50 protein-coding genes (2 of these 50 only partly in view) are annotated in these 56,464 nt (G+C 72.6%); 30 read left to right on the top strand and 20 right to left on the bottom strand.

The window, feature by feature from the left end; all coding sequences use genetic code 11:
* On the bottom strand, nt 1-983 hold the 5' portion of the coding sequence (locus tag MUB56_RS19540) for a right-handed parallel beta-helix repeat-containing protein (RefSeq protein WP_244928680.1). It extends 58 nt beyond the left edge of the window; only the first 983 of its 1,041 coding nucleotides appear in the window; the start codon lies at nt 981-983; the stop codon falls past the left edge of the window.
* A 221-nt stretch (nt 984-1,204) separates the two neighbouring features.
* On the opposite strand from MUB56_RS19540, the gene MUB56_RS19535 reads away from it, so the two are divergent.
* The 6 genes from MUB56_RS19535 (at nt 1,205) to MUB56_RS19510 (ending at nt 9,848) form a co-directional block, all read left to right on the top strand.
* Nucleotides 1,205-2,509, top strand: coding sequence for a glycosyltransferase (locus MUB56_RS19535; RefSeq protein WP_244928679.1), 1,305 nt, complete (start codon nt 1,205-1,207; stop codon nt 2,507-2,509).
* Complete coding sequence (locus MUB56_RS19530) at nt 2,506-4,413, top strand: right-handed parallel beta-helix repeat-containing protein (RefSeq protein ID WP_244928678.1); 1,908 nt, start codon at nt 2,506-2,508, stop codon at nt 4,411-4,413. Before MUB56_RS19535 ends, MUB56_RS19530 begins: the two co-directional genes overlap by 4 nt.
* Nucleotides 4,410-5,639 carry a right-handed parallel beta-helix repeat-containing protein gene (locus tag MUB56_RS19525; RefSeq protein WP_244928677.1) on the top strand — a complete coding sequence of 410 codons (1,230 nt, stop codon included), beginning with the start codon at nt 4,410-4,412 and terminating at the stop codon, nt 5,637-5,639. Before MUB56_RS19530 ends, MUB56_RS19525 begins: the two co-directional genes overlap by 4 nt.
* A gap of 25 nt (nt 5,640-5,664) precedes the next feature.
* Nucleotides 5,665-6,999 (top strand): UDP-glucose/GDP-mannose dehydrogenase family protein, encoded by a 1,335-nt coding sequence (locus MUB56_RS19520; RefSeq protein ID WP_244928676.1) that lies wholly within the window; start codon nt 5,665-5,667, stop codon nt 6,997-6,999.
* A gap of 94 nt (nt 7,000-7,093) precedes the next feature.
* The gene (locus tag MUB56_RS19515) at nt 7,094-8,128 is read left to right on the top strand and encodes an OmpA family protein (RefSeq protein ID WP_244928675.1); all 1,035 of its coding nucleotides are present in this window, start codon (nt 7,094-7,096) and stop codon (nt 8,126-8,128) included.
* Between the two features lie 7 nt (nt 8,129-8,135).
* Nucleotides 8,136-9,848, top strand: coding sequence for a right-handed parallel beta-helix repeat-containing protein (locus MUB56_RS19510; protein ID WP_244928674.1), 1,713 nt, complete (start codon nt 8,136-8,138; stop codon nt 9,846-9,848).
* 3 nt (nt 9,849-9,851) lie between these two features.
* On the opposite strand, the gene MUB56_RS19505 is transcribed toward MUB56_RS19510, so the two are convergent.
* Nucleotides 9,852-10,340 (bottom strand): GNAT family N-acetyltransferase, encoded by a 489-nt coding sequence (locus MUB56_RS19505; RefSeq protein ID WP_244928673.1) that lies wholly within the window; start codon nt 10,338-10,340, stop codon nt 9,852-9,854.
* Nucleotides 10,341-10,409: 69 nt separating this feature from the next.
* Between MUB56_RS19505 and MUB56_RS19500 the strand changes: the two genes are divergently transcribed.
* The 6 genes from MUB56_RS19500 to MUB56_RS19475 all read left to right on the top strand — a co-directional run bounded on the left by MUB56_RS19500 (nt 10,410) and on the right by MUB56_RS19475 (nt 15,116).
* Entirely contained in the window at nt 10,410-11,546 is a 1,137-nt protein-coding gene (locus MUB56_RS19500; RefSeq protein ID WP_244928672.1) for a methyltransferase domain-containing protein, read from the top strand.
* Nucleotides 11,547-11,575: 29 nt separating this feature from the next.
* Nucleotides 11,576-11,770 (top strand): DUF3046 domain-containing protein, encoded by a 195-nt coding sequence (locus MUB56_RS19495; protein ID WP_244928671.1) that lies wholly within the window; start codon nt 11,576-11,578, stop codon nt 11,768-11,770.
* Between the two features lie 189 nt (nt 11,771-11,959).
* Nucleotides 11,960-13,015, top strand: a complete 1,056-nt coding sequence (gene recA / locus MUB56_RS19490; protein WP_244928670.1) for a recombinase RecA — start codon at nt 11,960-11,962, stop codon at nt 13,013-13,015.
* A 105-nt stretch (nt 13,016-13,120) separates the two neighbouring features.
* On the top strand, nt 13,121-13,753 hold the full coding sequence (locus MUB56_RS19485) for a regulatory protein RecX (protein WP_244928669.1): 633 nt from the start codon (nt 13,121-13,123) through the stop codon (nt 13,751-13,753).
* A gap of 26 nt (nt 13,754-13,779) precedes the next feature.
* The gene (locus MUB56_RS19480; RefSeq protein ID WP_244928668.1) at nt 13,780-14,274 is read left to right on the top strand and encodes a phosphoribosyltransferase family protein; all 495 of its coding nucleotides are present in this window, start codon (nt 13,780-13,782) and stop codon (nt 14,272-14,274) included.
* Nucleotides 14,274-15,116 carry a PPK2 family polyphosphate kinase gene (locus MUB56_RS19475; protein ID WP_244928667.1) on the top strand — a complete coding sequence of 281 codons (843 nt, stop codon included), beginning with the start codon at nt 14,274-14,276 and terminating at the stop codon, nt 15,114-15,116. Before MUB56_RS19480 ends, MUB56_RS19475 begins: the two co-directional genes overlap by 1 nt.
* A 30-nt stretch (nt 15,117-15,146) precedes the next feature.
* Here MUB56_RS19475 and MUB56_RS19470 read toward each other — a convergent pair whose 3' ends face one another.
* The gene (locus MUB56_RS19470) at nt 15,147-15,833 is read right to left on the bottom strand and encodes a hypothetical protein (protein WP_244928666.1); all 687 of its coding nucleotides are present in this window, start codon (nt 15,831-15,833) and stop codon (nt 15,147-15,149) included.
* 115 nt (nt 15,834-15,948) lie between these two features.
* Here MUB56_RS19470 and MUB56_RS19465 point away from each other — a divergent pair, with 115 nt between their 5' ends.
* The gene (locus MUB56_RS19465) at nt 15,949-16,725 is read left to right on the top strand and encodes a HipA family kinase (RefSeq protein WP_244928665.1); all 777 of its coding nucleotides are present in this window, start codon (nt 15,949-15,951) and stop codon (nt 16,723-16,725) included.
* On the top strand, nt 16,722-17,108 hold the full coding sequence (locus tag MUB56_RS19460; RefSeq protein ID WP_244928664.1) for a DUF3037 domain-containing protein: 387 nt from the start codon (nt 16,722-16,724) through the stop codon (nt 17,106-17,108). The genes MUB56_RS19465 and MUB56_RS19460 overlap by 4 nt, the downstream gene beginning before the upstream one ends.
* 81 nt (nt 17,109-17,189) lie before the next feature.
* Here MUB56_RS19460 and MUB56_RS19455 read toward each other — a convergent pair whose 3' ends face one another.
* From MUB56_RS19455 to MUB56_RS19440, 4 genes are all read right to left on the bottom strand, one after another.
* The gene (locus MUB56_RS19455) at nt 17,190-17,933 is read right to left on the bottom strand and encodes a sirohydrochlorin chelatase (RefSeq protein ID WP_244928663.1); all 744 of its coding nucleotides are present in this window, start codon (nt 17,931-17,933) and stop codon (nt 17,190-17,192) included.
* A gap of 76 nt (nt 17,934-18,009) precedes the next feature.
* Complete coding sequence (locus tag MUB56_RS19450; RefSeq protein WP_244928662.1) at nt 18,010-18,756, bottom strand: phosphoadenylyl-sulfate reductase; 747 nt, start codon at nt 18,754-18,756, stop codon at nt 18,010-18,012.
* A complete protein-coding gene (locus MUB56_RS19445; protein ID WP_244928661.1) occupies nt 18,753-18,941 on the bottom strand; it encodes a hypothetical protein in 189 nt (62 codons plus the stop codon). Before MUB56_RS19445 ends, MUB56_RS19450 begins: the two co-directional genes overlap by 4 nt.
* Complete coding sequence (locus MUB56_RS19440; RefSeq protein WP_244928660.1) at nt 18,938-20,659, bottom strand: nitrite/sulfite reductase; 1,722 nt, start codon at nt 20,657-20,659, stop codon at nt 18,938-18,940. The genes MUB56_RS19445 and MUB56_RS19440 overlap by 4 nt, the downstream gene beginning before the upstream one ends.
* Nucleotides 20,660-20,952: 293 nt before the next feature.
* On the opposite strand from MUB56_RS19440, the gene MUB56_RS19435 reads away from it, so the two are divergent.
* Both MUB56_RS19435 and MUB56_RS19430 read left to right on the top strand, forming a co-directional pair.
* A complete protein-coding gene (locus tag MUB56_RS19435) occupies nt 20,953-22,395 on the top strand; it encodes a glycine hydroxymethyltransferase (protein ID WP_244928659.1) in 1,443 nt (480 codons plus the stop codon).
* Between the two features lie 140 nt (nt 22,396-22,535).
* Nucleotides 22,536-23,921, top strand: coding sequence for a cation:dicarboxylase symporter family transporter (locus MUB56_RS19430; protein WP_244928658.1), 1,386 nt, complete (start codon nt 22,536-22,538; stop codon nt 23,919-23,921).
* Between the two features lie 217 nt (nt 23,922-24,138).
* Here MUB56_RS19430 and MUB56_RS19425 read toward each other — a convergent pair whose 3' ends face one another.
* Nucleotides 24,139-25,800: an acyl-CoA dehydrogenase family protein gene (locus tag MUB56_RS19425; protein ID WP_244928657.1), complete on the bottom strand. Its 1,662-nt coding sequence runs from the start codon at nt 25,798-25,800 to the stop codon at nt 24,139-24,141.
* 18 nt (nt 25,801-25,818) lie between these two features.
* Here MUB56_RS19425 and MUB56_RS19420 point away from each other — a divergent pair, with 18 nt between their 5' ends.
* From MUB56_RS19420 to MUB56_RS19410, 3 genes are all read left to right on the top strand, one after another.
* Nucleotides 25,819-26,769, top strand: a complete 951-nt coding sequence (locus MUB56_RS19420; protein ID WP_244928656.1) for a YihY/virulence factor BrkB family protein — start codon at nt 25,819-25,821, stop codon at nt 26,767-26,769.
* Between the two features lie 10 nt (nt 26,770-26,779).
* Nucleotides 26,780-27,868: a potassium channel protein gene (locus tag MUB56_RS19415; protein WP_244928655.1), complete on the top strand. Its 1,089-nt coding sequence runs from the start codon at nt 26,780-26,782 to the stop codon at nt 27,866-27,868.
* A 143-nt stretch (nt 27,869-28,011) separates the two neighbouring features.
* Nucleotides 28,012-29,934: an ATP-binding protein gene (locus MUB56_RS19410; protein ID WP_244928654.1), complete on the top strand. Its 1,923-nt coding sequence runs from the start codon at nt 28,012-28,014 to the stop codon at nt 29,932-29,934.
* 45 nt (nt 29,935-29,979) lie between these two features.
* On the opposite strand, the gene MUB56_RS19405 is transcribed toward MUB56_RS19410, so the two are convergent.
* Complete coding sequence (locus tag MUB56_RS19405) at nt 29,980-30,204, bottom strand: hypothetical protein (RefSeq protein WP_244928653.1); 225 nt, start codon at nt 30,202-30,204, stop codon at nt 29,980-29,982.
* Between the two features lie 122 nt (nt 30,205-30,326).
* Here MUB56_RS19405 and MUB56_RS19400 point away from each other — a divergent pair, with 122 nt between their 5' ends.
* Nucleotides 30,327-32,612: a catalase gene (locus MUB56_RS19400; protein ID WP_244928652.1), complete on the top strand. Its 2,286-nt coding sequence runs from the start codon at nt 30,327-30,329 to the stop codon at nt 32,610-32,612.
* A 74-nt stretch (nt 32,613-32,686) separates the two neighbouring features.
* Here MUB56_RS19400 and ppdK read toward each other — a convergent pair whose 3' ends face one another.
* Entirely contained in the window at nt 32,687-35,374 is a 2,688-nt protein-coding gene (gene ppdK, locus MUB56_RS19395; RefSeq protein ID WP_244928651.1) for a pyruvate, phosphate dikinase, read from the bottom strand.
* 148 nt (nt 35,375-35,522) lie between these two features.
* Here ppdK and MUB56_RS19390 point away from each other — a divergent pair, with 148 nt between their 5' ends.
* Together MUB56_RS19390 and MUB56_RS19385 are read left to right on the top strand one after the other, a co-directional pair.
* Nucleotides 35,523-36,395, top strand: a complete 873-nt coding sequence (locus MUB56_RS19390; protein ID WP_244928650.1) for a universal stress protein — start codon at nt 35,523-35,525, stop codon at nt 36,393-36,395.
* An 18-nt stretch (nt 36,396-36,413) separates the two neighbouring features.
* Nucleotides 36,414-38,783 (top strand): phosphoketolase family protein, encoded by a 2,370-nt coding sequence (locus MUB56_RS19385; RefSeq protein ID WP_244928649.1) that lies wholly within the window; start codon nt 36,414-36,416, stop codon nt 38,781-38,783.
* Between the two features lie 156 nt (nt 38,784-38,939).
* On the opposite strand, the gene MUB56_RS19380 is transcribed toward MUB56_RS19385, so the two are convergent.
* From MUB56_RS19380 to MUB56_RS19365, 4 genes are all read right to left on the bottom strand, one after another.
* The gene (locus tag MUB56_RS19380) at nt 38,940-40,064 is read right to left on the bottom strand and encodes an acetate kinase (protein ID WP_244928648.1); all 1,125 of its coding nucleotides are present in this window, start codon (nt 40,062-40,064) and stop codon (nt 38,940-38,942) included.
* On the bottom strand, nt 40,061-40,648 hold the full coding sequence (locus MUB56_RS19375; protein WP_244928647.1) for a CBS domain-containing protein: 588 nt from the start codon (nt 40,646-40,648) through the stop codon (nt 40,061-40,063). Before MUB56_RS19375 ends, MUB56_RS19380 begins: the two co-directional genes overlap by 4 nt.
* A gap of 175 nt (nt 40,649-40,823) precedes the next feature.
* On the bottom strand, nt 40,824-41,363 hold the full coding sequence (locus MUB56_RS19370; RefSeq protein ID WP_244928646.1) for a zinc-binding dehydrogenase: 540 nt from the start codon (nt 41,361-41,363) through the stop codon (nt 40,824-40,826).
* Between the two features lie 168 nt (nt 41,364-41,531).
* Nucleotides 41,532-41,705 carry a hypothetical protein gene (locus MUB56_RS19365; RefSeq protein ID WP_244928645.1) on the bottom strand — a complete coding sequence of 58 codons (174 nt, stop codon included), beginning with the start codon at nt 41,703-41,705 and terminating at the stop codon, nt 41,532-41,534.
* A 527-nt stretch (nt 41,706-42,232) separates the two neighbouring features.
* On the opposite strand from MUB56_RS19365, the gene MUB56_RS19360 reads away from it, so the two are divergent.
* From MUB56_RS19360 to MUB56_RS19340, 5 genes are all read left to right on the top strand, one after another.
* Nucleotides 42,233-43,051, top strand: a complete 819-nt coding sequence (locus MUB56_RS19360; RefSeq protein WP_244928644.1) for a universal stress protein — start codon at nt 42,233-42,235, stop codon at nt 43,049-43,051.
* Nucleotides 43,048-43,497, top strand: a complete 450-nt coding sequence (locus MUB56_RS19355) for a pyridoxamine 5'-phosphate oxidase family protein (RefSeq protein ID WP_244928643.1) — start codon at nt 43,048-43,050, stop codon at nt 43,495-43,497. The genes MUB56_RS19360 and MUB56_RS19355 overlap by 4 nt, the downstream gene beginning before the upstream one ends.
* Before the next feature lie 113 nt (nt 43,498-43,610).
* A complete protein-coding gene (locus MUB56_RS19350) occupies nt 43,611-44,549 on the top strand; it encodes a universal stress protein (RefSeq protein WP_244928642.1) in 939 nt (312 codons plus the stop codon).
* Nucleotides 44,546-44,938 carry a pyridoxamine 5'-phosphate oxidase family protein gene (locus tag MUB56_RS19345; protein ID WP_244928641.1) on the top strand — a complete coding sequence of 131 codons (393 nt, stop codon included), beginning with the start codon at nt 44,546-44,548 and terminating at the stop codon, nt 44,936-44,938. The genes MUB56_RS19350 and MUB56_RS19345 overlap by 4 nt, the downstream gene beginning before the upstream one ends.
* A gap of 173 nt (nt 44,939-45,111) precedes the next feature.
* Entirely contained in the window at nt 45,112-45,954 is an 843-nt protein-coding gene (locus tag MUB56_RS19340) for a ceramidase domain-containing protein (protein ID WP_244928640.1), read from the top strand.
* Here the strand turns inward: MUB56_RS19340 and MUB56_RS19335 are convergent.
* From MUB56_RS19335 to MUB56_RS25960, 6 genes are all read right to left on the bottom strand, one after another.
* Nucleotides 45,941-46,801, bottom strand: coding sequence for a hypothetical protein (locus MUB56_RS19335; protein WP_244928639.1), 861 nt, complete (start codon nt 46,799-46,801; stop codon nt 45,941-45,943). The genes MUB56_RS19340 and MUB56_RS19335 overlap by 14 nt on opposite strands.
* Nucleotides 46,802-46,852: 51 nt before the next feature.
* Nucleotides 46,853-50,200 (bottom strand): Ig-like domain repeat protein, encoded by a 3,348-nt coding sequence (locus MUB56_RS19330; RefSeq protein ID WP_244928638.1) that lies wholly within the window; start codon nt 50,198-50,200, stop codon nt 46,853-46,855.
* Between the two features lie 87 nt (nt 50,201-50,287).
* Nucleotides 50,288-51,031 (bottom strand): FliA/WhiG family RNA polymerase sigma factor, encoded by a 744-nt coding sequence (locus MUB56_RS19325; RefSeq protein ID WP_244928637.1) that lies wholly within the window; start codon nt 51,029-51,031, stop codon nt 50,288-50,290.
* An 80-nt stretch (nt 51,032-51,111) separates the two neighbouring features.
* Nucleotides 51,112-51,588, bottom strand: a complete 477-nt coding sequence (locus MUB56_RS19320) for a hypothetical protein (protein ID WP_244928636.1) — start codon at nt 51,586-51,588, stop codon at nt 51,112-51,114.
* On the bottom strand, nt 51,585-52,007 hold the full coding sequence (locus MUB56_RS19315) for a hypothetical protein (RefSeq protein WP_244928635.1): 423 nt from the start codon (nt 52,005-52,007) through the stop codon (nt 51,585-51,587). The genes MUB56_RS19320 and MUB56_RS19315 overlap by 4 nt, the downstream gene beginning before the upstream one ends.
* 94 nt (nt 52,008-52,101) lie before the next feature.
* Nucleotides 52,102-52,545 carry a prepilin-type N-terminal cleavage/methylation domain-containing protein gene (locus tag MUB56_RS25960; protein WP_348536697.1) on the bottom strand — a complete coding sequence of 148 codons (444 nt, stop codon included), beginning with the start codon at nt 52,543-52,545 and terminating at the stop codon, nt 52,102-52,104.
* Between the two features lie 74 nt (nt 52,546-52,619).
* On the opposite strand from MUB56_RS25960, the gene MUB56_RS19305 reads away from it, so the two are divergent.
* The 3 genes in view from MUB56_RS19305 to MUB56_RS19295 are tightly spaced (each overlapping or abutting the next) and all read left to right on the top strand, a layout consistent with a single transcriptional unit that may run on beyond the window.
* Nucleotides 52,620-54,083: a prepilin-type N-terminal cleavage/methylation domain-containing protein gene (locus tag MUB56_RS19305; protein WP_348536696.1), complete on the top strand. Its 1,464-nt coding sequence runs from the start codon at nt 52,620-52,622 to the stop codon at nt 54,081-54,083.
* On the top strand, nt 54,080-54,805 hold the full coding sequence (locus tag MUB56_RS19300) for a prepilin-type N-terminal cleavage/methylation domain-containing protein (protein ID WP_348536695.1): 726 nt from the start codon (nt 54,080-54,082) through the stop codon (nt 54,803-54,805). The genes MUB56_RS19305 and MUB56_RS19300 overlap by 4 nt, the downstream gene beginning before the upstream one ends.
* Nucleotides 54,802-56,464, top strand: the 5' portion of a protein-coding gene (locus MUB56_RS19295; RefSeq protein WP_244928632.1) for a pilus assembly PilX N-terminal domain-containing protein. 41 nt of this gene lie beyond the right edge of the window; only the first 1,663 of its 1,704 coding nucleotides appear in the window; its start codon is at nt 54,802-54,804; its stop codon lies beyond the right edge, outside the window. Before MUB56_RS19300 ends, MUB56_RS19295 begins: the two co-directional genes overlap by 4 nt.

Raw genomic sequence — 56,464 nt, 5'->3', positions numbered from 1 at the left:
CACGAGACCACGTTGCCCCTCAGGTCCTGCTGGACCCAGAACCCGTACCCCGGGCCACGGACCACGGCGACGTTCCCCCGGAAGCGGTTGTGGCGGCCCCAGCCGGGCAGCGCCTCGTGCACCTGGAAGCCGTCCTCGAGGGCGTGGGTGCCGCGATTGCGCAGCACCCGCCAGCCGTTGCCCTTGACGTCGATCCACGAGTCGGCCCAGGACCCCGTCATGCCGCGCCCGTCGAAGGCGTTGCCCTCGATCAGGCCGCCGCGGGTGCCCTCCTTGACGTCGATGCTCTCCGCGCCGGTGGCCCGGATGCGGTTGCCCAGGATCCGCGCACCGTCGGACGCGTCGGGCCGCCCGTCGCTGTAGGTCTCCCAGTTCGAGTGGGCGCTCCCGACGTAGATGCCCTCGCCGTACGTCGGGTTGTCCACGCCGGTGTGGTGGACCACGGAGCGTCGTACGACGCCGCGGCGGGAGAACGCCCGGAGGTGGATCCCCTCCTGGCCGGTGTGGTGCACCCGCACCCGGTCCAGGCGCACGTCGTCGGACCGGTCGGCCACGATGCCCTTCGAGACGTTGCGCACCGTCAGCCCGAGGACCCGGACGTGGTCGGCGCCGGCGAGATAGAGCCCGTACTGCGTGCCGGTGCCGTCGCCGCCGGGGTCGCCGTCGATCACCGCCCGACGGCTTCCGCGCAGCACGATGGGCCGCGCGGTCGTGCCCAAGGCCTCGAGGACGAAGGTGCCGTAGTAGCGCTTCTCGCCGACGACGAGGTCGGCCTGCTCACCGCGGGTCGTGTAGACGCCGTCGGCCACGGTGATCACGTCGCCGGGACGGGCCCGGCCCAGGGCCCGGGTGAGCCCGGCGGCGGTGTCGACCCGCACCTCCCGGCCGGCCGTTGCGGCGGCCGGCGACGGGGCGATCGGGCCCAGGGCGGTCGCGACCAGTCCGGCCACGAGCCCCGCGGTGACCATTCGAGGAATTCCCATTCACCTATTGAAGCGAAGGTCCGTTGGAATATCTCGAGTTATACCCGATATTGGGGAAAGGCCGTATAGCCCGACTCAATCTGTTTATGCAGTTTTTTCATTCTTGTGCAATTTGAGCCGCGTCGATTGGTCATTATCGAATCGCTCGCCGCGGGACCCGCGGCCGTCGTACGTGGGATCACCGGCTCGGGCGGTCATCCCCTCTCCAGGGGGAACTACGCATGCTGGACACCTTCAACGAACTCGATTCGTCGTTCTTGCTCTCGGACTGGCGCGCGGCCGTGCCGGTCGCGGTCGCCGGCCTGATCGTCTGGTCGCTGTGGCTGTACCGCTGCATCCTGTCGGCCCGGGCCAGGCCGATCGAGAACGACTTCGCCACCACCACGTCGGTCGTGGTGCCGTCGTACCACGAGGACCCGGACATCCTGATGATGTGTGTGGCGAACTGGCGGGCCCAGAACCCCACCGAGATCATCGTGGTCCTCGACGTCGACGACGGCGAGGCGTTCGCCCGGATCCGGGCCCTCGACGACCCGAGCGTCACGCCGGTGCTCTTCAAGCACGCCGGCAAGCGCTCGGCCCTCGGCGTCGGCATCCGGATGGCCACCTCGGAGCTGCTGGTGCTCACCGACTCCGACACCCAGTGGGAGCCGGGCCTCCTGGTCAACGTCCAGCGGCCCTTCCTCGACCCGGCGGTCGGTGCCGTCAGCACCCAGCAGAACGTCTACGAGCGCACCAGCAGCGTCTGGCGGCGGATCGCGGACTGGATGGTCAACCTGCGCTACTACAACTACGTCCCGGCGATGGGCCGGGCCGGCGCGGTCGCGTGCGTCTCCGGCCGGACGGCGGCGTACCGCCTCAGCGTTGTCCTGCCGGTGCTGGAGAACCTGGAGAACGAGTTCTTCCTGGGGCGTCGGTGCGTCGCCGGCGACGACGGACGGCTGACCTGGCTGGTCCTGGCCTCCGGCTACCGGACGGTCCACCAGTCGTCGGCGCGCGCACTGTCGATGTTCCCGGCCGGCTTCCGGGCGTTCGTCAAGCAGCGCGTGCGGTGGAGCCGCAACTCCTACCGCTGCTACCTGACCGCCCTGTGGAAGGGCTGGCTGTGGCGCACCCCGTTCGTCACCAAGGTCACCGTGCTGCAGATCCTGCTCACCCCGGTGACCATGGGGATCACGCTCGGCTACTTCTTCTTCAGCCGGCTCGAGCTGACCCAGAACGGCGCGCTGCTGGCGTGCGCCTGGCTGCTGGTCGGCCGCGGCGTGCGCGGCTTCTCGCACCTGCGCCGGCACCCGCAGGAGATCCTGCTGCTGCCGCTCTTCACGCTGGTGGTGATCCTCGTCGCGCTGCCGATCAAGCTCTACGCGTTCGTCACCATGAACAAGCAGGGCTGGCTGACCCGCTCCGCCGACACGGTGGGCGGCGAGGGTCAGACCAGCGAGACGCTCTCGGTGCAGGCGGCCCACGCCGACGTCCCGGTGGTGTCCGGCCACGCACGGCCCGTCGTACTCGTGAGCGAGGCATGACCCGCCGGCGCGGGGGACGCCCCGCCGCGTTCGTGCTGGCCGTCCTCCTCGGGACCGGCGCGACGGTGCTCCCGGTCCTGGCCGGGGCGGCCCACGGCGCCGAGGCGTCGGACCCGCCGGCTGCTCCCGACGACCTCGCCGTCGAGGACGACGCGTCGGCGATCGACTACTCGGGCGACCCCGAGGCCGAGTCGGCCCACGTGGCCGCGGAGGACGACCGGCTCACCGAGGTGCGTACGGTCGGCACGGCGGCCGCCTGGTCGCAGACGCCGCTGAAGAGCCCGTACCGGCTGGTCGCCGGGTCGGGCTACACCCTGGTGCTGACCGCGCGGTCCGAGCCGTACACGGTCGCGGACCTGACGGTGCTCGCGCCGCAGACCTTCGTACGCCGCCCCGACGGCTCCTACCTGCTCTCCGAGCACCTGGTCGTGAGCGCCGGGGCGACCTTGAACCTGACCGAGCCGGGCGGGCTCACCCTGCTGCTGGCCAGCGACGCCGAGGGCTTCGTCTCCATCGTCAACTACGGCGGCCGGCTCAACATCGCCGGCGACGAGTCCGATCCCGCGGTGGTCAAGAGCTTCGACCGCAGCTCCGAGCGCGTGGACCGGCTGACCGACGACGGCCGGGCCTACCTCCGCTCGATCGGCGGCCAGGTCTCGGTCGCCCAGGCCGAGCTCTCGCACCTCGGCTTCTGGAGCGGGCGCACCGGCGGGCTGTCGCTGACCGGCACCGACCGCCCCGACAGCGGTGCCCTCTACGACCTGGCGGACTCCCTGAAGGTGGGACCGGCGGCCAAGGACCCCGAGGTCGACACGGACAAGAACTCCGCCATCGGCGACGTGCTCCCGGCCGGCGAGCTGCCGGTGCCGACGGTCGACGTCGACTCGCCGACGTACAGCTACGTCTCGGCCGCGATCACGGGTACGACGGTCGCCCACAACGCCTTCGGCCTGTTCGTCTCGGGCGCCAACGGCCTGGACGTGCGCTCGTCCTCCTTTGACGAGAACCTCGTCTCCGGTGTCGTCCTGCACCGCTTCGTCGTGAACGCCGTGCTGGAGCGGGCCGTGGCGCGCCACAACCGGCGCGACGGGGTGCTGCTCGCCCGGGCCACCACCGGCATCGTGCTCTCGGAGCTGCTCGCCGCCGACAACGGCCGCAACGGCGTGACGATCTCCGGGCTGCCGCTCGCGACGGGTCCCAGCGCGACGGGCACGAGCATCGGCAGCTACGGCAACAACACGATCTCCAACAGCGAGATCGCCCGAAACGGCCGGTACGGCGTCGAGGTGATCGGCGGGACCAACATCGGGGTGCTGGCCAACGCCGTCGACGCCAACGAGATGGGCATCGTGGTGCGCGACGTCGCCCGGAAGGTCAGCATCGTCGGCAACAAGGTGAGCGGCTCCCGCAGCCAGGGCATCGCCCTGCGTGACGGCGTGGTCGCCGCCGGCGTGACCGGCAACATCGTCACCGGCGGCACGACCAGCGTCTACGTCCGCGACGCCGAGGCGCGCATCGAGAGCAACACTCTGCGCGACGCCGAGCAGCACGCGGCGAGCTTCGTCGGCGACGTGGGCTCCTCGGTCATGAGCGCGAACACCGTCACGGGCCGGGGACCGAGCGCGATCGAGTCCGAGCGCGCCCGCGACCTCGAGCGCGGGGACTGGGTCAACGACACGACGGGCTGGGCGGACACCACCCCGTTCGTGGTGACCCTGAAGCGGTTCGCCCAGCCCCTCACCGTGCTGTGGATCCTGCTGGGCGCGCTGCTGCTGTTCACCGCCCTTCGGGGCGCGCGGTCGAGACAGAGCCGCCGGCACCCGTACGCCGACAAGGCTCCGGTCTCCGACGGCGCCCCCACCGCGCCGGACCGGGAGACGGTCGGGGCCGGGAGGGGCTCGTGACCCGGGCGGACTGGTCCTGGCTGACCCGTCCCCGGGCGGCGCTGGCCGCTGCGTGCGCGGGGGGCCTGGTCGTGGCCGTGGCGGTGGGGGTGTGGCCCGACGCGGGCGACGCGAGTGACCCCGGGCCGGCCGTGCCGGTCGCGGAGGTCGACGTACCCTCCGTCGCGCCGGCGCCGACCCCGACCGACCTCACCACCGATCCGGATCCCGCTCCGATGAGCCCCACGCCGTCGGAGACCGCCGACCACGAGGGGGGCGATGCCGGGGACGAGCCGGCTCCGGCCCCGTTGCTCGCCGACGCCGCACCGGCCGGCGAGGGACCCCTGCCGGACTCGAGGCCGGTGTCCTGTCCGACGGCCACCGTCAGCGTCAGCGACTCCGTCGGCCTCGCCGACGCCCTGGCCGCGGCCCGCCCGGGCGACGTGATCGAGCTGGCCGACGGCGACTACGCCGGCAACTTCGTGGCCACCGCCTCCGGCGAGCAGGGGGCACCGATCTTCCTGTGCGGGTCGTCGAGCGCGGTCATCGACGGCGGCGACATCGAGGGCGACTACACGCTGCACCTCGACGGCGCCACGCACTGGCGACTGGTCGGGTTCACCGTCACCGGCGGTCTCAAGGGCGTGATGGCCGACGGCACGGTCGGCTCGGTGATCCAGGGGCTGACCGTGCGGGGGACCGGCGACGAGGCCGTCCACCTGCGCTCGAACAGCACCGACAACGTGGTCGCCGACAACACGATCAGCGACACCGGCAACCGCCGCGAGAAGTACGGCGAGGGCGTCTACCTCGGCACCGCGGTCAGCAACTGGTGCACCTACACCGCCTGCCAGGTCGACCGCAGCGACCGCAACGTCGTCACCCGCAACACCTTCAGCGACATCACCTCCGAGGCGGTGGACGTCAAGGAGGGCACCACGGGCGGCGTCGTCAGCGACAACACCATCGACGGCTCGGGGATGACCGAGGCGGACTCGTGGATTGACGTCAAGGGCAACAACTACCTCGTCGAGGGCAACACCGGGACCTCGTCGGTCGAGGACGGGTTCCAGACCCACCAGATCCTCGACGGCTGGGGCGACCTCAACGTCTTCGCCCGCAACCACGCCGACGTGGGTGGTCCCGGACAGGCCATCTCGTCCTGGCCGCCCGGGTCCAACGTCGTGCGCTGCGACAACACCTTCGAGCGCGCCGCCGACGGGCTCAGCAACATCCCCTGCACCTGACCACCAGCAACCACAGGAGACGACCATGACGACCACCCCCAAGCCCCGCATCACCGTTCTCGGCACCGGCTACCTCGGTGCGACCCACGCGATCTGCATGGCGGTCCTCGGCTACGACGTCCTCGGCGTCGACACCGACCGGGCCAAGATCGAGGCCCTCTCCCGGGGCGAGGTGCCCTTCTTCGAGCCGGGTCTGCCCGAGATGTTGCGCAAGGCACTCGACACGGGGAACCTCTCGTTCACCACCGATCTCGCCGCGGCCGGCGACTTCGGCGACGTGCACTTCGTCTGCGTCGGCACGCCCCAGCTGCGCGGCTCGGCCGGCGCGGACCTGACCTACGTCGAGGGCGTGGTCCGCGATCTCGCGCCGCACCTGCGTCGCCGCTGCCTGGTCGTCGGCAAGTCGACGGTGCCCGTCGGCACCGCGTCGCGGCTCACCCGCCTGGTCCAGGACAACTCCCCGGCGGGCACCGAGGTGGAGCTGGCCTGGAACCCCGAGTTCCTCCGGGAGGGGTACGCCGTCGCGGACACCCTGGAGCCGGACCGGATGGTCTTCGGGGTGTCGTCGGCGTGGGCGGAGGAGCAGCTGCGCGCGGTCTTCGCCCCGGTCCTCGACGCCGGGACCCCCGTCGTCACCACGGACCTGGCCACCGCAGAGCTGGTCAAGGTCGCGGCGAACGCGTTCCTGGCCACCAAGATCTCCTACATCAACGCGATGGCGGAGGTCTGCGAGGTGACCGGCGCCGACGTACAGGACCTGGCACGGTCCCTGGCGTACGACTCCCGCATCGGCGGGCGCTTCCTGCACCCGGGCCTCGGCTTCGGGGGCGGCTGCCTGCCCAAGGACATCCGGGCGTTCGTGCACCGCGCGGAGGAGCTCGGGGTCGGCCGTTCGGTCGCCTTCCTGCGCCAGGTCGACGCGATCAACAACCGGCGGCGCGCCCGCACCGTCGACCTCGTGCGGGAGCAGGCGGGCGGCTCGCTCGCCGGGGTCCGGGTCTGCTGCCTCGGTGCGGCGTTCAAGCCCAACTCCGACGACATCCGCGACGCCCCGGCCCTCGACGTGGCCCGGATGCTCAAGGAGGAGGGCGCCGTGGTCGCGGTCTACGACCCCGAGGCCATGGACAACGCGCGTCGGGCCTATCCCGACCTCGAGTACGCCGACAGCGTGATGGAGGCGGCCTCGGGTGCCGGCGTCGTCGTGCTGCTGACCGAGTGGGACCAGTTCCGCTCGATCGACCCGGCGGCGCTCGCCGGGGTGGTCGACGGGCGGTCGGTCGTCGACGGCCGGCACGCGCTCGACGCCCAGACATGGCGGGAGGCCGGCTGGACCTACCGGGCCCTGGGACGGGCCGGCTGACGGTGTCCGACGCCTCGGTGGACTGTTGCGTGGTCGACTTGGCACCGTTGGTCGTGACCCGGCCCGGACCGGCCCCGTCCGAAGGAGTGCTGGTGTGACCCTGCGACCTCCTGTCCTCGTTCTGGCCGCGACGCTGCTCGTCTCGCTGGTCGGGTGCTCGTCCGACTCGCCGGCCGCGTCGCCGTCGCTGCCGGCGCGCGACTCCACCCCGCCCACCACGGTCGTCCCGGCGATGCCCCTGCCCGACCCGCTGTGCGAGGCCGGGCCGGGACGCGAGGTGGAGCAGCTGCCGGACGTCGTCGTCCCCGCGGTCGAGGTGGCGGCCGTCGAGGACCCGGAGACCGGCGAGCAGCTCGCGCCCGGACTCGTCGTCCCCGAGCTGGTCGTCGACACCGGGTGCGTCGTACGGCACACGGCGCCGGGAGGGTGCCTGGGTGCGGTCGACGTCTCGGGCGCGACCATCCCGGCGCTCAGCCTCCCGGGGTTCGAGGTCGACGGGCGGGTCTACCCGGCGGTCACCGTCGCGGCGGTCTCGCGCGAGGCCGTCCACGCCGACGAGGTCTGCCAGGTCACCGTCGACCGCCAGGTCTCCGGGGTGACGCGGGACGGCGTGGTCCGGGAGGGGTTCTCCCGCGACGGCGCCGCCCGCCCGGGCGACGAGCTGGTGCCCACGGTGCGCATCGAGCCGGTCCGGGTGCCGGACGTCGACGTGGACCCGGAGCGGCTGGAGCGCCACGAGCTCGAGGGGCGCGACGACGTCGGGCTCTTCGCCGACGGGCGGCGGACGTCGTACGTCGCCCCGGGTGCCGTGCTCTTCGACACCGACCGGGCGACGCTGCGTCCCGAGGCCGTGGCCGCGCTCCGCGCGATCGCCGCGCGGATCCGCCGGACCGACCCCGCCCGGATCCTGGTGGAGGGGCACGCCGACGACCGCGGTCCCGCTGACCACGGGCAGGTGCTCTCGGAGCGTCGGGCCGACGCGGTCGCCGCCTGGCTCGCCGGGCCTGGCGGCCTCGGCGCCGCCGCCCTGACCGCCCGGGGGTACGGCGAGACGCGTCCGGCGTTCCCGAACGACAGCGACGACCACCGGCGGCGCAACCGTCGCGTCGTCATCACGACGGTCGAGTGAGGACACCATGAACCACCGGCTCCGAGCCGCACTGCTGGCGCCGACCGCGTTGCTCGTCGGGTGCAGCAGCGGATCGGGCGCCCCGCCGGCGACACCCGCTGCCACGGTCGCGGCCGCTCCGGAGGGCGGCGGCAGTTTCGCCGAGGCGTTCTCGTCCGCGTCCTCGGCGGAGCGCTTCGCGACGTCCGGGCCGGGGGAGTGGGTCGTGGCGGACGGGGTCTACCAGCTGCGGTCGGGCGGCGGGTCCGTCGACGGTGCGCCGCCGGCCGACCCGCCGCTCAGCGTCGCCCGCGAGCAGGTCGACGGGGCGACCTGGCGACTCGAGGTCGAAGCGACCCCAGGCTCCGAACGGGCCGAGTGGTCCGTGGTCTTCGCCCGCACCACGGCCCGTGACTACTCCTACGTGCACCTCGACGCCCAGGCCGGCGCGAGCGGGATCTACGTCGTCACGGGTGGTCGGGCCGTCCAGGTGGCGCCGCTCGAGGCGACCGCGACCGGCGGCACGACCCAGTCCCTGGAGCTGCGCCGCAGCGGGAAACGGCTCAAGGTGTACGTCGGGTCCGGCGGTGACCCGTCGTACGTCGGAGGGGCCTCGCTGCCCGCCGCGTCGGCGGTGCAGCCCGGGCTCGGCAGCTGGGGCGGGTCCGTCGCCTTCGACAACCTGGTCGTCACGGCCGAGGGCGCCACGGTCCCGGTCACTCCGGACCCACCGCCCTCGGACGTGACGCCCTCCGGCCCCCCGACCTCGCCCACCCCGGTGGTGATCGACGGACCGGGACGAGCCGTCGGGGTGGGCAGCTCCGAGGAGCTCACCGCGGCGCTCGCCGACGCCCGGCCGGGAGACGTCATCACCCTGGCCGACGGCGTCTACACCACCAAGGGCCTCCAGGCGCCGCTGTCGGTCGGCGGCAAGCGGTACGTCGGGACGTTCGTCGCGTCCACCTCCGGCACCGAGACCAGGCCCGTCGTACTGCGCGGGTCCCGCGACGCGGTGATCGACGGGAAGCCGGGGAGGGACGGCACCGGCACGCAGTACGGCCTCTACCTCGCCGGGGTCCGGCACTGGCGCGTCGAGGGGCTGACGGTCGCCAACGTGGCCAAGGGCATCGTGCTCGACCAGACCAGCCACACGGTGATCCGGGGAGTGGCGGTCCACGACATCGGGCAGGAGGGCATCCACCTGCGGGCGTTCTCGAGCGACAACCTGGTGCAGGACAACGAGGTCAGCCGCACCGGTCGCGGCAACGACACGTACGGCGAGGGCATCTACGTCGGGAGCGCCACCTCCAACTGGGGCACCTACTCGGGTGGCCGGCCGGACGCCTCCGATCGCAACCAGGTGCTCGGCAACCGGGTGTGGGAGACCACCGCGGAGAGCCTGGACATCAAGGAGGGCACCACCGGCGGGGTGATCCGCGGCAACGTCCTGGACGGCGCGCACATGACCGGGAGCTGGGCCGACTCCTGGATCGACCTGAAGGGCAACGGCTGGCTCGTGGAGGGCAACCGCGGCACCCGGGCGCTCCAGGACGGCTTCCAGGTGCACGAGGCCGTCGAGGGCTGGGGGCTCGACAACGTCTTCCGCGCCAACACCGCCGTGGTCGACGCCGAGGGCTACGGCTTCTGGATCCAGCAGGGGCTGACCGGCAACGTGGTGTCCTGCGACAACGTCGTCGAGGGGGCGCGCTCGGGCTTCGCGACCGTGGGCTGCGCGGGCTGACGCTCACGCCAGCGCGAGCTGCCACCACTCGGTGTCGATCCACCGGTCGTGCTTGAAGCCGACCTCGCGCAGCAGGCCGACCGGCTCGAAGCCGCACGCCCGGTGCAGGGCCCGGCTGCCCGGGTTCGGCAGCGCGACGACCGCCACCACGGTGCGCATGCCGTCCGCGCGCACCAGGCGCAGCAGCTCGTCGTACAGCGCCCGGCCGAGGCCGCGGCCCAGGGCCGACTGGTCGAGGTACACCGAGGTCTCGCGGGTGTGGCGGTACGCCGGCCGCGGCCGGTACGACGACGAGTAGGCGTAGCCGAGCACCGGCCCGCCGTCCTCGACGACCAGCAGGTGGTCGCCGGCCTCGGTGCTCGCGAGTCGGGCGGCCCAGTAGTCGAGACCGGGCGGGTCGAGGTCGAAGGTCGAGATGCCGTCGGCGACCTGGACGTCGTAGATCGCCTTGATCGCGGGCAGGTCGGCGGGAGTGGCGGGGCGCACGAGCATGGCGCCATCTTCGCGGAGGTTGGCAGGAAGTCCGTGGCCCTGGTGCGCGGAGCCGGACAGGATCGGCTCATGAGTGTGATCGAGCCCGACACCAAGGACTGGACCTGGGTCCTGCAGCAGCCCTGCCCCGAGTGCGGCTACGTCGCCGAGGCGCCCGCGCGTGCGGAACTGGGCGCGCTGGTGCGCGCCAACGCCGCGCTCTGGCCGGTGCTGCTCGCCGCGCCCGACGCCGTCGCACGCCCGGAGCCGGGGGTGTGGTCGGTGCTGGAGTACGCCTGCCACGTGCGCGACGTGCACCGGGTGTTCGATGAGCGAGTGGGGCTGATGCTCGACCAGGACGACCCGTTGTTCGCGAACTGGGACCAGGACGAGACCGCGCTCGCCGAGCGCTACGACCGGCAGGACCCCGCTCTGGTCGCGACCGAGCTGGTGGCGGCCGCCGAGTCGGTGGCCGCGCAGTACGACGCCGTGCCCGCCGACGCCTGGCAGCGGCGCGGGCGGCGCAGCAACGGCAGCGAGTTCACCGTCGAGAGCCTGGGCCGCTACCACCTGCACGACCTGGTCCACCACGCCCACGACGTCCGGGCGGCCGTCGCGCGGTCGACCGTGGCGGCGTACGACGACTTCGCGAGCGCCTACCGCGAGGGCCGGGCGGGACTCCCCGACCCGGACGCCCACCTGCGGGACCGGTTCGCGGCCGCGCTCGCGCCCGGGGCCCGGGTCCTCGAGATCGGCAGCGGACCCGGTCGCGACGCCCGCGCGCTCGAAGACGCCGGGCTGAGCGTGCGCCGCACCGACGTCAGCGAGCGGTTCGTGGAACTGCTGCGCGCCGAGGGCCACGAGGCGGACGTGCTCGACCCGCTGGGCGACGACCTCGACGACCCGCGCCGCCCCGGCACGCCGTACGACGGCGTGTGGGCGAGCGCCTCGCTCCTGCACGTCGCACGCGCCGACCTGCCGGAGGTGCTCCGGCGGCTGGCCGCGGCGACCCGGACCGGCGGCGTCCTGCACCTGGACGTCAAGGAGGGCGAGGGCGAGGCCTGGTCGACCCACGGCAGCGTCGCGGCACCGCGCCGGTTCACCTACTGGTCGCGCGAGGCGCTCGACGCGGTCGCCGCGGGCGCGGGCTGGCGGGTCGAGGAGTGGGGCGAGGGCGTCGGGTCGCGCGGCGAGCGTTGGATCGACCTGCTGGCCCGCAGGTCCTGACTCCGGGCGGGTCCGTACGCTTCCTCGGCGTGAGGCACACGGAGTTCTGGTCACGGATGGACGACGCGCTCGGGTCGGCGTACGCCCCGAGCTGGGCCCGCCAGCACGTCATGAGCGCGCTGGGCGGTCGCACCGCGCAGGAGGCGCTGGACGCCGGGGTCCCGCCCAAGGAGGTCTGGGCCGCGGTGTGGCAGGCGCTCGGGCTGCCCGAGACCGACCGCTGACCGACCCGGCGCGACACGCGCGTGTCGATCCTGGGATCGAACACGTGTTCGGGTTAGGTTGGGTCCACAGGCATGACGCCGGGGCGGGTTCTCCACAGCTTCGATGGCGCTGATCAGGTGCTGTCGGTGGTCCGCTCTAGCGTCGCCGACGTGCCTGACACCCGACGAGCGAAGAAAGAAGGTCCGGCCATGGCTGGAGATCGCGACAAGGCCCTCGACGCCGCCCTGCTGAACATCGAGAAGCAGTTCGGCAAGGGCTCGGTGATGCGCCTCGGTGACGAGACGCGCGCCCCCCTGGAGGTCATCCCCACCGGCTCGATCGCGCTCGACGTGGCGCTGGGCCTCGGCGGCCTGCCCCGCGGCCGGGTGGTCGAGATCTACGGCCCGGAGTCGTCGGGTAAGACGACCGTCGCCCTGCACGCGGTGGCCAGCGCGCAGGCGGCCGGCGGCATCGTGGCGTTCATCGACGCCGAGCACGCGCTCGACCCGGACTACGCCGCCGCTCTCGGTGTCGACACCGACGCGCTGCTGGTCTCCCAGCCCGACTCCGGTGAGCAGGCGCTCGAGATCGCCGACATGCTGATCCGCTCGGGTGCGCTCGCCCTGATCGTCATCGACTCCGTGGCCGCTCTGGTGCCCCGCGCCGAGATCGAGGGCGAGATGGGCGACAGCCACGTCGGCCTCCAGGCCCGGCTGATGAGCCAGGCGCTGCGCAAGATGACCGGTGCGCTCAACAACTCCAAGACCACCGCGATCTTCATCAACCAGCTGCGCGAGAAGATCGGCGTCATGTTCGGCTCGCCCGAGACCACCACCGGTGGCCGGGCGCTGAAGTTCTACTCCTCGGTCCGCCTCGACGTGCGTCGCATCGAGACCCTCAAGGACGGCACCGACATGGTCGGCAACCGGACCCGGGTCAAGGTCGTCAAGAACAAGGTCGCCCCGCCGTTCAAGCAGGCCGAGTTCGACATCATGTACGGCAAGGGCATCAGCCGCGAGGGTGGCCTGATCGACGTCGGGGTCGAGGCGGGCATCGTCCGCAAGGCCGGCGCCTGGTACACCTACGACGGCGACCAGCTCGGTCAGGGCAAGGAGAACTCCCGCAAGTTCCTCAAGGACAACCCCGACCTGGCCAACGAGCTGGAGAAGAAGATCCTCGAGAAGCTCGGGGTCGGCCCGCAGGCCGATGCCCCGGCCGAGGTCGCCGAGCTGGCCGACGAGCCGGTCGGCGTCGACGACTTCTGATCGGCTGGCGGTGGTTGAGCAGGTCGCGCAGCGACCGTGGACGGTGGTTGAGCAGGTCGCGCAGCGACCGTGTCGAAACCCGGTGACCCGAGAGGGGACGCTGTGATGCACGAGGACCGACCCGCGCCGTCGTGGGCCGGTGACGTCTCGGTCGGGGTGGACGCCTGGACGCGCCGCGCGTCCGCCCCGCCGGCACCGCCACCGGCCGACCGGGTCGGTGTCGGTCCCGACGCCGACCCGGAGGCGGTGGCTCGCAAGATTCTGCTCGACCAGCTGACCGGGCAGGCCCGCAGTCGTCAGCAGCTCAGCGACAAGCTCGCCGCGAAGAACGTGCCGGTCGAGATCGCCACCCGCCTCCTCGACCGGTTCGAGGAGGTCGGTCTGGTCGACGACGGTGCGTTCGCACGCGCCTGGGTCGCCAGCCGGGGCGCCGGAGGAGGCAAGGCGCTGGCCAAGCGGGCCCTGGCCCAGGAGCTGCGCCGCAAGGGCATCGACGACGAGGTCGCCCGCGAGGCGCTCGGCGAGATCGACCCCGGCGACGAGGAGCAGGCCGCCCGCGTCCTGGTCCGCAAGAAGCTGCGCACCCTCACCCGGGTCGACGACACGGTGGCGACCCGGCGGCTGGTCGGCATGCTGGCCCGCAAGGGCTACGGGTCGGGCCTGTCGTTCGCCGTCGTCAGGGACGAGCTCGAGGCGGCCGGCCGGGACGAGCCGGACGAGGCCCAGCTGGACGACTGACCCGGGTCGGGGTCCAGAATGCTCCCGTGGCAGACGAGCGCGAGATCCTGACCTACGAGTTGTTCGGCACCGCCGTCCGGGACCTGGCCCGACAGGTCGTCGACTCCGGCTACGAGCCCGACCTGGTGCTCTCCATCGCCCGCGGCGGCCTGGGGTTGGGGATGGGTCTGGGCTACGCGCTGGACGTGAAGAACCTGTCGGCGGTCAACGTGGAGTTCTACACCGGCGTCGACCAGCGTCTCGATGTCCCGATCATGCTGCCGCCGACTCCGCAGGCGGTCGATCTGTCCGGCCTGAAGGTGCTGATCGCCGACGACGTCGCCGACTCGGGCAGGACGCTGGAGATCGTCCAGGAGTTCTGCGCCGACCACGTCGCCGAGGCCCGCACCGCCGTGATCTACGAGAAGCCGCGCACGGTGGTGCACGCCGACTACGTCTGGCGCCGGACCGACCTGTGGATCAACTTCCCGTGGTCCTCCGAGCCGCCGCTCGTCGACCGGCGGGGCGGAGGGGCGCACTGATGGTCGCCGACCTGCTCCGCGTCCCGGCCGGTCCGGTCGACCTCCGCGCGATCGCCACCGACGCGACACCGGGCTTCGACGGGGACAAGAAGGCCGGCCGGCTGGCCCTGGCCGACCTCGGTGAGGAGCTGGCCGGGCTGCAGGAGCGGCTCTGGGCCGAGGGACAGGCGGGCGCGTCACGTCGTCTGCTGCTGGTGCTCCAGGGCATGGACACCTCCGGCAAGGGCGGCACCCTCAAGCACACCGTCGGGCTCGTCGATCCCCAAGGGGTGCGGATCACCTCGTTCAAGGCGCCCACCGAGGAGGAGCGGGCCCACGACTTCCTGTGGCGGATCGAGCGGGCGCTGCCGGGACCGGGCTACCTCGGCGTCTTCGACCGCTCCCACTACGAGGACGTGCTGATCGCCCGGGTGCGGGGGCTGGCCAGCGTGGCGGAGATCGAGCGCCGCTACGACGCGATCGTCGACTTCGAGCACCGCCTGGTCGAGTCCGGCACCACCGTCGTGAAGGTGATGCTGCACATCTCGTCGGCCGAGCAGAAGGAGCGACTCCTGGCCCGGCTCGACGACCCGGCCAAGCACTGGAAGTTCAACTCGGGCGACATCGACGAGCGGGCGCACTGGTCGGCGTACCGCGAGGCCTACGAGATCGCTCTCGAGCGCACGGGCACGGAGGCGGCGCCGTGGCACGTCGTACCGGCCGACCGGAAGTGGTACCGCGACCTGGCCATCGCCCAGCTGCTGCTCGAGGCGCTGCGCGGCCTGGACCCGCAGTGGCCGGTGGCCGACTTCGACGTGACGCACGAACGGGCCAGGCTGACCGGCGAGGAGCCGATCGCCTGACCCGTTCGGTCAGTCAGGGTTCGGGTGACGTCAGCGCTTGAACGTCGTCCCCTTGAAGGCACTCTTGGTGAAGCTCTTGCTGCCCGCAAAGGTGATCTTCCACGTGAACTTGCCGTGCTTCGGAGCCGGCAGGACGATCGTGAAGCGGCCCTTGCGGTTGGTGCGCAGCTTCTTGTACGTCTTGAACTTCTTGCCGACCTTCTTCTGCACGATGATCTTGACCTTGCCCTTGGGCTTCAGCTTGCCCTTGAAGCCGGCCTGACGCCCGCTCATGCCCTGCACGACCATGTCCCGCTGGACCTTGACGGTGACGTCGGTCGAGGTGGGCGCGTACTGCACGCCCCTGCTGGTGGTGCCGCCGCTGTAGCTGATGCGGTAGGTCGCGTTGCCCGCGGCCTTCAGGCTGGTGTACAGGTAGGCGCTGGGGTTGCTCGCAACGCGCGTCCAGGTCGACCGGCCGGCAATCTGCCGGTCGACGGTGATGCTGCCGACATAGACGTCCTCGCCGTCGGCACCGAGGACATTGACGCTGGTGCTGAGGGTGTCGCCGAAGGCGATCGGTGCGCTGTAGGCGCTGATCAGGGTGCGGCCGGCCGATGGGACGATGGAGGTGGCCGTAACGGCAGAGGCCGGAGCGGTGGAGGAGCCCACGATGACCGCGGTGGGGGCGATCAGGCCGGTGGTGACGAGGGCGGCCAGGAGGCGGCGTACGCGCAAGACTGTTGTCCGTTTCTGGGAGTTCGGGAGGGAGGCAGCGGCCCGAGCCGCTGTCCGTTCTTTACCTTCATAAGAGGCCTCCTAAACGGAGTTCGGACACCGATATGGTTGCCCGGTGCTTCCGACCGTCTCAGTGACCCGCTACGTCACCCCGCTGCGGGAGGGCGGCAGCCTCCCGGGGATCGTCGAGGCCGCCGACCTCGGCACCTACGTGTGCAAGTTCCGCGGCGCCGGGCAGGGCGTGCGGGTGCTGGTCGCCGAGACGATCGTCGCCGAGCTGGCCCGGCGGATCGGGTTGCGCACGCCGCGGCTGGTCGCGCTCGACCTCGGTGCCGAGATCGCCCGCTACGAGGCCGACGAGGAGGTCCAGGACCTGCTCCGCGCGAGCATCGGCCTCAACCTCGGCGTCGACTTCCTCCCCGGCTCGTTCGGGTACGACGGCGAGGTGCCGACCGGCGCGGACGTCGCCGCGCGGGTGCTCTGGCTGGATGCGTTCTGCGCCAACGTCGACCGGTCCTGGCGCAACCCCAACCTGTTGGTCTGGCACGGCGACCTGTGGGTGATCGACCACGGCGCGTCCCTGTACTTCCACCACGGCTGGCCGGGCGGGTCGCTGGCGAAGGAGGGCGCGGCCGAGCGCTTCGCCGCCCAGCCCTGGGACCTGAGCGACCACGTCCTGGAGCGCTATGCCGGCGCGCTGCCGGCGGTGGACGAGGACGTGCGCGCCCGGCTGTCGGCCGACGACCTCCCCGAGGTCCTCTCGCTGGTGCCCGACGTCTGGCTGGAGCCGGTCCCGGGGGCGGAGACCCCGGACGCCGTACGGGCGGCGTACGTCGCGTTCCTCACCGCGCGCCTGGCCACCCGGCAGTGGCTGCCCGAGGTGGTCCGATGACCTCGTTCTCGTACCAGTACGTCGTGCTGCGCTGCGTCCCGCGGGTGGACCGCGAGGAGTTCCTCAACGTCGGCGTGGTGCTCTACTGCCAGGCGACCGACTACCTCGACGTCTCCTGGGACGTCGACCGCGACCGGCTGGCCGCCTTCGCCCCGCAGCTCGACTTCGACCAGGTCTGCGACGCGCTCGCCTTCGTCGAGGGGGTCTGCGCCGGTGACCGGCGCGGGGGCGCCGCGGCCGGCCACCCGATCGGCCAGCGCTTCGGTTTCCTGAAGGCACCCAAGAGCACCGTCTTGCAGCCCGGACCCGTGCACGGCGGCGTCACCGAGGACCCCCCCGCCGACCTAGCGCGCCTCCGCAAGCGCCTCGTAGGCGTCGGCTGACCACCACCGCCGAGACAGCAGAAACAGAGGGCCGAGTCAGCACCAGTAGTGCTGACTCGGCCCTCTACTGCTGCTGGCGGGTCAGACGGGGACGAGCTCGACGGCGCCCACGGCGTAGCGGGCCAGGATGGTGCGAGCGACCTCGGGGTGCGCGCCGAGGGGGGCGGAGACCGCGATGGCACCGGCCTCGAGGGCGAGCTCGGCGGCCCGGTCCGGGAGGAAGCCGGGGGCCAGGAACAGCGAGGCGACCGCGATGTGGCGGCGGCCCTCGGCTCGGAAGGCGCGCACGGCCTCACCGGTGGCGGGCGGCGAGCTGGACGCGAACGCCGCGGTCACCGGCAGCTTGTGGTGGGCGCCCCAGACCCGGGCGAGCCGGGCGACGGCCTGGTTGGCGAGCGCGTCGCTGGAGCCGGCCGCGGCCAGCACCAGGGCGTCGAGCTCACGCACCCGCGCGGCGCTCAGCGCCTCGCGCATCCGGACGTCGAGGACCTCCAGGAAACAGGCCTCGAGTCCAAGGATCGAGGTCGCGCGGATCCGCAGCTCCGCGTGCCGCGCGGCGGCCTCGGCCACGGCCGACGGGACGTCGACCTTGGCGTGGTAGGCCTCGGTGAGCAGCAGTGGGACGACCACGATCTCCTCGTGGCCGGCCTTGACGAGCCGGTCGACGACCGTCTGGAACGACGGCCTCGACAGCTCCAGGAACGCCTGCTCGACGCGCAGGTCCGGGCGCATGGCGCGGACCTCGTCGACCAGGGCGGTGATGGTGCGGGCGGACCGCGGGTCACGGGAACCGTGAGCCAGGGCCACCAGGGCAGGAGCAGCCATCAGCGCGGCCTCCTCGGGGATGCGTGGGTACGACGGACGGCGGTGTCCGTGGGAACAGGGGAGTGCACGAGAGCGGTCACGAGTGGATCCCGCACTCGGTCTTGTTGGTGCCGGCCCAGCGGCCCGAGCGCGGGTCCTCGCCGGGGGCGACCCGGCGGGTGCAGGGCGCGCAGCCGATGGAGGGGTAGCCGTCGTACACGAGCGGGTTGACCAGGACACCGTTCTCGACGATGTAGCGCTCCATCTGCTCGTCGGACCAGCGGGCCAGGGGCGAGACCTTGACCTTGCCCTTCTTGGCGTCCCAGCCGATCACCGGGGCGATGACCCGGTTGTGGGTCTCGGCCCGGCGCAGCCCGGTCGCCCACGCGTCGTACTTGTCGAGCGCGGCGGCCAGCGGCTGGACCTTGCGCAGCTTGCAGCACAGGTCGGGGTCGGTCTTGTAGAGGTCCTTGCCGTACGCCGCGTCCTGCTCGGCCACGCTCTGCACGGGCGTGATCGACAGGAGGTTGACGTTCACCGTGGCCTGGACGGCGTCGCGGGTGCCGATGGTCTCGATGAAGTGGTAGCCGGTGTCGAGGAAGACGACGTCGATGCCGGGGACGACCTTCGAGACCAGGTGCGCGAGCGCGGAGTCGCCCATCGAGGAGGTCACGCAGAAGCGCTCGCCGAAGGTCGCTGCCGCCCACTCGACGATCACCTCGGCGGGGGCCAGCTCGAGCTCGGCGCCCCAGTGCGACACCAGCTCGCGCAGCTCCTCGGGCGAGCGGCCCTCGGTCTGCACGCCGCGGGCGTTGCGGGCGGTCGCCGTGGTGGCGGTAGTCATCGGATCACTCCCTGGGAAGGTCGGATCAAGCCGAGCATCTTCAAAGAGAAGGCGCGCAGGCAGCCGCGGCATTCCCAGGTGCCGTGGGGGGAGCTGATCTCGCCGGTCTCCGAGACGACCTCGTGCGGGCGCAGGTCCTGCTCCCCACAGAACGGGCAGTGGAAGGGGACGGCGCGCTCGGTCATGACGGGATCGTTTCGAGAGCCTTCTCGCCGCGGAGCAGCTCCTCGTCGGCCCGCTGGACCCACTCGGTGAAGGACTCGCCGTCCGTGCGGTCGGCGAGGTACGCCGTGACGACGTTGGTGACGTAGTCGTCCAGGCCGGCGCTGGTGACCTTGTGGGCGCGCAGCTTGCGGCCGAAGTTGGCCTGCAGGCCGGTCGCGCCGCCCAGGTGCACCTGGAAGCCCTCGACCTGCTCGCCGTCGGCCATCACCAGCTGGCCCTTCAGGCCGATGTCGGCGACCTGGGTGCGGGCGCAGGCGTTGGGGCAGCCGTTGACGTTGACGGTGATCGGGACGTCGAGCGCGGGGAAGCGGCGCTCCAGCTCGGCGACCAGGTCGCGGGCGCGCTCCTTGGTGTCGACGATGGCCAGCTTGCAGAACTCGATGCCGGTGCAGGCCATCGTGTTGCGGCGCCAGTTCGACGGCCGGGCCGAGAGACCGATCTCGTCGAGCTTGGTGATCAGCTCCTCGACCTTGTCGCCGTCCACGCCGATCAGCACGATCTTCTGGTACGGCGTGAGCCGGGCGCCGGCGACGCCGTACTCCTCGATCAGGTCGGCGAGCTGCAGCAGCAGCGTGCCGGACACGCGACCGGCGGTGGGGGCGACGCCGACGTAGAACCTGCCGTCCTTCTGCTCGTGCACGCCGATGTGGTCGCGGTGGCCGACGGGGGAGGTGGGCGACTCGCAGGAGACCAGCTCGCGGCCGAGGTACTCCTTCTCGAGGACCTCGCGGAACTTCTCGACGCCCCAGTCCTGGACCAGGAACTTCAGGCGGGCCCGGGCGCGCAGCCGGCGGTAGCCGTAGTCGCGGAAGATCGACGCGACACCCTCCCAGGCGTCGGCGACCTCGTCGAGGGGGATCCAGACGCCGAGCTTCTTGGCCAGCATCGGGTTGGTGGACAGCCCGCCGCCGACCCAGAGGTCGAAGCCGGGGCCGTGCTCGGGGTGGACGGTGCCGACGAAGGAGACGTCGTTGGTCTCCGGCGACACGTCGTGGCCCGGGTGTCCGGTCAGCGCGGTCTTGAACTTGCGCGGGAAGTTCGAGAACTCGGGGCTGCCGATGTAGCGGCGGTAGATCTCGTCGAGCGCGGAGGAGCCGTCGATGATCTCGTCCTTGGCGACGCCGGCGACCGGCGAACCGAGGAAGGGGCGCGGCGAGTCGCCGCAGGCCTCGAGCGTGCTCAGGCCGGCGCTCTCCAGCGTCTCCCAGATCGCGGGGACGTCCTCGATGCGGATCCAGTGGTACTGGATGTTCTCGCGGTCGGTGACGTCGGCGGTGTCGCGGGCGTAGTCACGGCCGATGGTGCCGAGGGCGCGCACGGTGGCGGCGTTCAGCAGCTTGCCGTCGGAGCGGACCCGCATCATGAAGTAGCGGTCGTCGAGCTCCTCCTCCTCGAGCGTGGCCGTCTTGCCGCCGTCGAAGCCCGGGGCGCGCTGCGTGTAGAGGCCCATCCAGCGGAAGCGGCCGCGAAGGTCGGCCGGGTCGATCGAGTCGAAGCCGCGCTTGGAGTAGATGTGCAGGATCCGGGCCTGCACGTTCAGCGGGTCGTCGTCCTTCTTGGACTGCTCGTTCTTGTTGAGCGGCTCGGTGTAGCCGAGCGACCACTGGCCCTCGCCCTTCTTGGTGCGCGGGATCTCGGTGTGCGCGGGGGGCTGGGACTGGAACCGGAGGTCGGGCATGGGGGAGTGCATCCTTCGCTGAGGAGTGCGCGCAAGACGGCGCGGGGGCGGCTGGTGACGGGGCCGGGCTCAGCGAGGCCAACACATGGAGCTGCGCGTGCGACCCAGGTCTACGTGGCGTCGGACCACGAGGAAGACATGGGTGGCGGCGGAGATCATGTCAAGGAGTCTCAGCCACCGGACCCCCTCGCCACAAACTGCCATCTCATGATGAGAGATGCGTGTCCACGATGCAAGACGGGCCTTCGTGCCCCGCTGTCTGGCCGGGGGTCGGGAGCCGTAGGCTGAGGGCCATGAGTGACCTCGACGCCCTCACCAGCAGCGCCTACTCCCAAGCACTCGAGGTCATCGCCTCGGTGGAGCCCCGGATCGCCGCCGCGACCCGCCAGGAGCTCGCGGACCAGCGCGGCTCGCTGAAGCTGATCGCCAGCGAGAACTACGCCTCGCCCGCCGTCCTGCTGACCATGGGCACCTGGTTCAGCGACAAGTACGCCGAGGGCACCGTCGGCCACCGCTTCTACGCCGGCTGCCAGAACGTCGACACCGTCGAGACCCTGGCCGCCGAGCACGCCCGCGAGCTGTTCGGCGCCGAGTACGCCTACGCGCAGCCGCACTCCGGCATCGACGCCAACCTGGTCGCCTTCTGGTCGATCCTGGCCCACCGGGTCGAGGGCCCGTGGCTGGAGAAGGCGGGCTCGAAGAACGTCAACGAACTCACCGACGCCGACTGGGAGTCGCTGCGCAAGGAGCTCGGCAACCAGCGGCTGCTCGGCATGAGCCTGGACGCCGGCGGCCACCTCACCCACGGCTTCCGCCCCAACATCAGCGGCAAGATGTTCCACCAGCAGCAGTACGGCACCGACCCGGAGACCGGGCTGCTCGACTACGACGTGGTCCGCGCCAAGGCCAAGGAGTTCAAGCCGCTGATCCTGGTCGCGGGCTACTCGGCGTACCCCCGCCGGGTGAACTTCGCCAAGATGCGCGAGATCGCCGACGAGGTCGGCGCGACGCTGATGGTCGACATGGCCCACTTCGCGGGCCTGGTCGCCGGCAAGGTGTTCACGGGCGACGAGGACCCGGTCCCGCACGCCCACGTGGTCACGACCACCACCCACAAGTCGCTGCGCGGTCCGCGCGGCGGGATGGTGCTGGCGACGAAGGAGTACGCCCCCAGTGTCGACCGCGGCTGCCCGATGGTGCTCGGCGGACCGCTCAGCCACGTGATGGCGGCCAAGGCCGTCGCGCTGGCCGAGGCGCGCCAGCCGGCGTTCCAGACCTACGCCCAGGCCGTCGCCGACAACGCCCAGTCGCTCGCCGAGGGGTTCAAGTCCCGCGGCGCCAAGCTGGTCACCGACGGCACCGACAACCACATCGTGCTGCTCGACGTCTCCTCGTTCGGGCTGACCGGCCGGCAGGCCGAGTCGGCGCTCCTCGACGCCGGCGTCGTGACGAACCGCAACTCCGTCCCGTCCGACCCGAACGGCGCCTGGTACACCTCCGGCGTCCGGCTCGGCACGCCCGCGCTGACGACCCGCGGCTTCGGCCACGACGAGTTCGACAACGTCGCCGAGCTCATCGTGCAGGTGCTGCAGAACACCGAGGCCGGGACCACCAAGGCCGGCGGGCCGTCGAAGGCGTCGTACACCCTCGCCGAGGGAGTCGCCGACAAGATCAAGGACGCCTCCGCGGAGATGCTCGACAAGCACCCGCTCTACCCGGGTCTCGAGCTCAGCTGACCCGCATCGGGTGACGGCCGGCTCTCCCGCGGAGAGCCGGTCGGGGTAGGAGCGGATGGCGCCGCCACGGGGCGGGTACGGGGGCCGGCAGCGTGGGCCCGACCGTCGGGTGCCACCCGGTCACTCCCCGGAGGAACCCGATGAGCAGCACGCGCACCGTCGACCCGGCCAAGCCGAAGCCGCCACGCAACCGGAGCCACTACCTCTACCTGGCGGTGATCGTGGCGGTCGCGCTCGGCATCGCGGTCGGCATCCTCTGGCCCAGCTTCGCGGTCGAGCTCAAGCCGCTGGGCGACGCCTTCGTGGCCCTGATCAAGATGATGATCCAGCCGGTCATCTTCTGCACGATCGCCGTCGGCGTCGGCTCGGTCGCCAGCGCGGCCCGGGTGGGCAAGGTCGGCGGCCTGGCGCTCATCTACTTCGTCACGATGTCGACCTTCGCCCTGGCCATCGGCATGGTGGTCGGCAACCTGCTGCACCCCGGCGACGGCCTGAACATCACCGAGTCGGGCTCCACCGCCGCCGAGGAGGCCGCCGCTGAGGGGCACGGCGGTACGACGGAGTTCCTGCTCGGGATCATCCCGGAGTCGTTCTTCTCCAGCCTGACCTCGGGCGAGGTGCTGGAGACGCTGCTGGTCGCGCTGCTGGTCGGCTTCGCCCTGCAGGCGATGGGTCCCGCGGGCCGGCCGATCCTGGGTGTGATCGAGCAGGCGCAGAAGCTGATCTTCCGGGTGCTCGCCATGATCATGTGGGCCGCCCCGATCGGGGCCTTCGGCGCGATCGCCGGGGTCGTCGGCGAGACCGGCTGGGAGGCGCTGAAGAGCCTGGCGATCCTGATGGTCGGCTTCTACATCACCTGCGCGCTGTTCGTCTTCGTCGTCCTCGGCAGCCTGCTGAAGCTCGCCACGGGCGTCAGCGTCTTCAAGCTGCTGAAGTACCTCGGCCGCGAGTTCCTGCTGATCGTCTCGACCTCGTCCTCGGAGTCGGCCCTGCCGCGGCTGATCGCCAAGATGGAGCACGCCGGTGTCGACAAGCCGACCGTGGGCGTCGTCGTACCGACCGGGTACTCCTTCAACCTCGACGGCACCGCCATCTACCTGACGATGGCGTCGATCTTCATCGCCGAGGCGCTCGGCGACCCGCTCTCCATCGGCGAGCAGATCTCGCTGCTGGTCTTCATGATGATCGCCTCCAAGGGCGCCGCCGGCGTGACCGGCGCCGGGCTCGCGACCCTCGCCGGCGGACTCTCCTCGCACCGGCCCGAGCTCCTCGACGGCGTCGGCCTGATCGTCGGCATCGACCGGTTCATGTCCGAGGCCCGGGCGGTGACCAACTTCGCCGGCAACTCGATCGCCACCGTCCTCATCGGGCACTGGACCGGCGGCCTGGACCGCGCCCAGCTCGACCGCGTGCTCGACGGCGAGGACCCGTTCGACGAGGAGACGATGCTCGACGACCCCGAGCCGGCGTCGGCAGCAGGAGCGTCGCCGTCCGACGACGAGACCCGGGAGCGGTCGACCGTCTGACTGATTGCCGGCCCGGCGGCGAGCAGGTCGCCCTCGGCGGGGCGGCGGCGGGCGGTGAACTGTCCACCCTTGGGCGGGACCGATCCGGGGCTGGCGCACCGCCGCTGAGCGTGTCGCGCGCAACCCGCCGTCGTGCCGGTGAGCCGTCCACCGATGTCCGGATGCGGAAGGTGGACAGCTCACCGCCCCGCGGCGAGCTGAGCCTGACCGACGCTGCTCAGGCGACCGGCGTGGTCCGCTCCACGATCGCGCGCAGGTCGCCGCCGTCGAGGGCGCCGTACGTGCCGTCGTACGACGCGCCGAGGCGGGACGCGCAGAACACGTCGGCCACCTCGGCGGGGGCGAAGCGGACCAGCAGCGAGCCCTGCAGCACGGCCGCCATCCGTCCCGCGAGCCGGCGGGCCTGGACCTCCATCAAGGCGGGGTCGCCGAGCAGCGAGCCGAGCAACGCGAGGGTGTCCTCGGTGGCCCGGTCCAGCCGGGGGTCGCCGCCGCGGGCGAGGCCGACCTCGGTGATCCAGGCGTCCAGGGCCGCCGGCTCGCGGCTCAGCGCGCGCAGCACGTCGAGGGCGTTGACGTTGCCGGAGCCCTCCCACACGGAGTTCAGCGGCGCCTCGCGGTAGAGCAGCGGCATGCCGGACTCCTCGACGTACCCGTTGCCGCCCAGGCACTCCAGCGCCTCGGCCACCATCGCCGGCGTGCGCTTGCAGACCCAGAACTTCGCCAGCGGCAGCGCGATCCGCCGCAGCGCCGCCTCGTGCGGGTCGTCGCGCCGGTCGACGGCGGCTGCCAGTCGTACGGCGAGGGCGGTCGCGGCCTCGGTCTCCACGGCCAGGTCGGCCAGCACGTTCTGCATCAGCGGCTTGTCGGCGAGCAGCGAGCCGAAGGCCGAGCGGTGCGCCGCGTGCCACGAGGCCTCGGAGACCGCCCGCCGCATCAGCGACGTCGAGCCGAGCACGCAGTCGAGCCGGGTGGCGGCGACCATCTCGATGATCGTCCGCACGCCCCGGCCCTCGTCGCCGAGCCGGAACGCGACGGTGCCGTCCAGCTCCAGCTCGGAGGAGGCGTTGGAGCGGTTGCCGAGCTTGTCCTTCAGACGTACGACGTCGAGCTGGTTGCGGCTGCCGTCCGGCAGCACGCGGGGTACGACGAAGCACGTCACCCCGGCGTCGGCCTGGGCGAGCACCAGGAACACGTCGTTCATCGGCGCGGAGGTGAACCACTTGTGGCCGTGCAGGGTGTAGGTGCCGTCGTCGGACGGCCGGGCGAGCGTGACGTTCGCCCGGACGTCGGAGCCGCCCTGCTTCTCGGTCATCCCCATGCCGGCGAGCGCCCCCAGCTTCGAGGAGGCGAGCCGCACGCCCGGGTCGTAGGTGCGCGAGGCGAGCAGCGGCGTCCACTCCTTGGCCAGCGCGTCGTCGGCGCGCAGCGCGGGCACGGCGGCGTACGTCATCGAGATCGGGCAGCCGTGGCCCGGCTCGGTGTGCGACCAGGCCATGAAGCCCGCCGCGCGGCGCACGTGCGCGTGCGGGGAGTCGTCCTCCCACGGTGCCGCGGCCAGCCCGTGCCCGACGGCCCGTGACATCAGCCAGTGCCAGGACGGGTGGAACTCGACCTCGTCGACCCGGTTGCCGAAGCGGTCGTACGGCGTGAGCCGCGGGTGGTGCTCGTTCGCGAGCCGGCCGTGCTCCCGGGCCTCGGCCGATCCGGCCTCGGCACCCAGGCCGACCAGGTCGTCGACCACCTCCGCGGACGCATGGCGGACCACGGCCTCGGTGAGGGCCAGGTCGGCCGCGACGACGTTGTGACCGACCAGCGGCGGCGCCTGGTTGGTGACGGTGCGGATCGCGGCGCGCGGGGTGAGGCTCGGCGTACCCATGGAACTACGGTAAGCGCCATGGCCACCTCGGGGAGTGCGGCGCCTCCGGCTCCCTGGTGGGTCCGAGCCCGCCACACGCTCTGGCGTCTGGTGGTCGCCACGGTCGGCTCGTGCCTGCGCTACCGGGTGACCGGCCTGGCCGCCGAGGGAGCGTTCTTCGCGGTGCTGTCGGTGCCGCCGCTGGTCTTCGCGCTCGCCGGCGCGATCGGCTACGTCACGAGCCAGTTCACCGCGGCCGAGGTCGAGGACGTGCGCCAGGCGGTGCTCGACCTCTCGTCGCAGCTGCTGACCGAGCGGGCTGTCAACGAGGTCATCGAGCCGACCATCAAGGACGTGCTGGGCGGTGGCCGCTTCGACGTGATCTCGCTGGGCTTCGTGCTGGCGCTCTGGTCCGGGTCGCGCGCGCTCAACGTCTTCGTCGACACCATCACGATCATGCACGGGCTGGGCGGGGAGCGGGGGATCATCCGCACCCGGGCGCTGTCGTTCGTGCTCTACGTGCTGGCGCTGGTGACGGGTGTGGTGGCGATCCCGCTCGTGGTGATCGGCCCGTCGCAGCTGGAGGACTGGATCCCCGACAACGCCGACGTGCTGCTGCTCTTCTACTGGCCGGTCGTGGTGGTGCTGTGCATCTGCTTCCTGGCGACGCTCTACCACGTGTCGGTGCCGGTCCGGACGAACTGGACCTTCAACCTGCCGGGTGCGACGTTCTCGCTGTTCGCCTGGATCGTCGGCTCCTACGTGCTGCGCTGGGTGCTGCAGGCCACCGCCGCCGACTCGCGCTCGATCTACGGGCCGCTGGCCGCGCCGATCGCCGTACTGCTGTGGCTCTACATCGTCGCGCTCGCGGTGCTGATCGGCGCCGCCGTCAACGCGGCCTTCGATACGGTCTTCCCGCAGAGCTCCACCACGAGGGCGCGGCTGGAGCTCATGCAGCGCCTGCGTCACCTGACGTCCAAGGACCGGTAGGTTTCGCACCGTGCCCACCCACTCCGCCGCTCCGAGCGGACGCGTCGCCCTCGTCGCGCTCCCGGACCGGGCGCGGTCGCCGTGGTGGGAGCTCGGGCGCCGGCTGCTCGCCGCGCTGGCGATCCTGGTCGGCACGGTCCTCCTGGTCTATTTCGACCGCGGGGGGTACGGCGACAGCAGCGACGGCACCGTCGACCTGATCGACTCGATCTACTACACGACCGTCACCCTGAGCACGACCGGGTACGGCGACATCGCGCCGGTCAGCGAGCGCGCCCGGCTCATCAACGCATTCATCATCACCCCTGCTCGCATCGCCTTCCTGGTCCTTCTGATCGGGACCACCCTCGAGGTGCTCGCCTCGCAGGGTCGGGAGATGTTCCGCGTCGCCCGTTGGAGGAAGAAGATGGGTCATCACGTCGTCGTCATCGGCTACGGCACCAAGGGCCGCAGCGCCGTACAGACGCTGATCAGCAACGGCCTGGACCGCGAGTCGGTGGTGATCGTCGACCCGAGTGCGGTGGCGCTCCAGGACGCGCACGCCGACGGCCTGGCCGTCGTCACCGGCGACGCGACCCGGCGCGAGGTGCTGCGCCGCGCGGGCGTCGCCGAGTCCGAGCAGGTCATCATCACCACCGACAGCGACGCCTCCAACGTGCTGGCCACGCTGACGGTGCGCCAGCTCAGCCCGGACGCCTGGATCGTCGCCGCGGTGCGCGAGCAGGAGAACGCCCCGCTGATGCGGCAGTCCGGCGCGAACTCGGTGATCACCTCCTCCGACGCGGTCGGCCGGCTGCTCGGCCTCTCGTCGCTGTCGCCGACGCTCGGCTCGGTGATGGAGGACCTGCTGACGTACGGCGAGGGGCTGGAGGTCGCCGAGCGCGAGCTGCTGGTCTCCGAGGTCGGCAAGCAGCCGCAGTCACTGCCCGACCAGGTGATCGCGGTGGTGCGCGACGAGAAGGTCTACCGCTACTTCGACCCGGTGGTCACCCTGCTCGCACGCGGCGACCGACTGGTCGTCGTACGGCCGGCGAAGGAGCTGCCCTGGGCGCCCCGACCCGGGACCCACGGCGAGGACCTGGCCGCCGACGACCGGTGATCGGTCCTGAGGACCGACTTGTCGCGAAACCCCGCGAGGCCGCGCCGGCGGGTCTAGGGTCGGCCAGCAGCGGCTCTTTGTCGATGTGGCTCAGGGGGAGCATGACCGGAATGCCGGTGCGTCCGTCGGCACGGTCACCGTGGGTGGCCGTCTCCTTCGCCACCCTGTACGTCGTGGCCGGGCTGCTCGGGCGGGCCACGGTCATCGACGGTACGTCCCTCGCCCTGGTCTGGCCGGCGGCGGGTCTGCCGCTGCTGTGGTTCCTGCTGCGTGGCGCCGGGCTGCGGAGCATCGACCTGCCGCTGCTGGTCGTCGTGGCCGCCGTGGTGATGCTGCTGTCCGGGGCGGGCCCGGGGGTCGCCCTGGTCGCGACGGTGACCAACGTCGGCCAGACGCTGATCGCGGCGGCGCTGGTGCGGCGCTGGTGCCCCGAGCTGTACGGCGCGGGCGGCACCCGGCCGCTCGACTCGCCCGCGGCGCTGGCCCGACTGGCGACCGCGATCGCCGTCGGCATGGCCGTCGGTGCGACGGCCGGGACGCTGGGACTGGCCGTCCTCGGCCGCGAGGCCGACGCGGTGACGCTCGCGCTCTGGTTCGGTCGGAACCTGTGCGGGGCGCTGACCGCGGCGACCGTCGGGCTGCTGGTCGCCGAGCGGCTCTCCCGTCCCGCCCCGCGGCCCCCGTTGCTCAGCGGCGGCGCCGGTGGCCGGGTCGAGCTGGTGGTCGCCGTGGCGTTCGCGGTCGGTGCCCACGCGGTGGCGTTCGCGTTCGGCGATCTGCCGCTCGCGTTCGCGCTGCTCGCCTCGACCGTCTGGTTCGGTGCCCGCTTCGCGACCCTGGTCGCCGTCGGCCAGATCTGCCTCACCGGCGTCGTCCTGGTGACAGCGACCTTGAACGACCTGGGTCCGTTCGTCACCGACGCGGATCCGGCCGCCTCGGCGCTGGTCGCGCAGCTGTACGTCGTGACGACGATCCTGCTCGGCCTGGCCCTGGCCACGGGTCGCGACGAGAACCACCGGCTCGCCGACGAGCTGCGCACCGCCGAGGCGGACGCGGTCTACCAGGCGCGGCTGCTGGACGCCGTCGTCGCCAACATCGACTCCGGGATCGTCGTCGTCGACGACGCGAGCGAGATCCGCTTCCGCAACGACGCCGCCGCCTCGATGATCGGCCGCGACCCCGCGCTCGCCTCCGAGGGCGAGGTCGGCGGCCGGCTGCGCGACGCGGTGCAGCGGGCGCTGGGCGGCGAGCAGGTGCGGGGACTGGAGCTCGCGGTCGGATCGGAGGGCGAGCGGATCCTCGACGTGTCCGCCGCACTCCTGCCCCGCGACGGCCGGCGCGGCCGGGGGCGCGCGCTGCTGGTCTTCCGCGACGCCACCACCGAGCACGCGCACCGGACCGAGCTGCTGGCGTTCGCCGGCGTCGTCGCCCACGACCTGCGCAACCCGCTCGCGGCGATCGAGGGCTGGACCGACCTGCTCGACGAGCACCTGGAGCACGACGAGGTCGAGCTCGACCTCGACCTGGGTCGGCAGTTCGTGACCCGGGTGCGCTCGTCCTCGGGACGGATGCGCGAGCTGATCGAGGACCTGCTCACCCATGCGGAGTCCCGCGACCGCGAGCTGAAGCTGGTCCGGGTCGACCTGGGCGCCGTCGCCACCGAGGTGGCGCGCTCCCGCGGTGCGGAGACCCAGGTGAGCTGCCAGCTGCCGATGCCGGCGGTGCAGGCCGACCCGGTGCTGCTCCGGCAGCTCCTCGACAACCTCCTGGGCAACGCCCTGAAGTACGTCGCCGCGGACACCCGGCCCGAGATCCGGGTCTCCGCGCACCCGGCCGGACCCGGCCTGGTCTGCGTGGCCGTCGCCGACAACGGCATCGGGCTGCCCGAGGGCGAGCACGAGCTGGTGTTCAGCGAGTTCCACCGCGTGCACCACCAGTACGACGGCAGCGGGCTCGGCCTCGCGATCTGCCGGCGGATCGTGGGTCGGCACGGCGGCACGATCCGCGCCTACGACAACCCGGCGGGGCAGGGCACCGTCTTCGAGCTCACGCTCCCGGCGGACTGACGCGGGTCGGTCGCGAGCGGGGCGGGGCGGTCCCCGCGGTGAGCATCACTCGCGCCGGCGGACGTGCGCGGCGGAGACCCAGCCCTGACGGACATCCCAGGCGCGCACCCCGCCGCCGCTGACCCAGACCGCGAGCGCCTCCCAGGCGTCACCGCGCCGCCGCCACTCCAGGAGCAACCCCGGGGAGCGCTCGGCCCAGCGCCCGGTCACGCACACCCAGACGTGCTGGGGGACGGTGTGTCCCCTGGCGCCCGTGACGCGGTCCCTCATGGACGAACGATAGAACACCTGTTCGAACGCGTCGACGGCGGAGCGGGTACCCGCTCACCCGTCGGGGTGGCGTCCGCCCGCGAGACAGGGGGTACCCCAGGGCCCTAACCCGAGGAGGACGTATGGCTGAAAGCACGCCCAGCAAGGTCAAGAAGGCCGTGAAGGCCACCGTCGAGGGAGCGGCCGCACGGGTCGCCGAGAAGCTCGCCGAGCTGGACCGACCCGACATCCCCGGGACACCGGGCTCCGGCACCCCCACGCTGGAGGAGCCGACCGAGCCCCGCGAGCCGCTGCCGCCGAAGGCCGACCAGGCCGGACCGGAGCGTCGTACGGCGACCGGCGCCGCGACCGACGTCGACGCCGAGGCGGTCTCCGGCCGGGGCGCGTTCCTGACGACGTCCCAGGGCGCCCGGCTGCGCGACAGCGACCACTCGCTGAAGGCCGGCGAGCGCGGCCCGACGCTGCTGCAGGACCACCACCTGCGCGAGAAGATCACCCACTTCGACCACGAGCGGATCCCGGAGCGGGTCGTGCACGCCCGCGGTGCCGGTGCGCACGGCACCTTCGTCGGCTACGGCAACGCCGCCTCGATCAGCCGGGCCGGCTTCCTGGGCAAGGAGGTGGAGACGCAGGTGTTCGTGCGGTTCTCGACCGTCCTCGGCTCGCGGGGCTCGGCCGACACCGTCCGCGACACCCGCGGCTTCGCGACGAAGTTCTACACCGACGAGGGGACCTTCGACCTGGTCGCCAACAACATCCCGGTCTTCTTCATCCAGGACGGCATCAAGTTCCCCGACGTCATCCACGCCGGCAAGCCGCACCCCGACCGGGAGATCCCGCAGGCGCAGAGCGCGCACGACACGTTCTGGGACTTCGTCTCGCTGCACACCGAGGCCCAGCACCACACGATCTGGAACATGTCCGACCGGGGCATCCCGCGCTCCTACCGCACCATGGAGGGCTTCGGGGTCCACACCTTCCGCTGCGTCAACGCCGAGGGCGCGACCTCCCTGGTCAAGTTCCACTGGAAGCCCAAGCTCGGCGTGCACTCCCTGACCTGGGAGGAGGCGCAGCTGCTCGGCGGTACCGACCCGGACTTCCACCGCCGCGACCTCTACGACTCGATCGAGTCCGGCGCGTTCCCGCAGTGGGAGCTCGGCGTCCAGGTGTTCGAGGACACCCCCGAGGAGATGTTCGAAGGCATCGACCTGCTCGACCCGACCAAGCTGGTCCCGGAGGAGCTCGCACCGGTCCAGCCGATCGGCCTGCTGACCCTGACCCACAACCCGACCAACTTCTTCGCCGAGACCGAGCAGGTGGCCTTCCACGTCGGCAACCTGGTGCCCGGCATCGACGTCACCAACGACCCGCTCTTGCAGGCGCGGCTCTTCTCGTACCTCGACACGCAGCTGACCCGACTGGGCGGACCCAACTTCCACCAGATCCCGATCAACCGGCCGCACGCCCCGGTCAACGACATGCTGCGCGACGGCTTCCACCAGGACGCGGTCCACGGCGGAGTGGCGCCGTACAAGCCCAACTCGCTGGACGGCGGCTGCCCCTTCTTCGCGGGTGGCGCGAAGGACGGCGCGTTCGTCGAGGTCGCGGCGCGCGTCGCCGAGTCGGTCAAGGTCCGCGCGAACCCGGCGTCGTACGACGACCACTACAGCCAGACGCGCCAGTTCTGGCTGAGCATGACGGCGCCTGAGCAGGAGCACATCGTCGCGGCGTACACCTTCGAGCTGGCCAAGTGCTTCGAGCAGGCGGTCAAGGAGCGTCAGCTGCTGGCCCTGGCCAACATCGACCCGGACCTGTGCGCGCAGGTCGCCGCCGGCCTGGGCCTGCCCGCGCCGGAGCCCACCGAGCCGCTGGTCGACCTGGACCCCAGCCCGGCGCTCTCCCAGCTCGGCGCGACCTGGCCGACCGACGGGCGCCTGATCGGCATCGTGGTCGACCCCGCCGGTGACCTGGGCGGCGTCGCCGAGGTCGCGGCCGCGATCTCGGACGCCGGCATGGTGCCGCTCGTCGTCGCACCGCACGGAGGCAAGCTGGCCGACGGCACCCCGGTGCAGCGGACCTTCGCGGCCACCCGGTCCGTCGAGTTCGACGCGCTGGTGCTGGCCGGCAGCCCCGCCCCGGCCCCCGACGCGCTCACCGTGCGCGACAGCAAGGCCGGCGAGGACGCCGCTCCGGGTCTCGACCCGCGCGTGGTGCTGATGCTCCAGGAGGGCTTCCGGCACGCCAAGGTGATCGGCGCCTGGGGCGCCGGGGTCCAGGCGCTCGACGCGGTCGGCATCGCCGGCGCGCCGGGGGTCTTTGCCGGGGACGAGCCGACGGCGGTCCTCGCCGAGGTGCACACCGCCCTGGGTGCGCACCGGGTCTGGGAGCGGTTCGGCTCGCCGAGCTAGGCCGAGTCAGCAGAAGTAGGGGGCCGAGTCAGCACCAGTAGTGCTGACTCGGCCCCCTGGTTGACCTTGCGGGGTCAGGCGGTGGTGCCGGCCCGCTCGTGCACACCGAGGCTCGAGCGGGCGGCCTCCCACCGGGCCACCGGCACCCGGAACGGCGAGCACGAGACGTAGTCGAGGCCGAGCTCGTCGAAGAAGTGGATCGAGGCCGGGTCGCCGCCGTGCTCGCCGCAGACGCCGAGGTGCAGCTCGGGTCGGGTACGCCGGCCGAGCTCGGCCGCCGTCCGGACGAGCGAGCCGACGCCGTCCACGTCGATCGACTCGAACGGCGAGACCGCGACCACGCCCTGGGCGAGGTACGTCGGCAGGAACGACGCCTCGACGTCGTCGCGGGAGAAGCCCCAGGTCATCTGGGTCAGGTCGTTGGTGCCGAAGGAGAAGAAGTCGGCCGAGGCAGCGATCCGGTCCGCGACCAGGGCCGCCCGGGGGAGCTCGATCATGGTGCCGATCGGCACCGTCAGGTCGAACCCGCGGGCCTGCTGCACCTCCGCGACCACCGCCTCCAGCTGGGTGCGTACCAGCGCCAGCTCGGTCTCGGTGGCGACCAGCGGCACCATGATCTCCGGCCGCGGGTCGCCGCCGGCGGCGAGCCGGTCGGCCGTCGCCTCGAGCAGGGCTCGGGCCTGCATCGCGAACAGGCCGGGGATGAGGATGCCGAGGCGCACCCCGCGCAGGCCGAGCATCGGGTTCTGCTCGTGCAGGCGGCGTACCGCCCGCAGCAGGCGGTGGTCGTGCTCGTCGACCGTGTGCCGCTCGTCCTCCAGGGCGACGGTGACGGCGAGCTCGGTGAGGTCGGGCAGGAACTCGTGCAGCGGCGGGTCGATGAGCCGGACGGTCACCGGCAGCCCGTCCATGGCCTCGAGGATGCCGGCGAAGTCCGCGCGCTGGAGGGGGAGCAGCGCCGCCAGCGCCGCCTCCTGCGCCGGGTGGTCCGTGGCGACGACCAGGTCCTCGACCAGGCGTCGCCGCTCGCCGAGGAACATGTGCTCGGTGCGGCACAGGCCGATGCCGGCCGCCCCGAGCCGGCGCGCCCGGAGCGCGTCCGCCGGGGTGTCGGCGTTGGCCCGGACCGTCAGCCGGCGCACCTGGTCGGCGTGGCGGAGCAGTCGGTCGAGGGCATCGGCGACCGGGTCGTCGACGGCCTCACCGCTGAGCCGGCGGACGACCACGGAGTCGCTGACGGCGCGAGCGCCGAGGAACACCTCGCCGGTCGCGCCGTCGAGGGAGGCCACGTCGCCCTCGGCGAGGGTCGGCCCGCCGTGCAACCGCACCCGGCGGTGGACCAGGTCCACCTCGACGGCGTCGGCGCCGCACACGCAGGTCCGGCCCATGCCGCGGGCGACGACGGCGGCGTGCGAGGTCTTCCCGCCACGGCTGGTCAGCACGCCCTGCGCGGCCACCAGGCCGGGCAGGTCGTCGGGGGTCGTCTCCTGACGCACCAGGATCACCTGCTCCCCGCGCTCGGCCCAGGCCACCGCGGTCTCGGAGTCGAGGACGACCCGGCCGACGGCCGCGCCCGGCGAGGCACCCATGCCGGTGGTGACCGGGACGGCGTCCGGGTCGGGGGCGAAGCGCGGCACCAGGAGGCCGGCGACCTGGGCGCCGGTGATCCGCCGCACCGCCTCGTCGAGGTCGATCAGGCCCTCGTCGACCAGGTCGCTAGCGATCCGGACCGCGGCCTGGGGCGTCCGCTTCCCGACGCGGGTCTGCAGCATCCAGAGCCGCCCGTCCTCGACGGTGAACTCGAGGTCGCACAGGTCGCGGTAGTGCTGCTCCAGGAGGTCCATGACGCGCAGCAGCTCGGCGTACGACGTCGGGTCGAGCTCCTCGAGCGCGCTCAGCGGCAGCGTGTTCCGGATGCCCGCGACGACGTCCTCGCCCTGGGCGTCGGGCAGGTAGTCGCCGTACCGGCCGCGCTCGCCGGTCGCCGGGTCGCGGGTGAAGCAGACGCCCGAGCCGGAGGTCGAGCCGCGGTTGCCGAAGACCATGGCCTGCACGTTGACCGCGGTGCCGAGGTCGTCGGCGATGTGCTCGCGGTGGCGGTAGAGCGCCGCGCGCGGGGTGTTCCAGGACGCGAACACGGCGTGGATCGCGAGCCGCAGCTGCTCGTGCGGGTCCTGCGGGAAGTCGCCGCCGGTCTGCTCGCGGATCACCGCCTTGAAGCGCTCGACGAGCTCCAGCAGGTCCTCCGCCGACAGGTCGAGGTCGGTGACGGCGCCGCGCTCGGCCTTGCGGCGCGCGAGCTCGTCGGCGAACAGGTGTCCGGGTACGCCGAGGACGGTCGAGCCGAACATCTGGACGAGCCGGCGGTAGGAGTCGGCCGCGAACCGCTCGTCGCCGCTGCGGGCCGCCAGCCCGGCCACCGAGCCGTCGTGCAGCCCGACGTCGAGGACGGTGTCCATCATCCCGGGCATGGAGAACCGGGCGCCGGACCGGACCGAGACCAGCAGCGGGTCCTCGGGGTCGCCCAGGCGGCGGCCGACGCGCTCCTCGAGCGCGCGCAGGTGCGCGTCCACCTGCTCGGCGAGGCCGGCGGGCTCGCGGTGCTGGGCGAGGTAGGCGCGGCACGCCTCGGTGGTGATGGTGAACCCGGGCGGGACCGGCAGGCCGAGCCGGGTCATCTCGGCGAGATTGGCGCCCTTGCCGCCGAGCAGGTCGGCCTGGTCGCGGTCGCCCACGGTGAAGTCGAAGACGTAGCTGTCCATGCCTCGAGTCTCGCGCCGACGCGCGGCCGGCACGAGGGGCCGAAGGTCCCGGGTCGGGCCGAGCGACCCCACGCAACCGGGTCCTTGGTCCCTGGGCCCGTCGCCGCGCGATCGGCGAACGTGAGGGTGGACGGATCGGAGACCCCACATGTCAGCCATGCCCCCACCCGTCGTCGTCGGCGTCGGCCGCGGCGGCTCGCCCACCGTTGTCGACCACGCCGCCCGCGAGGCGCTCCGGCTCGACCGACCGCTCCACCTCGTGCACGCCGACGGCGCCGAGGCCACCGGGGTGCCGTCCGGGGCTGCGGTGCTGGCCGCAGCCGCCGAGCGGGCGCGCGGCGCCGTGGCCGCCCGGGTGCCCGTGACCACCACGCTGAGCTCCGAACCGCCCCTGGTCGCCCTGGTGAGCGCGGCCGCGGGCGCCGCGCTCGTCGTGGTCGGCCGGGCCCCCCGGCGCTCGCACCCCTACCTGCGGTCGGTCACCGGCGGCGTGGGTGCCTGGGTGCCCGTCCCGGTGCTCTCGGTCCCGGACGACTCGGCGCTGCGCGGGGGCCGCCCCCGGGTCGTGGTCGGCTTCGACGAGGGGGTCAACTGCGGTGAGGCACTGGTCGAGGCGTTCGCCGTGGCCCGGGCCTGCGGGGCCGCCCTGACGCTGCTGGCGACCTGGTGGCACCCGACCGGGCCGAACCGCCGACCGCTGACGGCGGTCGAGGACGCGCGGAAGCCCGCAGGGATCCGTGCGGGGGTGGACCGGGCCACGACCAGCCTGCGAGGGTGGTATCCCGACGTCCCCGTGGAGGTCCGCGTAGTGCACGCACCGGCAGGCGAGGCGCTGATCGAGGCGTCTCACGAGGCAGACCTGGTCGTCCTCGGACGGCACCAGCCGCTGCTCCCGACCGGCTCCCACCTCGGACCGGTCGCGCGAGCGGTCCTGCGCGAGGCGAGCTGCCCGGTGCTGCTGACCACCCCGGTGGACGTGCACCGGGTCCACCTCCCCGGCCCGATCGCCCAGCACGCCTGACCGACCCCAGGAGCTCTGATGGTGCAGACCGTGACGCCCGCCCCTCTGACCGATGCCGACCTCGACCTGCTCGACGCCTGGTGGCGAGCCGCGAACTACGTCTCGGTGGGGCAGATCTACCTGCTCGACAACCCGCTGCTGGAGCGGGACCTGGCGGCGAGCGACATCAAGCCGCGGCTGCTCGGCCACTGGGGCACCACGCCCGGCCTCAACCTGCTGTGGACCCACCTGAACCGGCTGATCCGGGAGCGCGACGTCGACGCGATCTTCCTCGCCGGTCCGGGCCACGGCGGACCCGCCGCCGTCGCGAACGCCTGGCTCGAGGGCACCTACAGCGAGGTCTACCCGGCCGTCGGTGACGACGGCGAGGGGCTGCGGGCCCTGTTTCGCCAGTTCTCCTTCCCGGGAGGCATCCCCAGCCACGTCGCCCCCGAGACCCCGGGCTCGATCCACGAGGGCGGCGAGCTCGGCTACGTCCTCTCGCACGCGTACGGCGCCGCGATGGACAACCCCGACCTGCTGGTCACCGCGGTCGTCGGTGACGGCGAGTTCGAGACCGGCCCGCTGGCGGCGTCGTGGCACGCCAACAAGTTCGTCGACCCGGTGCACGACGGGGCGGTGCTGCCGGTGCTGCACCTCAACGGCTGGAAGATCGCCAACCCGACCATCCCGGCGCGGATCCCGCGCGCGGAGCTGGAGAGCCTGCTGCGCGGCTACGGCCACGAGGTGCTGACGGTCGAGGGCGACGACCCCGCCGACGTGCACCGCCAGCTGGCCGCGGCCCTCGACGCGGCCCATGACTCGATCCGCGACATCCAGCGCGCCGCGCGCGAGGACGGGGAGCTGGAACGACGCCCGTGGCCGATGATCCTGCTCGTCACGCCGAAGGGCTGGACCGGGCCGGCCGTCGTCGACGGGGTCCCGGTCGAGGGCACCTGGCGCTCCCACCAGGTGCCGCTGGCCGGCACCCGGGACAACACCGCGCACCGGGCGCAGCTGCAGGAGTGGCTGGCGTCGTACCGGCCCGAGGAGCTCTTCGACGCCGACGGCCGGCTGGTGCCGGAGCTGCGCGCCCTCGCGCCCACCGGGACCCGGCGGATGAGCGCCAACCCGCACGCCAACGGCGGGCTGCTGAAGCGGCCGCTGCGGCTGCCGGACTTCCGCACCCGCGCCGTCGAGGTGACCACCCCCGGCGCCTCGGTGCACGAGGCGACCCGGGTGCTGGGGGAGTACCTCCTCGACGTGGTGCGCGCGAATCCCGACAACTTCCGGATCTTCGGGCCCGACGAGACCGCCTCGAACCGGCTCGACGCCGTATACGAGGCGACCGACAAGGTCTTCGCCGGGATCATCGAGGACACCGACGAGCACCTCGCCACCAGCGGGCGGGTCGTCGAGATCCTCTCCGAGCACACCTGCCAGGGCTGGCTGGAGGGCTACCTGCTGACCGGCCGGCACGGGCTGTTCAGCTGCTACGAGGCGTTCATCCACCTCGTCGACTCGATGCTCAACCAGCACGCCAAGTGGCTCAAGACGACCCGCGAGATCGAGTGGCGCCCGCCGGTCGCCTCGCTGAACTACCTGCTGACCTCGCACGTGTGGCGCCAGGACCACAACGGCTTCTCCCACCAGGACCCCGGCTTCATCGACCACGTCGTCAACAAGAAGGCCGAGGTCGTCCGGGTCTACCTGCCGCCGGACGCCAACACCCTGCTGTCGGTGATGCGGCACTGCCTGGCCAGCGAGCACTACGTGAACGTCGTCGTCGCCGGCAAGCAGCCGTCGTACGACTGGCTCGACGCGGAGGCCGCCGACCTGCACTGCGCCCGCGGCGCCGGGATCTGGGACTGGGCGTCCAACGACGAGGGCACGCCGGACGTCGTCCTGGCCTGCGCCGGCGACGTGCCGACCCTGGAGGCGCTGGCCGCGACGGCGATCCTGCGCGAGCACCTGCCCGACCTGCGCGTGCGGTTCGTCAACGTGGTCGACCTGATGCGGCTGCAGGACGAGACCGAGCACCCGCACGGGATGCCGCACCACGAGTTCGACGCGGTGTTCACGACCGACCGGCCGGTGATCTTCGCCTACCACGGCTACCCGTGGCTGATCCACCGGCTGGCCTACCGGCGCCGCAACCACGAGAACCTGCACGTGCGCGGCTACAAGGAGGAGGGCACCACCACGACGCCCTTCGACATGGTGATGATGAACGACCTGGACCGCTACCACCTGGTCATGGACGTCATCGACCGGGTGCCCGGCCTGGGGGCGCGGGCCGCGTCGCTGCGCCAGCGGATGGTCGACACCCGCCGGATCGCGCGGGAGTGGACCCGCACGCACGGCGAGGACCTGCCCGAGGTGCGCGACTGGGCCTGGCCGACCGGCTGAGGGCTGGGCAGGGTGGTGGGTGGTCGGTCGCGGCCACAGGTTCATCACGGTATGCAGATCAGTTCGCACCTCCCATGGTGGGTACGCCGTGGGAGGTGCCGGCTCGTCTGCATACCGTGATGAGCCTGCGCGCCCGCCCGTAGCCCCGCGCTCCGCTCACCCCAGCAGCTCGACCACCTGGCGCGCGATCGCCAGCTCCTCGTTGGTCGGTACGACGAGCACCGCGATCGGCGACCCGTCCAGCGAGATCCGGCGCGGACCCGCGTCACCGGCCTCGTTGCGGTCCTCGTCGATGGCGATCCCGAGCCGCTCCAGGCCGGACAGCGCGTCGGCGCGGACCCGGGCGTCGTGCTCGCCGACCCCGGCGGTGAGCACCACCGCGTCGGCTCCGCCGAGCACGGCCAGGTAGGCGCCGACGTAGCTCCGGATCCGGTGGCAGTAGACGTCGTAGGCCAGCCGCGCCCGGTCGTCGCCGTCGTCCATCGCGGCCTGCACGTCGCGCAGGTCGTGGTGGCCGCTGAGGCCCAGCAGCCCGGAGCGGTGGTGCAGCAGGTCCTCGAGGCCGTCGAGGTCGAGGTCGCCGTGACGCAGCAGATGGAGCAGCACGCCGGGGTCGAGGTCACCGGCCCGGGTGCCCATCACCAGGCCCTCCAGCGGGGTCAGGCCCATCGAGGTGTCGACCGGCCGACCGGCCCGAACCGCCGCGGCCGAGGCGCCGTTGCCGAGGTGCAGGGTGATCAGGTCGAGCTCCGCGACGTCGCGACCGAGGAGGGTCGCGGCGGCCCGGGCGACGTACTCGTGGCTGGTGCCGTGCATGCCGTGGCGCCGGATCCCCAGCCGCCGCGCGAGGTCGACGTCGATCGCGTAGGTCGCGGCGGCGGCGGGCAGGTCGGCGAACCAGGCGGTGTCGAAGACGGCGACCTGGGGGAGCGAGGGGTACGCCGCCGCCGCGGCCCGGATGCCGGCGACGGCCGGCGGGTTGTGCAGCGGCGCGAGCCGGGCGAGCTCCGCGATCTCGTCGAGCACGGCGTCGCCGACCAGGGTCGGCCCGGTGAAGCGGTCGCCCCCGTGGACCACCCGGTGGCCGACCGCAGCGAGGTCGCCCTCGGCGATCGCGTGGTCGCGCAGGTCGGCGAGCACGGACTCGAGCGCCTCGTCGAAGCCGCCGGCGCCGATCCGCTCGACGTGGCCGCGGGTGCGGGTCGCGCCGGTCGCCGGGTCGACCACCTGGTACTTCAGCGACGAGGAGCCCGCGTTGAGGACCAGGACGGGACGGCTCATCCGATCCGGACCGCCACGACGCCGCCCACCGTGTGGGCGACCGACTCCGCGAGGGAGCGCTCGGCCGGTCCGGGACCGGTGATCACGACGACGCCGTCGCTCACGCCGACGGTCCAGTCGGCGTAGCCCGCCGACCGGAGGGTCTCCCGGATCTCGGCGGCGATCGCCCCGTCGGGCCGGGCGAGCAGCCGGACGACGTCGCTGCGGGCGATGATGCCCACGACCCGTCCGTGGTCGTCGACGACCGGCAGGCTCTTGAGCCGGCGGTCGCTCATCAGCTCGACCGCGGTGGACAGGTCGTCGTGCGGGCGCACCGTGACCGGGTCCGCGGTCAGCACCTCGGCGACGGTCTGCGGAGGCTGGTGCTGGTCGGGCCCCGACGGTCGCAGGTGGGCTCGGGGGTCGTGCGGCACGGCATTGCGGATCAGGTCGGCCTCGCTCACCACGCCGACCAGCCGGCCGTCGTCGGCGACCACCGGCAGCGCGGTCACGCCGTGCCGCTGGAGCAGGACCAGGGTCCGCTTCACCGACTCCTCGGGTGCGACCGTCACGGGATCGGGCGTCATCGCGCCGGAGACCAGCATCGTCAGGCACCTCCTCGGCGGCCAAGGTGGTGACCAAGGTGGTGACCAGGGTCGTGGCTCGCGTCCGTGGGCGGCAGCGGCCGGCTTCCGGGGTGCAGTGCGGTGCTCATCGTGTCTCTCCTTCGGTGTCCGCCCCAGCCTGCTCGACCCGGGCACCGATGGACAGGGCCGAAGGTCAGTTGTCTCGAGGACCGGCCGACGACAGCTCGAAGACGATCCGGGCGGTGGTGCGGGCGTGCAGGACGTCGTCGATGGCGGCGTTGACGTCCTCGAGCTTCCGGGTCTCCGCCACCACGCGGGTGCGGCCCCGGGCGTGCAGCTCGAAGACCTCCGCGAGGTCCTGCCGGGTGCCGACGATCGAGCCGATCACCGAGATCCCCTTCAGGACGGTCGGGAAGATCGGCAGCTCCATCGGCCCCTCGGTCTCGGGCGGGAGCCCCACGCAGACCAGCCGTCCGCCACGTCGCAGCGGGGCGAAGGCCTGCTCGAAGACCTTCGGGATCACCGCCAGGACGATCGCGACGTCGGCCCCGCCGAGCGCCTCGATCGCTGCGACCGGGTCCTCGGTGCGGGCGTTGACCACGTGGTCGGCGCCGAGCTCGGTCGCCATCTCCAGCTTGGCGTCCTCGACGTCCACCGCGATCACGGTGCCGCCGACGATGCGGGCGTACTGCAGCGCGAGGTGGCCCAGGCCGCCGATGCCGAAGATGGCCACCCGTTCGGTGGGCCGGATGCCCGCGACCTTGATCGCCTTGTACGTCGTGACGCCGGCGCAGGTCAGCGGCGCGGCGTCACGGGGATCGACTCCGTCCGGGACCGGTACGACGTAGTCCGCGTCCGCGTCGGCGACGGCGTACTCGGCGAGCGCGGGACGGGCTCGCGCTCACCCGCCGACGAGCCGGGCGCCCCAGGCCTCGGCGCGCTCCAGCTCGCCGTCATCGAGGGGGCCGTCGGTGTCGGCGACGTAGAACGACATCGCGTCGGCGAGCAGCAGGTAGCCGTGCCGGCGCAGGATCCGGGCGGCCTTGGCCGCCGCCGAACCGGGCAGCCGCCGCACCTTCGTGACCCGGGTGTCGAAGGCCGCGGCCCGGGCGCCCGCACCGGCCGCGGGCAGCTCCTCGAGCCACTCGCGCAGGCCGCGCTCGGCCCGCTCGGAGGGGGCGCCCTGCTTGACGGCGTCGGCTCGCGAGGCGGGCCGGCTGAGCGAGAACGCGTGCGTGGGCGCGCCGATCGCCAGGACGTCGTACGACGGGATCGGGTGCGGCGGGGGCTCGCCCCGGCCGACGTCGACCAGGTCGACCTCGTAGCCGGCGCCGGTCAGCCCCGGGCGACGGCTGCGGCTACGGCGGCGGTGTTGCCGAACATGGACTCGTGCGCCACGAGGGCGGTGTTGCTCATCACGACCTCCTCAGACGGGGGTGCAGCGTCGATCGCCGCACCTGACGACTCCAGCCTGGTCCGGTCCGGCCCGTGCGCCACCTGTCTCGCGCCCCGAGTGGGCGGGACGAAGGACCCTGCCTGGATGTGCGGGGCGCACCGAGGATGGACGGACATCACACCGCGGAAGCGGGAGAGGAGCAGACGATGAACCACGACACCGGCACCCGGCGTCATCTCGGCGTGGTCGCCGCCGCCGGCAGCTGGCCGCGCGACGAGATCGTCGTGGCCCTGGCGGCCCAGGAGGCGAGGCGGCGCCGGCTGCCGCTGACGCTGCTCCACGTGCAGGAGGACACCGCCGACGGGGCGGGGCTCGACGTCCTGGCGCGGGCCCGAGACGCGGCCCGGCGGCTGGGACCGGGCGACCGGGTGCACACCTGTCACCTCGTGGGATCCGCGCCCACGGGTCTCGTCCGCGCCTCACGGCGCGCCGAGCTGGTCGTGCTCGGGGCGGAGGGGGGCTCGCCGATCACCCGGCTGCTGCGCGGGGAGGTGACCGCGAACGTCGCGGCGCGCGCCCGCTCCCTCGTCGAGGTGGTCCCGACCGGGGACGGCGTCGCCCCCGGTGCCCCGGTGGTCGAGCGCGTGGTCGCGGTGAGCTGCGGTGACGGTGACATCGGTGAGCTCGCCCGCGTCGCGTTCGACCAGGCCGAGCGGTACGCCGCCCCGCTCTACCTGATGCGCGCCGGGGAGGAGGAGCGGCCCGAGCTCGTCGGGCGGCTCGAGGCCGCCCTCGCCCGGTGGCGGCGCGCCCATCCGGTGGTCGACGCGGAGGTCGTGATGCTGCCCGGCCCGCCGCCGGCGGCCGTCCTGCACCAGCTGGAGGCGACCGACCTGGTGGTGGCGATGCGGGGCACCGGGGCGTCGTACTGGGGCCGTCCCGACGGCATCACCCGGGCCCTGCTCGACCGCGGGCCCTGCCCGGTGGTCGTCGTACCACCGGCCGAGGGGGGCACGACCCGGTGAGCGCGGAGGTCGAGCTCGACGACGACGCCTGCCGCGCCCTGCTGGTGCGGGGCGTGGTGGGCCGCCTGGCGTTCTGGGCGTACGACGGACCGCGCGTGCACCCGTTCAACTACGCCGTGCTGGGCGGGCTGGTCGCGATCCGGACCCGGCCCGGCTCGGCCCTGACCCGGCTGGCGCGTGAGCGTCCCGGTGCGCTGGTCGCCTTCGAGCTCGACCAGCTCGACCACGCCGACCAGCGGGGCTGGAGCGTGCAGGCGCGTGGACCGGTCGAGGAGCTGACCGACCCCGCCCTGCTGGCCGAGATCGAGCGGGTCCGGCCGCCCCGGCCGTGGGCCCCGGGGGAGCGCACCGTGCTGGTCGGGATGCGCTGGTCGGAGCTGACCGGCCGCCAGCTCGGCACGGGCTGGGACCCCACCGACGCCCAGGCCTTCCGCCGGCTCGGCTGACCGGGCCGAAAGGCCCAGCCGGTCGTGCCCTCCGGCCCTGCCCGCGACGGCGTGGGCTTCGGAGGATGGAGACACGAGGAGCTTCCTCGTGACGATTCGGGAGGTCGAGAACGATGACGGACATCAGCACCGGCACAGCGGTTACGGGCGTGGTCGTCGGGGTGGACGGCTCGCCGGCCAGCATCAACGCCGCGCGGTACGCGCAGGCGGAGGCGGCCCGGCTGGGCGAGTCGCTGCGGATGGTCCACGTGCTGCCCGACTACGCCCCGATGGCGATCCAGATGGTGCCCATCTCGGAGATCAACGAGGGCGGGCGCCAGGTGCTCCGCTCGGTGGCGAAGGAGCTCGCGCAGAGCGAACCGGCGCAGGCCGCCGTACCTCTGGACAAGGTGCTGCGCCGCGGCGCCCGGGTCGCCTCCCTGGTGGCTGACGCTCGTGCGGCGCGGGTCCTGGTGGTCGGCGCCGACCGGCGCCCGATCGCGAAGCGGCTGCTCACGGGCGACACCTCCACCGGCGCGGCCGCGAGCTCGGTCGCTCCCGTGGTGTCGGTCCCCGAGACCTGGACGCCCGCCGGACACGGGGTGGTCCTCGCCGGGGTGAAGAACCCCGGCAAGTCGTCCGACCTCCTGGCCGAGGCGTTCGCCGTCGCACGGGCCCGGGGCAGCCGGCTGCTGGTCATGCACTCCTGGCGGCTCCCGTCGGAGTACGACGACGTCATCGCCAGCCGGGTCGCCATCGACGAGTGGGACGCGCGGGCCCACACCGAGCTCGAGGCCGCCGTCGCCGACTGGCGCACGACCTATCCCGACGTCGACGTCGAGCTCCGGGTCGTCCACGACCAGGCCGCTCACGCACTGGTCGAGGTGTCGGACGAGGTCGACGAGCTGGTCCTGGTCCGCCGGGCGCACGGCTTCCCGGCCGCGGCGCACCTGGGCTCGACGGCCCGCGCGGTGCTGCGGGCGGCCCACTGCCCGGTGCGGGTGGTCCCGCCGGGGCACGCGGCCGAGGTCGCGGGCCTGGTGCTCGAGGACGCCGGAGGGATGCAGAAATGACCACCGGCGAGGTCGGCACGATCAGCCCGGAGGAGTGCTGGGTGCTGCTGGAGGACGAGTCGTTCGGTCGGCTCGCCTACCGGCTGGTCGACGAGGTGCACATCGTGCCCCTCGACTACGTGACCTCCGGACGCTCGATCTACCTGCGCACCCAGGCCGGCAACAAGCTGCTCGCCGCGGCGCTCTCGTCCGACGTCGCCCTGGAGATCGACTGGCGCGGCGAGCACGGGGCGTGGTCCGTCGTCGTCCGCGGCCGGCTGCGCCTCCTCGAGGCCGCCGAGCACCCGCTCGAGGTCCCCGCCGCCCGACCCTGGGTCACCGACGCGGCCTCCGAGGTCGTCGAGCTGGTCCCCGAGGTCGTCGAGGGACGTCGGTTCAGCTGGTCGTGAGCTCGGCCGGTCCGCTGCGGGGGTGATCGCCCGGACCCGGACCCGGAGGTGCGGAAAATCTGCTGGGTCCGTGACCATCTACAGGCCCCTGGACGACCGCCGACCCAGCAGTTTCCCGGCCGGACGGCGGGCGGCCCAGCAGCTTCCCGCCGCGGATGTGACAGGTTGGGCCGGTGCCCACCCGGTCCCTGCGTCCGCTGGTGATCGCGGGTGCCGTCGCCCTGGCCTCGGTCGGGCTCCTCGTGCTGGCGGTCGGGCAGGGCTGGCTCGGGCCCGACGTGGGCCGTGGTGACGGCTTCTGCGAGGCGGCCCGCGACGGGTTCGTGAAGCAGCCGGCCAACTCGTTCTCGAACCTCGGGTTCGTGCTCGCCGGCCTGCTTCTCGCCTGGCGCGCGGGCCGGCCCGACCTGCTCGGCGACGTGCTGCCCCGCGAGCGCGGCCTGGCCACGTCGTACGCCTGTGTCGTGGTGCTGCTCGGCCCGGCCAGTGCCGCCATGCACGCCACCCAGGCGGAGTGGGGCGGCCACCTCGACCTGCTCAGCATGTACCTGGTGGCGTCCTTCTCGGCGGCGTACGCCCTGATGCGGTGGTGGGGTCGCGACCGCGTGCTCTTCACGTGGCTCTTCGGCGTCTTCGTGGTGGCCTGCCAGCTCGTCGGGAGGTACGACGGCCCGGTCCCGGTCGTCGAGCACGCGGGCAACGTCGCCTTCGCCGCCCTCCTGCTGACCGCGGTCGTCACCGAGATCCGGCTGTGGCGTCGCCGGGCCGGCGACCTGCACACCGACCTCCGCTGGGGCGCCGGAGCGCTCGGCGCCATCCTGCTCGCCTTCGCGATCTGGAACCTCACCCAGCAGACCTGGTGCGACCCGGACTCGCTCCTCCAGGGGCACGCGGTCTGGCACCTGCTGTGCGCGGTGTCGGCGTACCTGATGTTCCGGCTGTGGGGGAGCGAGCGCCAGCGCTCGGCCGGCGCCGAGCGCCGGGTCCCGACAGACGCTCGGGTCAGCCGACCTTGAGCTTGGTGTCCGGGACGTGCTGCCGGATCGTGGCGACCAGCTCCTTGGCGGCGTCCTCGTCCTCGTCGTACGTCTCGTGCTGGGTGACCGTCAGTCGGGGCCGGAGCTTGGCGTCCGAGAAGCCGAGGTCGACCGAGTGGCCGGCCGGGACGGGCAGTCGGAGCATCGCCTCGAGGACGGGAAGGTTGTCGGTCCACGCGGCGAACACCCGCGCCACCCACTCCTCGTCGCTGACGCGGCTGTGGTTCTGGGGGTCGGGCTCCCGCTCGATCGTCGCGCTGTAGACGACGTCGCAGTTGACGCCGTCACCGCCGATGTCGACCGAGAGGCTGGAGTCGTACCACGGCGGCACGGCCTCCACCAGGACGCGCTGCCACCAGTCGACCGCGACCCGCGCGGTCGCGAGCGCCCGGCCCGGGGGCACGTCGGTCACGGTGAACGTCCCGTCGCTGGCGTCCAGCGCGATCGTCTGCGTCGGGATGTGCGCGTACAGCTCGTCGTGTGCCCGCACCACCACGTCGAGCAGGGCGAGTCGCGACGACGGCAGGTCGACCGAGGAGTAGGTGGACGACTCCGCCTCGACGTCGCGCACCGCGAGGTTGACCGACCAGCGCTCGGTGCCGGTCGAGACGATCTCCACGACCGAGGTCAGGATCCTCGACGTGGTCGCCCGGTCGGTGACCGTGTCGATGAGGTAGGTCAGCGCCATGCCCTTGCTCGGGGGAATGAGGGCGACCTCCGCCCCCGGGGGCAGCACTGCCCGCAGCGCCTCGACCCGGGTCTCGGCCGCCGCCTCGTCGTACGCCGGGGGCTTGGTCTTGCCGGTCAGGAAGCTCAGGAAGGCCATCCGGCCACCGTAGCCGCGGGCCGGCTCGGGCCCGGGGTCGGGACGTCGCCGTCAGCGCCTCCCGACCGTCAGCCGCGCCGCCCGGGACGTGGAGGCCTTCGTCTGAGCCGCCCCGCGGTAGACCGCCTTGACCGCGTGCCGGCCCGCGGGCAGTCGGGGCAGCCGGACGACGGCGGCGGCGCGGGTGCCCAGCCGGAGGGTCGCGAGCTTCCGCCGGCCGTCGTACAGCGTCACGGAGCCACCGGGGGAGGAGATCCCGGCGACGACCACCCGCACCGAGGCGGTCACCCGCTTCCTGACCGTGGTCCGCGAGGCGCTCAGCTTGACGGTGGTCCTCGAGGCCAGCCTGGCCACGGAGATCGGCCCGCTGCTCGCGGTCCCCGGCGCGCGGCCGGTTGCGGTCGCGGTCTCGACGACCGTCAGTGATCGGCCCGCGTCCGCGGCGAGGAGCCGGTACGTCGATGCGGTGGCCCCCGGGATCGGGTCGCCGTCGCGCAGCCACGTGCGGACCACCCGCGCTCCCTCGGGCCAACTGCCCGCCGTGGCGGACAGCGTCTGCCCGACGGCGCCGCGGCCGGCCACGGCCGGCGGCTGCACGGCGACCAGCACGTCGCCCGCGGCCGTGGTGACGGGGAGGCTGCTCGAGACGGCCGGCTGGTAGCCGTCCAGCGTGCCGGTGGCCCGCACGGTCAGCACCTTGCCGAGGTCGGCCGATGCGACCGTGTAGACCTCCCCGGTCGCGTCGGCGATCTTCGCCGACCCGCGGTACCACTGGTAGCTGATCCGGTCGACCACCGGATCGAACGTCGGAGCGCCGACCCGTAGCTCGGTCCCGACCCGGCCGCTGCCAAAGATCGAGACCGGGATCACCACGGCCGGCGGGTCGACCACCGAGAAGGCGCGCCAGGGTGCGGCACCCAGCGGGGAGCCGCCCGTGTCGAGCAGGACCACCCGCCACTCCCAGGCGCCCGCCGCCAGCGCGGCCGTCGGCGCCCAGGCCGTCGCCCTCGTCGTGACGTTCTCGGCGAGGCTGGTCGTGCCGGCCTTGCGCCGCTCGAAGCGGTAGCTGGTGGCGCGGACGTCGGGCTCCCAGGTGAAGTACGCCGTACTGGGGGCGACCACGGCACCCGCGGCCGGGGCGATCGTGGCGGGGACGACGGGGTCGATGCGGAACGAGCGCTGCTCGCTCCACGCGCCCTTTCGTCCGGTCGCGTCGATCCGACGGACCCGCCAGGTGTAGCTGGCACTCGCCGGGAACGGGTCGCTGGGTGCCCACGAGACGTGCTTCCAGGACGTGAAGCCACCCACCTTCGTGGGCCCTGCGTACACCTCGATCTCGTAGCCCGCGGCGAAGGCGAGCGGCGCCCAGCTCAGGGCGTAGTCGACCCCGAGACTGCCGCCGTCGGCGGGCGTCGTGAGCGTGGGCACCGCCGAGCGCTTCACGAACCGGCCGGTCGCGCTCCACACCGTCGGGTTGTTGCTGCCGTCCACGGCGCGCACCCGCCAGTAGACGGGTCCCTCCGGATAGGTCTGCGACGGCGAGGTGAACGTCCGCTCGTTGACGGTCGTGTTGTCGATGGTGCTGCCGAAGGCCGGGTCGACCGAGGTCTGGACGACGTACGACCTGGCCTCGGTCGAGGCGGGTGTGGCGAGCGAGGAGCCGGTCGCGGCGGACGGGTCCCGCAGGGCGTCGAGCTCCGAGCCCCAGCGCAGGGTCACGTCGTCGGCGACCTCCGCGTCCTGCGCCGGCATGTCTAGGGCCGGCGCCACGGTCTTCTTGGCGAAAGAGTTCTCGGGGTACCGGACCAGGCCCTCCGGGCACTCGTCGTCGAAGCACGGGTCGACCACCCAGAAGTACGCCGAGCCGGCCTGACTGTCGGGCAGGGTCTTGATTGGGGTCCACATCGTGGAGGAGACCTCGAAGCTCTTGAACCCGGACACGGGGTTGGTCAGCTCGCGGTCGTGGGACAGCATCAGCCGGTACTTCGTGGCGCCCGGGACGGCCGGCCAGGTCAGCACGGGCGTCTGCCGAAGGTCGACGCAGGTGCCGGGCAGCGCCGTCTCACAGGCCTCGCGCGCCCCGCCCGCCGCGCCGTACGCCGCGGTCCCGCTGATCGCGGCGGCGTGCTCGGTGATGGCGCCGTCACCGCGGACGTCGGGGTCGTAATAGAAGGTCGCGGGCTGCTGGGCGATCAGGTCGGTCACCGGGGCCGGGGAACTGCCCTCGTCGGCGGCCCGGACCAGCCAGCTGTAACTGCCGGCCGAGCTCGGCACGCAGAAGTCGGCGAGGGTGGTGTGCACGGTCTCCTTGCTGCAGACCAGGTCGCCCTCGGCGTCGTACAGGTAGAGCGTGTAGCTGCTCGCCCGCTCGATCGCGGTCCACTCGTAGAACAGCGGGATGCCGGGCTCGTTCGCGCCCAGGGGATAGACCAGCTCCGGCTGGTTCGGCCAGGCCCGGCGGAACCGCCACGGCTCCGCCGGCCAGGGCGCCACGTTGCCGGAGGCGTCGACCGGGCGCACCCGCCAGTAGTACTCGTCGTTGTTGAGCGTCCCGGCGGGGGAGTAGCGGGTGCCGACCACGCCCGTCGCGCTGTGCACCACGCTCAGGAACCCGTCGTCGGTGCTGACCTGGAGCTGGTAGGTGACCGCACCCGGCACCGGCTCCCAGTCGAGAGCGACGTCGCGCACCGGAGTGGCGAAGCTGTTGACGGGAGCGGTGAGCCGGGCGGCCGCCAGGCCTCGGACCTCGTACCCGCGCGGCGTCGACCAGCGGGTCGTGTAGCCGCTGCCCAGGGCCGCGCGGACCCGCCAGTAGTAGGTGCCCACCACCTGGTAGCGGGTGAGCACCGCGGCGGTGGTCTGCTGGGTGTTCGCGCTGATCAGGGCGGGGTCGGTGAACTCCGGGTCCGGGCTGACCTGCACGGTGTACGCCGTGGCGCCGGCCACCGGCTCCCACGCGAACCGGGGCGTGTCGACCGGGGGCTGGATCACCGCTCCGGGCGTCGGCCGGACCGGGACCGGCGGCGGCTGCGACTCGTGCACGAACGACTCGGTGCTCCAGCCGCTCGGCCCGTCCGCGTTGCTCGAGCGCACCCGCCACCACAGCACGCCGTCGGGCAGCTGGACCTTCGGCACCATCCGCACGTTGACCGTGCCGGTCACCGACTCGAGGGTGCTCGCGAAGTCGGCCGAGGCGGCCACCTGGACGTCGTACCTCGGCGCGCCGGGCACGGGAGCCCACTGCAGGGCGACCAGTCCGTCGACGACCGCGCCCCCGGCCGGGCTCAGCTGGGTCGGCGGCTCCGGCGCCGCGGCCCGGGCGGGCGGCGTACCGACCAGCGGACCGGCGAGCGCCAAGGTGAGACCCACGAGCAGGGACACGGCACGGCTGCGGAACATGGACGACTCCCCGGGCACGACGGAGCGCCCGCGGCCGCGGACGCTCTGTGCTCTTCGGCGCGCGGCGGGCCCGACTTGACCCCCGGGTCAGTCGTGGGGCTGCTCGGCCAGCTTGCGACGCAGGGTGAGCGTGGCCCGGCTGTGCAGCTGGCTCACGCGGGACTCGGTGACGCCGAGCACCTGACCGATCTCGGCCAGGGTGAGCCGGTCCCAGTAGTAGAGCGCGATCACGATCTGGTCGCGCTCGGGCAGCTCGCGCACCGCGCGGAGGAAGCCGTCGGGCCAGTCCTCCCCGGCGCCCGGCAGGTCGTGCGTCGCGGGCACCGCGTCGTCGTCGCCCGTGGTGGCCGCCTCGAGGCTGACCAGGTTGGTGTAGCTGGTGTCGGCGTAGAGCTGCTGCAGGTCGGCCACGCTGATCCCCAGCTCCGCGGCCACCTCCTGGTCCTCGGGACCCCGACCGAGCCGGCGCTCGAGCGTCGCCTGGGCGGCGTTGACGTCGCGGATCTTCTCGCGGACCGACCGGGGCACCCAGTCGGTGGAGCGCAGGCCGTCTACGATCGCGCCGCGGATCCGGGCGATGGCGTAGGTCTGGAACTGCAGGCCGCGCGCCGGGTCGAACTTGTTGACGGCGTCGAGCAGCCCGAGGACGCCGTCGGAGGTCAGGTCGCTGCTGTCGACGCTCGACGGCAGACCGGAGCGGAGCCGGCCCACGACGTACTTGACCAGCGGCGCGAACCGCAGGACCAGCTGGTCCCGGGCCTCCGCGTCGCCGGTGTCCTTGAACCGTCGCCAGAGGTCGTCGAGCTCGTCCGGCGGTGTGGATGTCGGCATCCGTCCTCCTCCTGAGGCAGTGCGCGGCCACAGTAGTGGCTGCGGACGGCCTCGGCGGGGGAGTTCGAGGAAGTGAGTGCTCAGTCGTCGAGGAAGGCGATCTCCTGGAGCAACCCGAGGTTCTGGCGCTCGGGAACCGGCGGGGCGTCGACGACGGCGAGCCGCGGGATGCCGGACACGGCGGGGGTCCACGCCTCCTCGAGCGGGCCGGGCTGCGCCGGACCGAGGACGGCGTCGAGCGGGTGGGGGAGCTCCGTCGGCATCGCGATCGAGTCCGGCACGAACGTCGTCCGTGGAGCGTCCGCGACCGGGGCGAGCGGCTCGGAGTCGGTCACGTCGACACTGAGCGGGCTGTCGGCGGCGGCCTGCTCGGCCGGGGCCTGGAGCGCGACGCCGAGGATGACCCGGGTCAGGGCGGCCATCGAGCGCAGGGTGGCGCGCACGGTGGCGGCGTCGAGTGTCGGCTCGTCGCGTGCCGGCTGGTCGAGCGCCGGCTCGTCGAGGGGTGCGAACCGGGGGTCGTCGAGAAGGGGCTGGGTGCTGGGGTACGAGCTCATCTGGTGCTCCCTGGGGTGGCGCCGCTGCTGTCGATCGTGCGGGGCTCGACGCTCAGCGTGGTGCTGACCTCGGCGAGACCCTCGAGGAACGGGAGGCGCTTGAAGAGGAGGGTCGGCGCGGTCGCCGTACCCGTGACGTCCACGCTGTTGTCCGCGTAGACGAGGAAGTCGTCCTCGGACAGCGTGATCCCGTGCTTGCCGGCCTCGGCCCGGGCGGCCTCGAAGGCCGCCACCGCCGTCTGCGGCGTGGGGACGTCCTCGTCGCGGTGGGCCACGACGGCGGCCGCCTGGTAGCCCGCCTCCTCGAGCTCGTCGGGCGTCGAGAGCCGGGTCAGCAGCACCGAGCCGCCGTCGATGGTCAGCAGAGCCGCGACCACCGCTACCGCGGTGAGCGACCCTTTGATCAGTCCGTTCGCCATGTTCCCCCCCAGTTGCGATCGAGCGACGTCCGCCGTGCGCCCGGTCCCGGGCCGGCCTGATTCGACCGGCCCGGGACCGAGCTGTGCGACTGGGTCAGCAGCCGGCCGCGAACTCCGTCTGCAGGCCGCCGCTGGCGGAGTCGTAGACCGCACCGTCGGTGTCCGGGTCGTCCGCGCTGGAGTTGGGATTCAGGACGACGATGCAGTACGTGCCGGTCTCGGTCCCCGGCTCCAGGGCCAGAGTGTTGTTGTCCCCGACCTTGAGGTCCTCGAGGACCGCGTCGGCCGTGCCGGCACTGGCCTCGGTCTCTGAGGGGATCGCATCGGCGGGGTGGTCGGTCATCCACGTCTCCACCAATGCGGCGGCGTTGCGGGCATCCGACTTCATGCCGGCGTCGATGCCCTTCTGGCGCTGGTTCAGGAAGGCCGGGATGGCGATGGCGGCGAGGATGCCGATGATGATGATGACGACGAGGAGCTCGATCAGGGTGAAGCCCTGGTCCTTCTCCTTCATCGACCTCTGCAGTCGAGCGAGCATGGTGTTTCCCCTTTGCGGAAGGTGTGGCTGGTGCGGCGCCCTGCGCCCCTCCCCGGGGTCAGGTGCTCTGGTCGATGGGTCTTGTCGGCCCCGCCGGTACGTCGCTTGAGTGGCACCCGAAGAAATCCCGGCCGGTCTGGTCCGCGTCCGGCCCCAGGCCCGATCGCTCAAGTCGGACGGTGCGAGCGCCGATCTGCCCTTCGGTTGAGCACGCAACCGAAGGAGGGGTCATGTCGTCGTCCGCACGAAGGAGCCACGGGGCCCCAGCGCGCCGCGACGACGGCATGACCCTCATCGAGGTGGTCGTCGCCCTCGGGCTGTTCCTGGTGATCGCCGGCGCCGTGCTGAGCCTGCTCGGCAGCGCGATCCGGCTGGCCAAGGAGGACCGGTACCGGATGGTGGCGACCAGCCTGGCGACCCGGGAGCTGGAGATCACCCGGGACGCGTTCACCGCGCGCACCGGCGGGCCGACCTCGATCACCACCAACCAGGTGGTCAACCCGAACCCGCTGCCCGGCGGCGCCGCCGACCGGCCGCTGGTCGTCGACGACGTGCCCTACACCGTGACCCGCACCGCCCAGTGGGCCCAGGTCGGGTCCACGGCCGCGTCCACCTGCGACGACGGGAGCACCGCCGAGCTGGCCTTCCTGCGGGTGCGGGTGGAGGTCACCTGGCCCGGCCTGGGCGAGCGCCCGCCGGTGTCCACGGACACGGTGATGACGCCGCCCAAGGGCACCTACGCGCAGAACACCGGCCACATCGGGGTCCGGCTGCTGGACGCGGAGGGGGAGCCCCTGGTGGGCACGTCGGTGAGCGTCGCCGGACCCAGCGGCACCACCAGCGGCGTCACGGCGGCCGACGGCTGCGCGGTGTTCGCCTTCCTGCCGGAGGGGTCGTACGTCATCTCGGCCGCCCTGGCCGGTCACATCACCCGGGACGGCACCACCTCGAAGACCATCACGGTGCTGCCGGGCCAGCTGGTGCGCACCGTCCTGGAGTACGCCCTGGCGAGCCGACTGGTCGTCACCTACCAGACGACGGCCGGTCACGAGCCCAAGGGCGCGACGGAGTTTCCGGTGACCCTCGCCAACAGCGCACTCGTCCCGAGCGGGACCACCGTGCGCCGGGGGGCGGTCGACAGCTCCGGCACGCAGACCGTCGACAGCCTGTGGCCCTACCCGGCGGGGTACGAGGTCTGGGCGGGGGCGTGCACCGACAGCGATCCGTACCAGAACGACCAGGCCCGCGAGCTGGTCGCCGCGGCACCCGGCGCGACGAGCACCGTGACGCTCCCGCTGGCGGCGGTCCAGGTCACCCTGAGCGGGAGCGGTCGAGGCAACAAGGACGTCACCGCGACCCGGGCCGACGACGCCGGCTGTCCCGGTGGGGCGAGCATCGCGCTCGGGAAGACCAACGCCAGCGGGGTACTCAAGACCAGCCTCCCGTACGGGCGCTGGAAGCTCTCGGCGAACGGCAGGAGCAGCGAGCGGACCTTCGACTGGGCCGGGAGCTACCCGGCCGCGGTGACGCTGTCGTGAACCGGGCGGTGGACCCTCGTCGGCCCCGGGACGCGGGCATGACCCTCGCCGAGCTCCTCGTCGCCATGGCCGTCTTCACGATCCTGCTCGCCGGCGTCGGCGCGACCTCGGTGCTTGTCATCCGGACCACGTCCACGCTGGAGAACCGGCTGGACAACGCCACCCAGACCCAGGTGGCGGTCGATGGCGTGAGCAAGGTGCTGCGCACCGCCGTCCTGCCCGCGCAGGCCACCGAGCTGGCCTGTCCGACCTGCGCGGAGACCGCGCTGGTGCAGGCCAGCCGGACCCGGGTGCGCTTCTACGCGAACCTCAACACGGTCGGCTCGGCGCCGCTGCTGGTGACCCTCGAGCTCGAGCGTGACCCGAGCGCCGCCCAGCCGTCCGCGCAGCTGGTGCAACGGACCCAGCAGCCGATCGTCAACACGGCCGCCGAGTCCTACAGCTACTGCGACCCCGCCGCGCCGACCTGCCAGGTGCGGAGCCGGGTGCTGGCCCGTGGCCTGCCCTGGCCGCTCGTCGACACCCTCCACTACTACAACTCCGAGGGCGCGTTGATCCCCGAGCCGACCGTCGGCAGCACCGACCTGCCGATGGTGACCACCGTCGAGGTGTCGCTGCGGGTGCAGACCGTCCGGGGCAACGCCCGCTACCGGGCCGCGACCGTCTACAAGCGGGTGCGGCTGCCCAACGCCGAGATCAACGTCCTGGAGGAGAACCGATGAAGCCGACTCGCGACCGCACTCGCTCTCGCGACCAGGGCTCGGCGTTGATCGTGGTGCTCGGGACCACCATGGTGCTGATCATCCTGGCCACCGTCGCCGCCACCGCGGCGATGAGCACCAACCGGGTCGCCCGGCACTCCAGCGACTGGAACCAGGCCCTCGCGGCCGCCGAGGCCGGGGTGGACGACTACCTCGCCCGCCTGAACAAGAACGACCTCTACTGGCGCACGGCCACCGACTGCGCCAACACTGCGATGAAGCGGCCGAACGTCGGCTCCTGCTCCTGGGGAGCCGGCACCCCCGTCGGCTGGGTGCGGGTGCCCGGCGCCGACCGGGCCGAGTACCACTACGAGGCCGAGACCGCGAGCACCCCGGTCAACGGCACGGTGCGGCTGACCGCGACCGGCCGGGTCGGCGAGGTGACCCGCTCCGTGCAGACGGTGCTGCGGCGCGGCGGCTTCGGGGAGTTCCTCTACTACACCATGTACGAGGAGATCGACCCGGCGAACGACTCCACCTACGACGGCACCCCGCGGAGCACGACCTGGGCGGCGACCAACTGCGTGCGCACCTGGTGGCCGACCGCCAGCCCGCGGCACTCCGACTGTGTCAACATCCAGTTCGCCGGCGGCGACGTCATCAACGGCCCCCTGCACACCAACGACCGGATCCTCACCGGCGGGGCGGTCCGCTTCAAGGGCACCGCCACCACCTCCTGGCCGGACTGCGCCAAGCCCACCGGCAAGCAGTGCTACGCGAAGGCGGGCTCGTCGGCGAACCCGATCTTCGAGAAGGGCATCAGCTACCGGTTGCCGATCGAGCTGCCCGACACCGCCGGCGACCTGCGCACCTACGTCGACGCCACGAAGACCGAGCAGCCCGGGTGCCTCTACACGGGGCCGACCCGGATCAAGCTGGTGACGTCCACGGCGACGTACTCGACCATGCAGGTCTGGAGCCCGTACTCCCAGACGACCCTGAACCCCGGGTGCGGCAACGCGACCGACTTCAAGGACCACCCGACCACGGCGCAGACGCTGACGATCCCGCACAACAACCTGATCATCGTGCGCGACCTCCCCGCCGGGGGGCCGACCCCGGTGACGAACGCCAACGGTTCGTGCAAGAAGGAGACGATCGGCGGCTACCCCCTGGGCGACGACTGGAACGAGACGCTGAGCGACGCCAACTGCCGCTACGGCACGCTGTACGTCGAGGGGACCCTGAAGGGGCGACTGACGCTCGTCGCGGACAACAACATCATCGTCACCGACCACCTGAAGTACCACGGCGGCAAGACCGGCACCGAGGCCCTCGGGCTGATCGCCGGCAACTCGGTGAAGATCTACCACCCGGTCAAGAAGCCGACCTCGGGCACCACCTTCACCGATCTGGACCGCCCGGAGGGCAAGGGCAAGTTCAAGAACGCGGTCGTCCAGGCCTCGATCCTGACGCTCCTGCACAGCTTCGGCGTCCAGGCGTGGGACAAGGGCACGACCAGTGGTCTGGGGACCCTGAGCCTCTTCGGCTCCTTCGCCCAGCGCTACCGCGGCCCGGTCGCGACGACCGGCGGCACCGGCTACGAGAAGAACTACGAGTACGACACCCGACTGCGCTTCGCGCCCCCGCCGTACTTCCTCGACCCGGTGCGCTCGGCCT

The sequence above is a fragment of the Nocardioides sp. W7 genome (assembly GCF_022919075.1).
Classification (GTDB): Bacteria; Actinomycetota; Actinomycetes; order Propionibacteriales; family Nocardioidaceae; genus Nocardioides.
Note: the sequence above shows the minus strand (reverse complement) of the source record. Positions and strands in the feature narration are given on the sequence as shown.

Bases quoted from the DNA above. Each gene is read 5' to 3' on its own strand.
- MUB56_RS19485 (WP_244928669.1), top strand. From the start codon at position 13,121: ATGCACGAGGACCGACCCGCGCCGTCGTGGGCCGGTGACGTCTCGGTC.
- MUB56_RS19445 (WP_244928661.1), bottom strand. From the start codon at position 18,941: ATGACCGAGCGCGCCGTCCCCTTCCACTGCCCGTTCTGTGGGGAGCAG.
- MUB56_RS19350 (WP_244928642.1), top strand. From the start codon at position 43,611: ATGACGGACATCAGCACCGGCACAGCGGTTACGGGCGTGGTCGTCGGG.
- MUB56_RS19455 (WP_244928663.1), bottom strand. From the start codon at position 17,933: ATGGCTGCTCCTGCCCTGGTGGCCCTGGCTCACGGTTCCCGTGACCCG.
- MUB56_RS25960 (WP_348536697.1), bottom strand. From the start codon at position 52,545: ATGCTCGCTCGACTGCAGAGGTCGATGAAGGAGAAGGACCAGGGCTTC.
- MUB56_RS19520 (WP_244928676.1), top strand. From the start codon at position 5,665: ATGACGACCACCCCCAAGCCCCGCATCACCGTTCTCGGCACCGGCTAC.
- MUB56_RS19320 (WP_244928636.1), bottom strand. From the start codon at position 51,588: ATGAGCTCGTACCCCAGCACCCAGCCCCTTCTCGACGACCCCCGGTTC.
- MUB56_RS19530 (WP_244928678.1), top strand. From the start codon at position 2,506: ATGACCCGCCGGCGCGGGGGACGCCCCGCCGCGTTCGTGCTGGCCGTC.
- MUB56_RS19460 (WP_244928664.1), top strand. From the start codon at position 16,722: ATGACCTCGTTCTCGTACCAGTACGTCGTGCTGCGCTGCGTCCCGCGG.
- MUB56_RS19360 (WP_244928644.1), top strand. From the start codon at position 42,233: ATGAACCACGACACCGGCACCCGGCGTCATCTCGGCGTGGTCGCCGCC.
- MUB56_RS19380 (WP_244928648.1), bottom strand. From the start codon at position 40,064: ATGAGCCGTCCCGTCCTGGTCCTCAACGCGGGCTCCTCGTCGCTGAAG.
- MUB56_RS19450 (WP_244928662.1), bottom strand. From the start codon at position 18,756: ATGACTACCGCCACCACGGCGACCGCCCGCAACGCCCGCGGCGTGCAG.
- MUB56_RS19440 (WP_244928660.1), bottom strand. From the start codon at position 20,659: ATGCCCGACCTCCGGTTCCAGTCCCAGCCCCCCGCGCACACCGAGATC.
- MUB56_RS19400 (WP_244928652.1), top strand. From the start codon at position 30,327: ATGGCTGAAAGCACGCCCAGCAAGGTCAAGAAGGCCGTGAAGGCCACC.
- MUB56_RS19315 (WP_244928635.1), bottom strand. From the start codon at position 52,007: ATGGCGAACGGACTGATCAAAGGGTCGCTCACCGCGGTAGCGGTGGTC.
- MUB56_RS19390 (WP_244928650.1), top strand. From the start codon at position 35,523: ATGTCAGCCATGCCCCCACCCGTCGTCGTCGGCGTCGGCCGCGGCGGC.
- MUB56_RS19430 (WP_244928658.1), top strand. From the start codon at position 22,536: ATGAGCAGCACGCGCACCGTCGACCCGGCCAAGCCGAAGCCGCCACGC.
- MUB56_RS19535 (WP_244928679.1), top strand. From the start codon at position 1,205: ATGCTGGACACCTTCAACGAACTCGATTCGTCGTTCTTGCTCTCGGAC.
- MUB56_RS19325 (WP_244928637.1), bottom strand. From the start codon at position 51,031: ATGCCGACATCCACACCGCCGGACGAGCTCGACGACCTCTGGCGACGG.
- MUB56_RS19375 (WP_244928647.1), bottom strand. From the start codon at position 40,648: ATGCTGGTCTCCGGCGCGATGACGCCCGATCCCGTGACGGTCGCACCC.
- MUB56_RS19420 (WP_244928656.1), top strand. From the start codon at position 25,819: ATGGCCACCTCGGGGAGTGCGGCGCCTCCGGCTCCCTGGTGGGTCCGA.
- MUB56_RS19335 (WP_244928639.1), bottom strand. From the start codon at position 46,801: ATGGCCTTCCTGAGCTTCCTGACCGGCAAGACCAAGCCCCCGGCGTAC.
- MUB56_RS19505 (WP_244928673.1), bottom strand. From the start codon at position 10,340: ATGCTCGTGCGCCCCGCCACTCCCGCCGACCTGCCCGCGATCAAGGCG.
- MUB56_RS19330 (WP_244928638.1), bottom strand. From the start codon at position 50,200: ATGTTCCGCAGCCGTGCCGTGTCCCTGCTCGTGGGTCTCACCTTGGCG.
- MUB56_RS19435 (WP_244928659.1), top strand. From the start codon at position 20,953: ATGAGTGACCTCGACGCCCTCACCAGCAGCGCCTACTCCCAAGCACTC.
- MUB56_RS19500 (WP_244928672.1), top strand. From the start codon at position 10,410: ATGAGTGTGATCGAGCCCGACACCAAGGACTGGACCTGGGTCCTGCAG.
- MUB56_RS19425 (WP_244928657.1), bottom strand. From the start codon at position 25,800: ATGGGTACGCCGAGCCTCACCCCGCGCGCCGCGATCCGCACCGTCACC.
- ppdK (WP_244928651.1), bottom strand. From the start codon at position 35,374: ATGGACAGCTACGTCTTCGACTTCACCGTGGGCGACCGCGACCAGGCC.
- recA (WP_244928670.1), top strand. From the start codon at position 11,960: ATGGCTGGAGATCGCGACAAGGCCCTCGACGCCGCCCTGCTGAACATC.
- MUB56_RS19475 (WP_244928667.1), top strand. From the start codon at position 14,274: ATGGTCGCCGACCTGCTCCGCGTCCCGGCCGGTCCGGTCGACCTCCGC.
- MUB56_RS19345 (WP_244928641.1), top strand. From the start codon at position 44,546: ATGACCACCGGCGAGGTCGGCACGATCAGCCCGGAGGAGTGCTGGGTG.
- MUB56_RS19405 (WP_244928653.1), bottom strand. From the start codon at position 30,204: ATGAGGGACCGCGTCACGGGCGCCAGGGGACACACCGTCCCCCAGCAC.
- MUB56_RS19510 (WP_244928674.1), top strand. From the start codon at position 8,136: ATGAACCACCGGCTCCGAGCCGCACTGCTGGCGCCGACCGCGTTGCTC.
- MUB56_RS19305 (WP_348536696.1), top strand. From the start codon at position 52,620: ATGGGTCTTGTCGGCCCCGCCGGTACGTCGCTTGAGTGGCACCCGAAG.
- MUB56_RS19385 (WP_244928649.1), top strand. From the start codon at position 36,414: ATGGTGCAGACCGTGACGCCCGCCCCTCTGACCGATGCCGACCTCGAC.